Origin of the sequence: Mesorhizobium sp. WSM2561 (assembly GCF_000513915.1) — a bacterium.
GTDB lineage: Bacteria > Pseudomonadota > Alphaproteobacteria > Rhizobiales > Rhizobiaceae > Mesorhizobium > Mesorhizobium muleiense.
In genome coordinates this window covers 1-57,671 of sequence record NZ_AZUX01000001.1, presented here as the reverse complement: position 1 = coordinate 57,671, position 57,671 = coordinate 1, and the positions used below count along the sequence as shown (strand labels likewise).

52 protein-coding genes, 2 tRNA genes and 1 pseudogene (1 of these 55 running past the window's edge) are annotated in these 57,671 nt (G+C 62.3%); 32 read left to right on the top strand and 23 right to left on the bottom strand.

Annotated features, from left to right (window positions below):
• A protein-coding gene (gene ppdK / locus M727_RS0100295) for a pyruvate, phosphate dikinase (RefSeq protein WP_027150970.1) crosses the window boundary here: on the bottom strand, positions 1-610 show its start. 2,069 nt of this gene lie to the left of the window's left edge; only the first 610 of its 2,679 coding nucleotides appear in the window; the start codon lies at positions 608-610; the stop codon falls past the left edge of the window.
• A 401-nt stretch (positions 611-1,011) separates the two neighbouring features.
• Here ppdK and M727_RS0100285 point away from each other — a divergent pair.
• Both M727_RS0100285 and M727_RS0100280 read left to right on the top strand, forming a co-directional pair.
• Positions 1,012-1,086, top strand: a tRNA-Gln gene (locus M727_RS0100285).
• 269 nt (positions 1,087-1,355) lie between these two features.
• Complete coding sequence (locus tag M727_RS0100280) at positions 1,356-1,670, top strand: hypothetical protein (protein WP_027150969.1); 315 nt, start codon at positions 1,356-1,358, stop codon at positions 1,668-1,670.
• 696 nt (positions 1,671-2,366) lie between these two features.
• Here M727_RS0100280 and M727_RS0100270 read toward each other — a convergent pair.
• Complete coding sequence (locus M727_RS0100270) at positions 2,367-2,615, bottom strand: hypothetical protein (protein ID WP_245268314.1); 249 nt, start codon at positions 2,613-2,615, stop codon at positions 2,367-2,369.
• Between the two features lie 123 nt (positions 2,616-2,738).
• On the opposite strand from M727_RS0100270, the gene M727_RS43945 reads away from it, so the two are divergent.
• Entirely contained in the window at positions 2,739-3,056 is a 318-nt protein-coding gene (locus M727_RS43945; RefSeq protein WP_084646569.1) for a hypothetical protein, read from the top strand.
• A gap of 70 nt (positions 3,057-3,126) precedes the next feature.
• On the opposite strand, the gene M727_RS0100265 is transcribed toward M727_RS43945, so the two are convergent.
• From M727_RS0100265 to M727_RS0100240, 6 genes are all read right to left on the bottom strand, one after another.
• Positions 3,127-3,690, bottom strand: a complete 564-nt coding sequence (locus tag M727_RS0100265) for a DUF995 domain-containing protein (protein ID WP_027150967.1) — start codon at positions 3,688-3,690, stop codon at positions 3,127-3,129.
• A gap of 129 nt (positions 3,691-3,819) precedes the next feature.
• Positions 3,820-4,764: a glycoside hydrolase family 26 protein gene (locus tag M727_RS0100260; protein WP_027150966.1), complete on the bottom strand. Its 945-nt coding sequence runs from the start codon at positions 4,762-4,764 to the stop codon at positions 3,820-3,822.
• 16 nt (positions 4,765-4,780) lie between these two features.
• Positions 4,781-5,287 (bottom strand): DUF995 domain-containing protein, encoded by a 507-nt coding sequence (locus M727_RS0100255; protein ID WP_084646613.1) that lies wholly within the window; start codon positions 5,285-5,287, stop codon positions 4,781-4,783.
• 221 nt (positions 5,288-5,508) lie between these two features.
• On the bottom strand, positions 5,509-7,353 hold the full coding sequence (locus tag M727_RS0100250; RefSeq protein ID WP_051505461.1) for a glycosyltransferase family 2 protein: 1,845 nt from the start codon (positions 7,351-7,353) through the stop codon (positions 5,509-5,511).
• Positions 7,350-8,336: a UDP-glucose 4-epimerase GalE gene (galE, locus tag M727_RS0100245; RefSeq protein WP_023797915.1), complete on the bottom strand. Its 987-nt coding sequence runs from the start codon at positions 8,334-8,336 to the stop codon at positions 7,350-7,352. Before galE ends, M727_RS0100250 begins: the two co-directional genes overlap by 4 nt.
• Entirely contained in the window at positions 8,336-9,349 is a 1,014-nt protein-coding gene (locus M727_RS0100240; RefSeq protein WP_036260979.1) for a UDP-glucuronic acid decarboxylase family protein, read from the bottom strand. Before M727_RS0100240 ends, galE begins: the two co-directional genes overlap by 1 nt.
• Positions 9,350-9,901: 552 nt before the next feature.
• Between M727_RS0100240 and M727_RS0100230 the strand changes: the two genes are divergently transcribed.
• A complete protein-coding gene (locus M727_RS0100230) occupies positions 9,902-11,041 on the top strand; it encodes a helix-turn-helix domain-containing protein (protein WP_245268312.1) in 1,140 nt (379 codons plus the stop codon).
• 509 nt (positions 11,042-11,550) lie between these two features.
• Here the strand turns inward: M727_RS0100230 and M727_RS0100225 are convergent.
• From M727_RS0100225 to M727_RS0100200, 6 genes are all read right to left on the bottom strand, one after another.
• A complete protein-coding gene (locus M727_RS0100225) occupies positions 11,551-13,323 on the bottom strand; it encodes an SLC13 family permease (protein WP_027150961.1) in 1,773 nt (590 codons plus the stop codon).
• A gap of 262 nt (positions 13,324-13,585) precedes the next feature.
• A complete protein-coding gene (locus M727_RS0100220; RefSeq protein WP_051505460.1) occupies positions 13,586-14,998 on the bottom strand; it encodes an FAD-binding oxidoreductase in 1,413 nt (470 codons plus the stop codon).
• Positions 14,999-15,059: 61 nt separating this feature from the next.
• On the bottom strand, positions 15,060-15,815 hold the full coding sequence (locus tag M727_RS0100215; protein WP_027150959.1) for an IclR family transcriptional regulator: 756 nt from the start codon (positions 15,813-15,815) through the stop codon (positions 15,060-15,062).
• A gap of 120 nt (positions 15,816-15,935) precedes the next feature.
• Entirely contained in the window at positions 15,936-17,027 is a 1,092-nt protein-coding gene (locus tag M727_RS0100210; protein WP_036260977.1) for an extracellular solute-binding protein, read from the bottom strand.
• A 31-nt stretch (positions 17,028-17,058) separates the two neighbouring features.
• Positions 17,059-18,852, bottom strand: coding sequence for an ABC transporter permease subunit (locus M727_RS0100205; RefSeq protein ID WP_027150957.1), 1,794 nt, complete (start codon positions 18,850-18,852; stop codon positions 17,059-17,061).
• A complete protein-coding gene (locus M727_RS0100200; protein WP_027150956.1) occupies positions 18,849-20,003 on the bottom strand; it encodes an ABC transporter ATP-binding protein in 1,155 nt (384 codons plus the stop codon). Before M727_RS0100200 ends, M727_RS0100205 begins: the two co-directional genes overlap by 4 nt.
• Before the next feature lie 335 nt (positions 20,004-20,338).
• Here M727_RS0100200 and M727_RS0100195 point away from each other — a divergent pair, with 335 nt between their 5' ends.
• From M727_RS0100195 to M727_RS0100150, 10 genes are read left to right on the top strand one after another with little or no spacing between them, the layout of a single operon-like run.
• Complete coding sequence (locus M727_RS0100195; RefSeq protein WP_156941468.1) at positions 20,339-21,127, top strand: CoA transferase; 789 nt, start codon at positions 20,339-20,341, stop codon at positions 21,125-21,127.
• Complete coding sequence (locus M727_RS0100190; RefSeq protein WP_027150954.1) at positions 21,124-21,903, top strand: CoA transferase; 780 nt, start codon at positions 21,124-21,126, stop codon at positions 21,901-21,903. The genes M727_RS0100195 and M727_RS0100190 overlap by 4 nt, the downstream gene beginning before the upstream one ends.
• A gap of 17 nt (positions 21,904-21,920) precedes the next feature.
• Positions 21,921-23,132, top strand: a complete 1,212-nt coding sequence (locus tag M727_RS35450; RefSeq protein WP_051505498.1) for a CoA transferase — start codon at positions 21,921-21,923, stop codon at positions 23,130-23,132.
• Between the two features lie 14 nt (positions 23,133-23,146).
• A complete protein-coding gene (locus M727_RS0100180) occupies positions 23,147-24,208 on the top strand; it encodes a 2-hydroxyacid dehydrogenase (protein ID WP_036260975.1) in 1,062 nt (353 codons plus the stop codon).
• Between the two features lie 14 nt (positions 24,209-24,222).
• Positions 24,223-24,900: a class II aldolase/adducin family protein gene (locus M727_RS0100175; protein WP_027150952.1), complete on the top strand. Its 678-nt coding sequence runs from the start codon at positions 24,223-24,225 to the stop codon at positions 24,898-24,900.
• 8 nt (positions 24,901-24,908) lie between these two features.
• The gene (locus tag M727_RS0100170) at positions 24,909-26,423 is read left to right on the top strand and encodes an FGGY family carbohydrate kinase (RefSeq protein WP_027150951.1); all 1,515 of its coding nucleotides are present in this window, start codon (positions 24,909-24,911) and stop codon (positions 26,421-26,423) included.
• Positions 26,420-27,970: an acetolactate synthase large subunit gene (locus tag M727_RS0100165; protein WP_027150950.1), complete on the top strand. Its 1,551-nt coding sequence runs from the start codon at positions 26,420-26,422 to the stop codon at positions 27,968-27,970. The genes M727_RS0100170 and M727_RS0100165 overlap by 4 nt, the downstream gene beginning before the upstream one ends.
• Positions 27,971-27,982: 12 nt before the next feature.
• Positions 27,983-30,313, top strand: coding sequence for a molybdopterin-dependent oxidoreductase (locus tag M727_RS0100160; protein WP_027150949.1), 2,331 nt, complete (start codon positions 27,983-27,985; stop codon positions 30,311-30,313).
• A complete protein-coding gene (locus M727_RS0100155) occupies positions 30,310-30,879 on the top strand; it encodes a peroxidase-related enzyme (RefSeq protein ID WP_023797919.1) in 570 nt (189 codons plus the stop codon). Before M727_RS0100160 ends, M727_RS0100155 begins: the two co-directional genes overlap by 4 nt.
• Positions 30,880-30,881: 2 nt before the next feature.
• The gene (locus M727_RS0100150) at positions 30,882-31,271 is read left to right on the top strand and encodes a rhodanese-like domain-containing protein (RefSeq protein WP_027150948.1); all 390 of its coding nucleotides are present in this window, start codon (positions 30,882-30,884) and stop codon (positions 31,269-31,271) included.
• Between the two features lie 44 nt (positions 31,272-31,315).
• Here the strand turns inward: M727_RS0100150 and M727_RS0100145 are convergent, their stop codons facing one another.
• Both M727_RS0100145 and M727_RS0100140 read right to left on the bottom strand, forming a co-directional pair.
• A complete protein-coding gene (locus M727_RS0100145) occupies positions 31,316-31,552 on the bottom strand; it encodes a hypothetical protein (RefSeq protein ID WP_023797920.1) in 237 nt (78 codons plus the stop codon).
• 111 nt (positions 31,553-31,663) lie between these two features.
• Complete coding sequence (locus tag M727_RS0100140; RefSeq protein WP_036261129.1) at positions 31,664-32,596, bottom strand: complex I NDUFA9 subunit family protein; 933 nt, start codon at positions 32,594-32,596, stop codon at positions 31,664-31,666.
• A gap of 692 nt (positions 32,597-33,288) precedes the next feature.
• Here M727_RS0100140 and leuA point away from each other — a divergent pair.
• From leuA to M727_RS0100110, 4 genes are all read left to right on the top strand, one after another.
• Positions 33,289-34,965, top strand: coding sequence for a 2-isopropylmalate synthase (leuA, locus tag M727_RS0100130; protein WP_027150946.1), 1,677 nt, complete (start codon positions 33,289-33,291; stop codon positions 34,963-34,965).
• Between the two features lie 399 nt (positions 34,966-35,364).
• Positions 35,365-37,137, top strand: a complete 1,773-nt coding sequence (locus M727_RS0100120; protein WP_027150945.1) for a hypothetical protein — start codon at positions 35,365-35,367, stop codon at positions 37,135-37,137.
• Positions 37,138-37,225: 88 nt separating this feature from the next.
• The gene (locus M727_RS0100115) at positions 37,226-38,029 is read left to right on the top strand and encodes an alpha/beta fold hydrolase (protein ID WP_027150944.1); all 804 of its coding nucleotides are present in this window, start codon (positions 37,226-37,228) and stop codon (positions 38,027-38,029) included.
• 126 nt (positions 38,030-38,155) lie between these two features.
• Positions 38,156-38,776 (top strand): hypothetical protein, encoded by a 621-nt coding sequence (locus M727_RS0100110; protein WP_027150943.1) that lies wholly within the window; start codon positions 38,156-38,158, stop codon positions 38,774-38,776.
• On the opposite strand, the gene M727_RS0100105 is transcribed toward M727_RS0100110, so the two are convergent.
• Positions 38,766-39,680, bottom strand: a complete 915-nt coding sequence (locus tag M727_RS0100105) for a metallophosphoesterase (protein WP_023797927.1) — start codon at positions 39,678-39,680, stop codon at positions 38,766-38,768. The two genes, M727_RS0100110 and M727_RS0100105, sit on opposite strands and share 11 nt — an antisense overlap.
• Before the next feature lie 53 nt (positions 39,681-39,733).
• Between M727_RS0100105 and M727_RS0100100 the strand changes: the two genes are divergently transcribed.
• The gene (locus M727_RS0100100) at positions 39,734-40,234 is read left to right on the top strand and encodes an NUDIX domain-containing protein (protein WP_027150942.1); all 501 of its coding nucleotides are present in this window, start codon (positions 39,734-39,736) and stop codon (positions 40,232-40,234) included.
• Position 40,235: 1 nt separating this feature from the next.
• Here M727_RS0100100 and M727_RS35445 read toward each other — a convergent pair.
• Positions 40,236-41,224: pseudogene (locus M727_RS35445) on the bottom strand (glutathione S-transferase family protein).
• 308 nt (positions 41,225-41,532) lie between these two features.
• Here M727_RS35445 and M727_RS0100090 point away from each other — a divergent pair.
• From M727_RS0100090 to M727_RS0100065, 6 genes are all read left to right on the top strand, one after another.
• On the top strand, positions 41,533-42,069 hold the full coding sequence (locus tag M727_RS0100090) for an N-acetyltransferase (protein ID WP_027150941.1): 537 nt from the start codon (positions 41,533-41,535) through the stop codon (positions 42,067-42,069).
• Between the two features lie 170 nt (positions 42,070-42,239).
• Positions 42,240-43,001 carry a 3-hydroxyacyl-CoA dehydrogenase gene (locus tag M727_RS0100085; RefSeq protein ID WP_027150940.1) on the top strand — a complete coding sequence of 254 codons (762 nt, stop codon included), beginning with the start codon at positions 42,240-42,242 and terminating at the stop codon, positions 42,999-43,001.
• A gap of 6 nt (positions 43,002-43,007) precedes the next feature.
• Positions 43,008-44,198, top strand: a complete 1,191-nt coding sequence (locus M727_RS0100080; RefSeq protein ID WP_027150939.1) for a CaiB/BaiF CoA-transferase family protein — start codon at positions 43,008-43,010, stop codon at positions 44,196-44,198.
• A gap of 38 nt (positions 44,199-44,236) precedes the next feature.
• Positions 44,237-44,992 (top strand): HugZ family protein, encoded by a 756-nt coding sequence (locus M727_RS0100075; RefSeq protein ID WP_027150938.1) that lies wholly within the window; start codon positions 44,237-44,239, stop codon positions 44,990-44,992.
• A gap of 173 nt (positions 44,993-45,165) precedes the next feature.
• Positions 45,166-45,504: a metalloregulator ArsR/SmtB family transcription factor gene (locus M727_RS0100070; protein WP_027150937.1), complete on the top strand. Its 339-nt coding sequence runs from the start codon at positions 45,166-45,168 to the stop codon at positions 45,502-45,504.
• Positions 45,505-45,853: 349 nt separating this feature from the next.
• Complete coding sequence (locus M727_RS0100065; protein ID WP_027150936.1) at positions 45,854-46,657, top strand: RNA methyltransferase; 804 nt, start codon at positions 45,854-45,856, stop codon at positions 46,655-46,657.
• Positions 46,658-46,673: 16 nt separating this feature from the next.
• Here the strand turns inward: M727_RS0100065 and M727_RS0100060 are convergent, their stop codons facing one another.
• Both M727_RS0100060 and M727_RS0100055 read right to left on the bottom strand, forming a co-directional pair.
• Positions 46,674-47,834 carry a hypothetical protein gene (locus tag M727_RS0100060; RefSeq protein ID WP_027150935.1) on the bottom strand — a complete coding sequence of 387 codons (1,161 nt, stop codon included), beginning with the start codon at positions 47,832-47,834 and terminating at the stop codon, positions 46,674-46,676.
• A gap of 148 nt (positions 47,835-47,982) precedes the next feature.
• On the bottom strand, positions 47,983-48,591 hold the full coding sequence (locus M727_RS0100055; RefSeq protein ID WP_023797936.1) for a DUF1134 domain-containing protein: 609 nt from the start codon (positions 48,589-48,591) through the stop codon (positions 47,983-47,985).
• Positions 48,592-48,948: 357 nt separating this feature from the next.
• On the opposite strand from M727_RS0100055, the gene M727_RS0100050 reads away from it, so the two are divergent.
• Complete coding sequence (locus M727_RS0100050; RefSeq protein WP_027150934.1) at positions 48,949-49,578, top strand: histidine phosphotransferase family protein; 630 nt, start codon at positions 48,949-48,951, stop codon at positions 49,576-49,578.
• A 242-nt stretch (positions 49,579-49,820) separates the two neighbouring features.
• Positions 49,821-50,189 carry a response regulator gene (locus M727_RS0100045; RefSeq protein ID WP_027150933.1) on the top strand — a complete coding sequence of 123 codons (369 nt, stop codon included), beginning with the start codon at positions 49,821-49,823 and terminating at the stop codon, positions 50,187-50,189.
• 119 nt (positions 50,190-50,308) lie between these two features.
• Here the strand turns inward: M727_RS0100045 and ctrA are convergent, their stop codons facing one another.
• Complete coding sequence (gene ctrA / locus M727_RS0100040; protein ID WP_006203583.1) at positions 50,309-51,004, bottom strand: cell cycle two-component system response regulator CtrA; 696 nt, start codon at positions 51,002-51,004, stop codon at positions 50,309-50,311.
• 450 nt (positions 51,005-51,454) lie between these two features.
• Here ctrA and M727_RS0100035 point away from each other — a divergent pair, with 450 nt between their 5' ends.
• The gene (locus M727_RS0100035; RefSeq protein ID WP_027150932.1) at positions 51,455-51,832 is read left to right on the top strand and encodes a hypothetical protein; all 378 of its coding nucleotides are present in this window, start codon (positions 51,455-51,457) and stop codon (positions 51,830-51,832) included.
• Positions 51,833-52,271: 439 nt separating this feature from the next.
• Here M727_RS0100035 and M727_RS0100030 read toward each other — a convergent pair whose 3' ends face one another.
• Complete coding sequence (locus M727_RS0100030; protein ID WP_006203587.1) at positions 52,272-52,547, bottom strand: DUF1153 domain-containing protein; 276 nt, start codon at positions 52,545-52,547, stop codon at positions 52,272-52,274.
• Between the two features lie 273 nt (positions 52,548-52,820).
• Between M727_RS0100030 and mnmA the strand changes: the two genes are divergently transcribed.
• Positions 52,821-54,011, top strand: coding sequence for a tRNA 2-thiouridine(34) synthase MnmA (gene mnmA, locus M727_RS0100025; protein WP_027150931.1), 1,191 nt, complete (start codon positions 52,821-52,823; stop codon positions 54,009-54,011).
• A gap of 57 nt (positions 54,012-54,068) precedes the next feature.
• Here mnmA and M727_RS0100020 read toward each other — a convergent pair whose 3' ends face one another.
• The gene (locus M727_RS0100020) at positions 54,069-55,034 is read right to left on the bottom strand and encodes a Gfo/Idh/MocA family oxidoreductase (RefSeq protein ID WP_027150930.1); all 966 of its coding nucleotides are present in this window, start codon (positions 55,032-55,034) and stop codon (positions 54,069-54,071) included.
• Between the two features lie 329 nt (positions 55,035-55,363).
• Here M727_RS0100020 and M727_RS0100015 point away from each other — a divergent pair.
• From M727_RS0100015 to M727_RS0100005, 3 genes are all read left to right on the top strand, one after another.
• Positions 55,364-55,440: transfer RNA gene (locus M727_RS0100015), tRNA-Met, on the top strand.
• A gap of 578 nt (positions 55,441-56,018) precedes the next feature.
• Entirely contained in the window at positions 56,019-57,425 is a 1,407-nt protein-coding gene (locus M727_RS0100010) for a potassium transporter TrkG (protein WP_245268311.1), read from the top strand.
• Positions 57,418-57,671 (top strand): NAD-binding protein (locus M727_RS0100005; protein WP_027150928.1); only part of this gene is annotated, 254 nt, incomplete at its 3' end. The genes M727_RS0100010 and M727_RS0100005, both read left to right, overlap by 8 nt.

Sequence of the window (57,671 nt, the reverse complement as noted above, 5' to 3'; positions counted from 1 at the left end):
TCGGATCTTGCGGAAACGGCTTGCCGAGTTCCTCCTCGACCTTGGCCTTGTAGAGCGCGATCACGCCCTGCCATTCGATGGCGCTCAGTTCGGTATCGAGTTCATGGCCGAGCCCGCCCTTCTGGTCTTCGAGGATTTCCTCGAACACCTCATGGTCGAGGCCCATGACAACATCGGAATACATCTGGATGAAACGCCGGTAGCTGTCATAGGCAAAGCGGGCGTCGCCTGAATCGGCGGCCAGCGCCTCGACCGTCTCGTCGTTCAGGCCGAGATTGAGCACGGTGTCCATCATGCCGGGCATCGAAGCGCGCGCACCGGAACGCACCGAGACCAAAAGCAGTTTTGAGGGATCGCCGAAACGGCGCCCGGTCAGCCGGCCGATATGATCCAGTGCGACCGCGACATCTGCTTCCAGCGAAGCCGGGTAGGTGCGGCCGTTGGCGTAATAGGCGTTGCAGACCTCGGTGGTGATGGTGAACCCCGGCGGCACCGGCAGTCCCAGGCTGCACATTTCGGCCAGATTGGCGCCCTTGCCGCCCAGGAGGTTCCTGTCGCCGGCACGGCCTTCTGCAGCGCCGTCGCCAAAGGTGTAGACCCATTTGGTCATGCTTGCTCTCCGGTTGCAGGAGATTGAAAAGATTGACGAAGCCGAAGTTCCGCCGTGTCCCTGCACGAGCGATATGATGCTGCAGTGCGAAAGGCAAGCCGTCGGCTAGCCAGCCGGCTTCTACAATCGATTAAGAAAAAGCGATGACAAAAAGACTTGCGGCTCGGCGGCCAGTTGAAGAAGACAAAACAGGAACAATTGGTAACGCCATGTGACTGACAACTCGATTACCTGAAACTGCCGGCAACTGGTGGAACGCTGGACAGGCTCAAGGCGACAGCAGACAATGATGCGAACGCTGCGGGAACCGGTGGATCAGTTCCGCGCCTCGCTATTCTCGGCATTGAGCTTTCCGTCGGCTCGTCCTATAAGGCCGCGCGCAGCGGGCATGTTCTGACTGTTGGGGCGTAGCCAAGTGGTAAGGCATCGGTTTTTGGTACCGACAATCCCAGGTTCGAATCCTGGCGCCCCAGCCATCATTATTTTATATAGCAAAATCAGCTACTTACAGAGATTTCAATTTCCTGATGTAGGGCACTCTAGGTCACCTGCTTAGGTGCCATTCGACCGCGCCGGGATCAGCGGGAACGCCCTCGATAAAATCGCCATTGAGAGGCTGGAACTGCTTATGGATTTCGCTAAGTGGTGTCGCCCAAACCTTCCCGCTTTCCAGTCCGCGACACGGTAGAGAACGGCGCTGCTCCGCCTAATAGTTTAAAGCTACCGTTGATCAAAGGAGATCAGAATGCGTGCAGTCGTCGTATTGGGTTTAATTATTTGCACCGGCACTGCACAGGCTAGCGAATTAGAGGCTCTTCTCAGCGAGAAAATTGGAGGCTGCTTAGTCATTCCGGTCGATATCGCGACGCCGTTCAAAGTGACTTTTGAGGTCACGCTGGATAAAGTCGACAAGGCACAGACTGTTGCTGTGGTCGCTTACGAGCCTCACTCAGAGTCGATGGCGAAGGCTGCTCCGATCCTTGCACATGGCGTGAAACGGTGTTGGCCGCCGGGAATCAAAACAACTCCAGTTCGATTCACATTTTCGATGGACAAATAGCACCCAGAATTTCCGTGCTTGTATGCAATTAATGGCTATGAGCCGAGCAATTTGAGCTTGTCCACCAAATAAACTGTTCGCCCATCGAGGTCCGCAACTGAGCTTTAGTGGTAATCCCGCTGGCGCCGATTGGTGAGCTTTTGAATCAGGCCAAGCTATGATAACGCGTGATTAGTAGGGCGAATTGACTGCAAGAAGAGGGGAACGTTTGAGCCGCATTTTGGTAACTGTCATCGCAGGAATCTGCTTCACAATATCGACTGCTTGGGCCGGGCAGTTAGAGCAAAACATCAATTACTTGGCACGTATGGCAGATGGCAAATTGCATCGGGCTGCAGAAATTTCAGGTGACATCTATGGCCTATTGAAAAGGTGCCCGGCGCTGAGACCAAGCGAAAGTGGAAAAGCCATGATGGCTGTCCCCCTCCTTTTGAACGAGGGGCTAGATAAACACTTGGCGCCTCCCGCTAAATTCGAGCGGGCTATCCGCGTGTATAATCGCGCTTACCGTAAGGCTGTTCTGAGTAAAGTTAGTTGCCAGGCCGGGAAGGCCAAGGACCCAGATAGTTACCAGTAGATGCCCGCCTCGATAGCACAAAGCCTTTGTCACGAGCGATGCATATTGCTTGACCGGGAGCGGTCTACGCAACTGCCATCGGGCTCCGAGTTTCGCCAGGATTGATCGTCCGCCGCATATCAGGTCATTGGCCAAACGATCATGAGCATCGGCACGGCAACAATGACGACGAGGAACGACAGTGGCAGTCCCAGGCGTGGATAGTCGCTGAAGCGGTAGCCGCCAGGCCCCATGACGAGCGTGTTGCACTGGTGGCCTATCGGGGTGAGAAAATCGCAGCCGGCGCCTCCCGCGCCGCGATGCAACGAGAAGACGAAGTGGAATTTCGCATCCATCGGCGGACGCGCCGCCGGCCTCATTTTGGTCAAATCGCCCCACCTGAGGCATGGGGAATGCAACATTTTGTCTAAATTTATCAAGATAATTCAAACCAGAACCTAAAGTCCTGTGGGTACAACGCACTCCAGAACAAAAACATTGGAGGCTAGCACATGACGTTTTCTACTGCGCATCGGAACCGTTTTAGAAGAGTGGCGATTGCAGCGATCGGGCTTGCTGTTTCCGTGGCTCTCGGCGCAAACGCGCAAGCAGGCGAATTGCGTAAGCCAGAGAGAGAGACACGGTCCGTCTACCTTGTCAAATATCGGGTTAACAACGATGTTCGCTACAACAAGAAACCCGTAGGCAAGGTCGTTAAAATATCAGCATCCCGGTACTTGAACAGCAACAGCTATGTCTGCACTCCGAGCGGCTTTGGTCAGAAAGCGCGTTGCTACACTCGAAGGGTCTCGAATCAGCCGGGCGCTTAATGTTGGACCTGGTTTTGACAGAAGCCGCCGCGCCTGAGCCTGAAGCCGCGGCGGCTCCGTTTTTGCGCGGTTATCGAGAATTCGCCTTAAGATGCGAAACTTCTTTGCTTACCCGATTACCTTTGACCAGTTTGCGCGCCTCATCGTCCCGGCGAGCGGGATTGTGACGAAAGACATACCATTTCCCACCGGTGGAAGGCTTCTGATAAACGACGCCATGTTTTTCACGGTGCAGGAAACATGTGATTGCACCGTTTCTGGCCAGACTCCCTTTCGCTACTTTGCTGGTCCAGATAGCGCGCATACAGAGCTTGCCCCCATTGGTCGCATACCAGTTTCCCTCCGCATAGGACCATGCTGCCCGTTTGCGCGACCAAGCGGCGAACGGCTTCCTATTTGCAGAGAACAGCCCGCGAGCAGATGTCTCCGCAGAATAGAACCCACCGCCGTTTTGCCATTTCCAGGTGCGGCCGGCATAGAGCTTTTCAACCGCTGAGGCCTTCATCGGCATCGCGGCAGCGGCGCGTTTTTCTATAGTGTCGCCCGCCGGTTGTTTGGGAGCGGCGTAGGCATTGCCTGCAAGCAAGAACACAAACAACACCGCACTTGAGATAATCGAACGGATCGAAAACATTTTACTTCTCTCCACCAAGGCAATTCCAGTAGGACTGAGTAAGTCCTGCGTTGGAACCGCATAGAAATAAAGGGACGGAGCGGTTCGGCCATCTGGTTAAAGCCGAACCACTGTGTCGAACGACTTGGATCAGTCCAGCGGATGGTTGGCCACGCGCCAATCGGGCCGGCCGACATTTCTCGGCCATGGATAGACTTCACGATCGTTGAAGTAGACAACGGCTGTCATGTCCGGGAACTCGGCATGCGGCTTATTTGCTTCCGCGGCCCAGTCACGAGCATATTCGTCGTTACCTTCGTAGCCAAGCTCCGCAATGGCGATTGGCTTGCCGAAGCCCGTCACACGGTCATAACCCGGCTTTGTGCGCTCCACAAAAGTCGTATCACGACCGACCTCCAACTTGTCATAGGGCTGATAGCCAAAGACGGACAGACCGATAATGTCGACATACGTGTCGCCAGGATAGAAGGCTTCCAGTCCTTCTTCTCCTTTCGGTGACCACATGTATTGGGCCGACGGAAGATGCTTGCGGCATATGTCGATGACATGCCTGTAGGCGTTCACATAACCTTCAGCATTCCAGAAAGCCCAGGTGAATTGCCCGTCATTATCTTCCATTTCCTGCGCCCAGCGGATAGTGACGGGGCTTTTCAGCTGCGCCGCCGCAGAGCAGACCGCAGACATATTGGCATCGTAGCGCCCGCCCAAAATCCCGGCGAGCAAATCCTCAGGACCTACACGCCAGTCCCGCGCCCAGGACCACGGCTCGACCGTGATCAACAGGGAACGTCCACGCTCACGCGCATAGGCGTCTGCAGCGCTGAGCGTTGCCAGATCCACATCTTCCCAGGGAAGAAAAAGGTGTTCGATTTTTGAGTTGGAATCGTCGGTATAATCCGCGTGCGGATCGTAGGCGCCGGGGGTTATGGAGTCAGCCGTGATGATGGGACGCTTGTCCCGAAACTGATTGCGGCTGTCGACACTCGCTCCCGACACGCCGCTGGCTGCATAGACACCACCGGAAATGCATGCACTGCAAAGCAAGGCTGCTGATAGTTTAAAGAGACTTTTCAAGGCCCCCTCCCTTTTCTTACTGTTCAGATTGCTGTGCCGCACCAAGCGCGGCTTTGATGGCATCGAGTGGACGGGAAACCAGATCGGTGGACACTAGCTTTCTGGCCTCGTCGTCTTGGTGGACCTCGGCATTACGGAACGCATACCACTCACCACCGGGCTCGCGCTTCTGATAGATCGTTCCATTGTCGATGCGATGCGAAAAGCAGGTCTTGGCGGGAAATACACCCTGTTCGGAATGCCATGTCGCGTTGAGACACATCCAACCTGTCTCGGTGATGATCCAGCGGCCTTCCGCCCAGGATTTGCCCCTCTCACCGTCAGTCCACGCCGAAAATTGCCGGTTCGCGCCCACCATTCGTCCGGCTCCGCTGTCCCACTGCCAGCTCTTGTCTCTATAGAGATCGTAGATTTCGCCTGCTGTCATGCGACGTGCCCCATCCGGCAGAACGGAAACCTGTGAGGAAGAGGCAAAGGCCGGTGCAGCAATGCAGGACACTGCCCAAGCGACTGCTATCCGCATCCGGAAACCTGACAGCAATAGAGCCCTTTCAGATTTAGAAAGTGCCACCGGAACCTCCTGCCATCTCGAGATGAGCGGCGCCCGCCGTTTGTCCTCGATGGGCGTGTCCGGTCGCATGAGGCAGCGCAACCGGGATACTGTCATGCTGGGTCGCACCTGAGCGACCGATGGCCGAAACACGGAAGCCAATCTGATTGCGATCTTCATGTGTTGATTGCCTTCTATCGCTGATTTGAATTGCTGGGAGTATTGGTGCGCCAACGTGGATTGAAGATGGTTTTGTGAACAGCGCGACCACCGACGCCTGCCCCGGCAATTGAGAAGCTGTCGTCGAACAGGGAAAAGCTTTTGGTTCCCCAGGCGAGCGCCTCGATGCCGTCGCGTCCACGCTCGACCGTGGCGAAGCTGGTAACCATCAAAAGGGCCATGAAACTGCTTGCCAGCGCGGGGCGATAGGCGCGGCTTTTCCTCCGCACGTCATTCTCCCTGTCATGCTGCAGCAAGATGATGAAAATCAGCAGCAAGTAAAAGCAAGCATTGATGATGGCGAAGACGAAAAAGCCGCGCGTTTGATGCGCATCCTGCACGAACACGACCGGCAGAACGGAGATCAGGACAACGAAGGCATACGGCGCCAGTACGCGAAACGGTAGCGGATCGACTTCGGACGTGCCTTTTGGCGTGATGCGAAAATCAACAAAGGATCCGGTCATCCAGTCACGGAACGCGGCAAAGGTTCCAGCCAGAACCCACGGCCAGCGCGCCAGCAAAAACAGCATCGCTTCCCAACTAAAAATCTTACCGTCGACAGGCCGAAATGTGCGACTCGATCGCCACCAGAATGCCAAAAGCAGGATCATAAGCGACTGCGGCATGAAATGGAGCAGAAACTCTGGGTAAGTGACGTTGATGAAATTATCGCCCTGGACCAGCACGATCACGGGCAACAGGAATGTCAGAGCAAGAAAGAAGGCGTAAAGCGGGTACCAGAACTGCGAAAATAGAAATTGAACCTTCAAACGCAGCGGCAAGCGTCCGATCAGTTTTGGTGAGTATTGCAACAGGATCGTCACCAGGCTCCGCGACCACTGGAACTCCTGCGTTACAAGATCGGCAAACGTCCGTGGGCCGTCGCCATGGGCGATGGCATCAAGCGCGTGAGCCCCTCGCCAGCCATAGGCATTCATGAAGAGCGTTGTGGAATGATCCTCGGCGAGTTCTGGCCCCAGCCCGCCGATTTCCTTCAGTGCCGCAGTGCGCACCGCATAGTGCGATCCGATGCATACGGGCGCGAAGCCATTGTTGTATCCGGCTTGCAGTGACCCATGCATGCTCGCTTCGATGTAGAGGCGGCCACGCGCGGACCAGCTTTCATGTGCATTGCGATCGCAAATGCTGGGCGCGGAAACATAACCGATTGTCGGGTCGGCAAAAGGCCGCAACATGTTATATAGGTAGTCCGGTTCGGGAACATGATCGGCATCGAGCTGCGACACAAAATCATATTGGTCGTAGCCATAATGATCGTAGAAGAAAGCCAGGTTGCCTTCCTTGCAGCGTGTGCGGCGGGGCCAGGACTGGCGATGGTAATCGGCGCGATTTTTGCGGGTGGAAACGAATACGCCATGTTCGCGACACCATGCGAGCGTTGCGGGCGATGGATCCTCATCGGCCAGCCACGTGTCGTGAGGCACGTTCTGGGCTAACATGGCCCGCAAGGTTTCGGCCACCACCTCAAAAGGTTCTGATGGAGCCTTGGTGACCACCATGGCAACGCGACTTCCTGCGGAAATACGCAGCCGTCCGTGCGGCCGGCGTGCATTGAAGAAAATGGTGATGAAGTAGACTGGCAAAAGCGTTATCCACGCCAGAAGCGCCGTCACCAGAATTGAGCCGCCCATGTTGGTGTGGGTGGCTCCGAAAACCCACCATTGCCAGAAGAATGCGACGGCCATCGCCCACAAAACCGCGCCCATAATGTACTCGACGCGCTTTCGGCCGGTGAAGACCGGCACCATCAGGGGTTCTTCCCTGTCAACGGACAGCGCGATGCGCGGCGTGCTCATGAGCGCACCTCGAGCCCGAAGAAGGGAGCCGCTGTGCGAATGATCGTATCGAGATCGGAATAGAGCGCCTGAAAGCCAAGTTTTTCGGCAGCGAGCGCCGGATCGGCATAAAGCACCGGAGGATCGCCCGCACGACGAGCGCGCATCTCGACCGGCACGTTACGACCTGTCAGCCGGCTGATCGCTTCGAGAATTTCCTTGATGGATGTACCACGCCCGCTGCCAAGATTGACGGCCAGATTGCCACCGCCGTTGATCAGATGTTCGAGCGCCAGCACATGCGCGCGCGCGAGATCCGCGACATGAATATAGTCGCGAATGCAGGTGCCGTCGGGCGTATCGTAATCCTGGCCATAGACTTCGAGAAAATCGATCCTGCCTGCAGCGGCCATCATGGCTCGCGGAATGAGATGTGTTTCTGGATCGTGGGTTTCGCCGATTTCCCCGTCGATATCCGCGCCGGACGCATTGAAATAACGCAGCGCCACGTAGCGCAGCGCATAGGCAGCCGAATAATCGGCAAGCATTTGCTCCGCGATGAGCTTCGTGCGTCCATAAGGATTGATCGGGCGCTGGCTCTCGCCTTCGCGGATCGGCAAGCGATCCGGAATGCCGTAGGTGGCGCAGCTTGACGAGAAGATGATATTGCGCGTTCCGCTTCTCTGGCAGGCGTCCAGCAGCGATTGGGTCCCGTTGACGTTGTTCTGATAATATTTTGCCGGTTTCTCTACGGATTCGCCGACATAGGCCGATGCAGCAAAATGGATCACCCCGATAGGGCGATACTCATCCATGACGTGGGTCAACCGCTCCGAATCAAGGATGTTGCCTTCAACGAAGGCGCCCCATCGGACGGCTGACCGGTGACCCGTGGATAGATTGTCGTAGACAATCGGATCATAACTCTGCCTGGCCAAAAGCTTGGCTGTATGGCTGCCGATAAAGCCGGCCCCACCAACGACAAGTACGTTCTTGCCGGACATCAGGCGGCCTCCGCCAGATTTCCGGAGGGCTTCCTCAACTGCCGTTCGAAATAAGCGATCGTCGACTTCAGCCCATCGGCCAACGCCACGGTCGGCTCCCATCCAAGTTCTCTCTGGGCCACTGTGATGTCGGGCCGACGCTGGCGCGGATCGTCCACGGGCAACGGGTGATAGACGACTTTGGAGCTCGAGCCGGTCATTCCCACGATCTGCTCGGCCAACTCACCGACTGTAAATTCGCCGGGATTGCCGATGTTGACAGGCGTATGGATCGCCTGAGGGCTGTACATGAGCCGGTAGAAGCCTTCGATCAGATCGTCCACGTAACAGAAGGAACGGGTCTGCGACCCGTCGCCGTAAACGGTGATGTCTTCGCCCTTGAGCGCCTGCACGATGAAGTTGGAAACGACCCGGCCGTCATCCGGGCGCATGCGCGGACCATAGGTGTTGAAGATGCGCACGATACGGATGTCGACGCCGTATTGCTGATGAAAATCGTAGAACAGCGTCTCGGCAGAGCGCTTTCCTTCGTCATAACAAGAGCGCGGACCGAAGGAATTGACATTGCCCCAATAGCTTTCGGGCTGCGGATGCACATGGGGATCGCCGTAGACTTCCGAGGTGGAAGCCTGGAAAATCCGCGCCTGGTAATGTGCTGCCAGTTCCAGAAGATTGAGCGACCCGATCACGTTCGTCTTCAACGTATGGACCGGGTCGGCCTGATAGTGCGGCGGTGAAGCCGGGCAGGCGAGATTGTAGATCTCGTTGACCGGCAGATCGAGCCGTTCCACGATATCGTGGCGCACAAAGCTGAACGTGTCGTAGTTCAGGAGGTGGCGCAAATTCTCAAGCCGCCCCGTGGAAAAATTGTCTACGCAGATAACAGAATGACCGTCTTGCAAAAGACGTTCGCACAGATGTGATCCGAGAAATCCGGCCCCGCCTGCAACAAGTACCCTCCGTTGCGAAGAAAGACCAGATTGCAACTTTGCAGACTGAAATGCGATAGTCACGGGAACACCTCATTCATTAACCATCAGTGCCAAAATGAAGACATGTGTCTAGAATGCACTGAGACTTCAGGTTTTCTTTCTGAAGTGAATTTGATGATGTCCAATACCTCCCCGGTTCCTACGTTGCGATATCAGGGAATCCGGAAACTTTTCACAGTGTCCATTTTTGCAGCTGACCCGCCGCAGACATCGTTTTTTGATGGAGACGGTGGGCTTCAAGCGATTCGATTGCCTGTGCCGAGATCGATGTTGCCAAAAGCCTCTATCTCGAAGCGAGCCAAGAAACCCATTCATGGTCGGTTCAGGATCGAGCCGCCAAGGGCTAAGCTTTGTTGACTTGATGCCCGATATAATTAATTGCTCTACAAGTAGGGATCCTTAAATATATCTAAGGATTTTGTTTATCTTATAAACAATACACTTCGGAGGTGACGTGAGGGGGTCGGAATGTTGTCTATGCGGTCGGTCAGTTCCTCCCCATGGCGATGACCGTGGCATATCTCCTGAAGCAGCGCGACATCGCGGCCTTCCGGGTCGAGGCTGGAGGCAGTGATGTCGGATAAGACGGTCCCACCTAACGACAGGGAGCCGACATCTGTCGAACGTCGCCGCTGGCCGCGCATGTCGCAGGATCCACTCGGTGAGGATGAGGTGGGGAAGGCCGTCCTGACGTCGTTGCGCTTTGAGACGGAAATCCTTCCACCAATCCAGCAGTTTGCTGCCTGGCGGAAGCATATGGCGATATTGATGGATTCGCGTCTGCCGAACAATGCGAATCCCGAGGATGGATTTGTCGTCCAGCAGGCGGTGTGGAATCTGGGCGGCATGCTTTTGTTGCAACAAACCGTTCCGGCCTTCAGTTACGAACGCTCGCCAGACGCGGTCCGGTTCAGTCCAATCGACCATTGGCAGATCACCGTTCTCCGCGCCGGTCGCACCTGGACCGGAGTTGACGGACGTGTCGCGCAAAATGAACCGGGCATGATTGAAATCCGCTCGCTCGGGCATCCGTTTAGCGGGCGGGCGCTGGCAACAGAGTCGATCAGCCTGATCGTTCCCGTCGATCTGTTTGCCGATGGAGGTAGCTTGCCGGCGGCGAGCAACAACGTCGTTTTGGGTGGACACCGGGCCAAACTGCTGATCGATCTTATGTCAAGCGTTGAAGCCAATCTCGATCGCTTCACGCAAGACGACCTTCCTAGAATCAAGGACCGTTTGCGGCAAATGGTATTCGACGCGGTTACACCATTGGTGGATCGCGATGACGGCAACGATCAGATCTCACAAATCGGATTGATGACGCGGGCGAGACGCTTCATTTCGAGCAATCTTGCCTCGCCCGACCTGACACCGGATGCTCTCGCCCGGCAACTGGCGACCTCGAGGACACGGCTCTATGAGCTTTTCGAAACGTCCGGCGGCGTTGCGAATTACATTCGTCGACGACGTCTATCCGCAGCTCATGCAATGTTAGCGGATCCTTCCGACACCCGAAAGGTCGCCGAAGTTGGTCTAGCAGTCGGCTTTGATTCAGCGGCGAATTTCAGTCGAGCTTTCACGCAGCAGTTCGGCTATAGCCCGAGCAACATACGCAAGCAGTCGTCCGAAGACTATACGTACCCGGATAGGCAAACAGATAAGAAACCCAAGGTCACATTCGAAAGCCTGCTGCAAACACTCGGCCTCTTTTGAGGATGGCGAGGAGCATACATAAGATGTACACCAAGGATGTTCGATGACGACTTCGGGCATCCAAGCAATCGACCCAACCTTTTATCGCTATAATTGGAAAATTTTCGAATAATCCGCACGTCGCCGATAGTAGAAGAACGCCTCTTCCATAGTAAGCCTCGCGATGTAGCGGTCTTCCGGCTCGAACCCCGAGAACTGGCAAACGCGACAGCCCAAGTGGACCTCTCTGTCGTGAACCGCTGAGGGGATCTAGAGAGCTAACGCGCCAATCAAGCTTGTCCCATAGCGTGTTCAGGTATCCTGATCTCTTTCACAAACGCTCGCAATTCGGCTGGAGGTGCGAGACAAAAAGTTCGAAAAGCATCCAGGAACCCCAGCCATCGCTCACAGGGTCCGTTCCGGACACATGTGTAGCAGCCGTTTGATAATGCGACAGTTGAGCACGTTATTGATGCGACAGTTTTCGCCGGCCGGCGAAAGTTCGAGCCGGATTGATCCGTCCATCGATATCAGTTCATTGGCCAAACGATCATGAGCATCGGCACGGCCACAATGACGACGAGGAACGATAGCGGCAGTCCCAGGCGTGGATAGTCGCTGAAACGGTAGCCGCCCGGCCCCATGACGAGCGTGTTGCACTGGTGGCCGATCGGGGTGAGAAAATCGCAGCCGGCGCCAATGGCGACTGCCATCAGGAATGCTTCCGGCCTGTAGCCGAGATCGCCGGCAAACGCGGCGGCGATGGGCGCCATGACCAGAACGGTGGCGGCATTGTTGAGGAATGGCGTAACGGCCATGGCGGCGACAAGGATGAGCATCAATGCGCCGGGCGCCGGAAGGATGGTCCCCAGTTTGGCAAGCTCGCCGGCAATGACGCCGGTCGCCCCTGTACTGCGTAGCGAATCGCTCACTGGAATGAGAACGGCGAGCATGACGAGGATTGGCCCGTCCAGCGATTGGTAGACGTCGCGGACCGGGATGACCTTGAAAAGCACCATCCCGACCGCGGCCGTAAAGAAAGCGACGGAGACCGGGAGCAGCCCGAAAGCAGTCGCCACCATGGCGAGAGCAAGGATGGTTACCGGCACAACACCTTTGCGGACGCTGCCAAGCAGGATAGCCCTTTCTGCCAGCGGCAGGCAGCCGAGTTCACGCAGTATCTCGGGTATCGTCGCTGCATTGCCCTGAAGCACGATGACGTCGCCCAGCCTTAGCTGGATTTCGGCCAGCCTGCGGTCGGGGCGCTCGCCGTGACGGCTGACAGCCAGGAGGTTGACGTTGAAGCGGTGATAGAGGGCAAGGCGCTGGGCTGTCCAGCCGATCAACGGGGAGTTTTCACCGATGACGGCTTCGATAGCGACCAACTCGCCGGTCGTGTCATCCCCGCTGGCCCTGCTGCCCGTAACGCTGAGTTTGCCCTGGGAGACGAGGCGATCCAGCGCCCCTGGGTCGCCCTCGAGCAGCAGAATGTCGTTCATCTTGAGGACAACGTCGGGCAGTGGCGTCATCCGCATGGTCCGGTTGCGCAGGATCGATGTCACGATAGCATCGCCGCCGGAGAGCTTCATGAGGTCTGCGACGGTTTTCCCGAGCACAGTGGAATCGCGGACAATCCGGGCCTCTGTCAGGTAATTCTTGATATCGATGGCTTCATTCACCGACCCGCCCAGCTTTTCGCGCACCGGCAACAGCCAATAGAAAAACACCAGGAAGATCGTTCCGGCGGCGGCCAGGGCGGCTCCAACAGGTGTAAAATCGAACATTGTGAAGGCGGTGCCGGTCAGTTCCTCCCGCACCCGCGACACCACGACATTGGGAGATGTTCCCACCTGCGTCATGAGTCCACCGAGCAGTGACCCGAACGCCATGGGCATCAGGAATATCGACGGTGAAACGCTCGACCGGCGCGCGAACTGGAAGGCTATCGGGATCATGATCGCGAGCGCGCCGATATTCTTCACAAAGGCAGACAGGATCGTGACCACGATCACCAGCAGCGCCAGTTGCGAGCGAACGCCCGTCAGGTTCGGAGCGAAACGCCTGATGGCGACTTCCATGATGCCCGAGCGTGCGATGCCTGCGCTAACCAGCAGGGCACTGCCGACAATGACCACGATATCGTCGCTGAACCCGCTGAAGGCCTCGTCAAAAGGCACGATGCCAACCGCGAGTGCGGACAACAGTGCCGCGGCTGCAACCAGATCATATCGATACCGACCCCATACGAGCGCCGCCATCATTATGAAGATAACGGCGAACGACAGAATTTGCGGCGTAGTCATGTCTTCGGATGCCCCGCCGCTCATGCGGCTGATCAGAACGGCCAAACCGCCCTTTTGTTGCTTTCGCTGGTCACGGCTTTGCTAGCACGGTTCCGTGCCTGCCAATAAGCCCGTGTCGAGCAATGTTCCTGACCCTCGCTGCCATGGTCCTGGGGCGGCGCCGTTCAACCTGGCCGGCGCCTGGCCGTACCGACGTTATAGCGATAGTTGTCATTCTCGCCAGTGTGGCGCGGGAGCGCGCCGTGCTGGCGTTGTCAATTCCTCATGCGCCGTCGAAAATCCGGCCGCGGTTCAGGATGCCGTTTGGATCGAGCGCGGCTTTCAGCCGGCGCATCGTCCCGATCTCGGCAACACTTCGCGACAGATGCAGCCAAGGCTTCTTGTCGATCCCGATGCCATGTTCGGCCGCGATCGACCCGCCGCTCTCCGCAACCATGCGATACACCGTCTCCATGGCGTCGCGAGCTTTCGGCGTCGCGATCACATAGTGCAGATTGCCGTCGCCCAGATGGCCGAAGACGAGGAACTCTGTGTCGGGATCAATACGACGGACGGCCGCCTGACTGGCGCTCAGGAAGGCTTCGATGCGGTGGAGCGGTACGCTGACGTCCCCGCCGACGATGTGATCGCGCGTGCGCACATAGTCGGCGCAGGAGTCCCGCATCGTCCACAGCTGTTGGAACTCGCGCGGCGACTGCGAGACCACCGCATCCTCGGCAACGCCCTCTTCCAGCCCTTCCATGAGGCTCGCCGAAAAGCGTTCGATGGCCTGGTCGTCGCGGAAGGACTGCACCTCGGCGAGCACGTAGAACGGCGCCTGCGCCACGAGCGGGCGTGGCATGCCGAGGAAGCCCGTCACGCCCTCATAGGCCTGTGGCAGCATGATCTCGAATGCGGAGAGACCTGGGCCGACGGCGCCGCGCAGCCGTTCCAGGAGAGCGAGCGCGGCCCCGACCGAGGGGACCGCGACAAATGCGTTGGCCTCGTCCAGAGGTTTTGGATGCAGCCGCAACACGGCCTTTGTCACCACGCCCAGCGTTCCCTCGCTGCCGATGAAGAGTTGGTTGAGGTCGTAGCCGGCGTTGTCCTTGTCGAGGCCGCGCAATGCGGAGAGCACCGTCCCGTCCGCAAGCACCGTCTCCAACCCCGCCACCTGGGCGCGGAACATGCCGTATCTCAGCACGCGAATGCCCCCGGCATTGGTGGCGACGTTGCCGCCCACCGTCGCCGAGCCACGTGCGCCGATGTCGACGCCGAACTGGCAGCCGGCGGCATTGGCTGCCTCCTGGACCGCCTGCAGCGGCGTGCCGGCCGAGGCCTGCACCGTGCGCGTGAGCGGCTGAACCGCGCCGAGCAGGGTCATGCGTTCGGTCGACAGAACCGCCTCCCCGTCGGCGATGCGGTGCCCGCCCGAGAGCCCGGTCCGGCCGCCTTGGACGACCAGCGGCTGGGCGAAATCGTTGCAGGCGGCGAGGCAGGCTGCCACCTCCTCGGTCGTGCCAGGCCGCGCGATGAAAGGGGGCCTGTCCGAATAGCGACCCCGCCGGTCCTCCTGGTAGCGCGGGTCGATGGCGTCCCCGACAAGCAGGGCATTGCGCGGCAAGATGGACGCAAGCCGCTCGAGCAGCGCAGCGGGGGCGCCGTCGCCGGCGTGGATGGCGTAGGGAACTGACATTGGACATCCTCGAAAATGCCTGATGGGAGAAGTCGGACCAAGTTTCCCAGTCAGCAGCAAGTCAGCCGCGGGGGGAATAGCCGAGTGCGATCGAGATGCTGCGCGCAGCCTCGATGACGTCGACGGAATACTGCTTGATCTGCTTGCGCTTGATGCGGGTGTCGGGCCCCGACATGCCGATCGCGCCGACCAGTTCACCGTTGCGGCCGAGTATGGCGCAGGCGCAGGCGGCGATGCCCTCGCGCCATTCGCCGTGCAGGACGGCCGCGTAGCCTTGCGCACGCGCCAGTTCCACGTCCGCCCGCAATTCCTCCATCGCCGTGCGGGTGGCTTCGGTGTAGCGCTTCAGCCGCGGGCGGAAGCGTTCCAGATAGCTGTCGGGAAGCTGCGCCAGCATGGCCTTGCCGGTCGCCACCGTGTAGGCGGGCGCCCGGGCGCCGACGCTGGTGTGGGCGCGAATGTGGTGATCGCTCTCAATCTTGTCGACATAGAGGACCTCGGTGCCCTCAAGCACCGACAGGTGGATCGTCTCGCCGGTCGCGGCGGCGAGCTTGGCCATGGCCGGTCGCGCGAGCTTGACGAGATCCATGCGGCGGATGACGTGATTGCCGAGCTCCCAGATCTTGGTCGTCAGCTCATAGGTGCTGTGCGGCGGGATCTGCCGGACATAGCCATGGGTCTGCAGCGTCGTCAGCAGGCGGTGGACATTGCTCTTGGTGAGCTTGAGCTCCGCGGCCAGGTCGGTCACGCCCCGGGGCTGTTCACTGAGCGCGAGCGCCTCCAGAAGTCGCAATCCCTTGATGAAGGCTTTGTCCATGTATGACCGCTTCGATGTCCATCCCGGGGGCTGTAGCACGCCGGACCGCACCGCCAAAGCCCGCTGATGAGGGCGGCCGCGATACGCAACCAGCGGCCGCCCTCATCGTCCTGGGGGACGTTACTGCGCGAGCAGGGCGTTCAGCTTCTCCTGGCCGTACTCCTCATTCGTGGAGTTGCCGGCGGGCGACGGCGCGCCCCAGTAGTCCGGGCTCCATTCGATCGCGCGCGAGACGTTCTTCGGGTTGTTGGCCCAGTAGATGCTGATCGCGGGATCGGCGGCTTCGAACACGACCGTGGATGGCAGCGCCACCGGGAAATTCGAGGTCAGTTCGGCCGCGCGCTGCGGGTCGAGGCGCCACGACAGGAGCTTGTGGGCGTTCTCCCGGTTGGGCGCGCCCTTCGGGATCGAGAAGAAGTCGTAATAGACGAAGCCCTGGTTCCATTCGAGCTCGACCGGCGCGCCTTCGAGCGCCAGCTTGCTCATCGAGCCTGTATAGGCCATGCACATGTCGGCCTCGCCATCCAGCAGCAGCTGCGGCGGCTGGGCGGAGGTGGTCCACCATTTGGCGATGTGCGGCTTGATCTGCGCGATCTTCTTCAGCGCGCGCTCCATGTCGAGCGGGTAGAGCTTCTCCTTCTCGACGCCGTCCGCCATCAGCGCGGCCTCGAACACGAAGCGCGGCCAGCCGGGCATGCAGCGGCGGCCCGGGAACTTCTCGACGTCCCAGAAGTCGGCCCAGCTCCTGGGCACGTTGTCGCCGCTGAACTTCTCCTTGTTGTAGACCATGGCCACGCCGATCACCTGCAGCGCCACGCCTTTCTTGCGTTTCAGCTTTTCGGGCATCGCCGCCAGCGTCTTCTGGGCCGGCTCGGACAGCATCGAATAGTCGATATCCTCAAGGCAGCAGTCGCCGAGCAGCTTGGTTTCCTGGTCGAAGATGAAGGTCAGGTCCCATTCGGCCTTGCCGGCGTCGGCCTGGGCCTTGATGCGCGGCCCGCTGCGTGCCTCCTGCACGGTGATGACCTTGATCCCGGTCTCCGCCTCGAAAGGGTCGTACATCACCTCGCGCAGCGCCTCGCCGTAGCCGCCGCCCGGGTCCTGCATGATGACCTCGGTGCTCTGGGCCATCGCCATGCCGGTGCCCGCGGTTGCAGCGACGGTCGCCGCAAGCAGCGCCGTCGACAGTCTGCCTATCGTCCTTGCAAACATTTCAGATCTCCTCCGATTGATTTTTGCAGTCTCACGCCACGCCCCGCGACCGGGCCAGGACCGGCCGCGCGAGAGCTATTCCCCCCACGACAAGCAGCACCTCGAGGGTCGACACGACCGCGAGGACCGGATTGAGCTGGTAGTTGATGTCCGCCCACAGCATGAGCGGCAGGGTTTTCAGATGCGCGCTCGACAGGAACAGCGACAGCACCAGTTCGTCGAACGAATGCAGGAAGGCGAAGAAACTCGCCGCAGCGAGCCCTGGGGCGATCGCCGGCAGCGTGACGGTGGCGAACACGGTCAGCGGCGAGGCGCCGTGGACGGCGGCCGCCTGCTCGAGCCTGGGGTCGACCGCCTGGAGCGAGGCCGCGACGATGACGACGACGATCGGCAGCCCGCCGATCGCGTGCGCTGCCGCCAGCCCCCACATCGAGCCGACCAGATCGAAACGCAGGAACAGCGTGTAGAGCGAGAGGCCGAGCACCACCGGCGGCACGATCACCGGGCTCACCAGCAGCAGCATGATCGCCGCCTTGCCCCTGATGCGGCTGCGCACGATGCCCATCGCCGCCGACGCACCCAGCGTCACGGCGATGCAGGCCGACATGGAGGCGATTGCGAGCGAGTTCCAGAACGCCGCCATCCAGTTGGAAGCGGAGAAGAACTTCTCATACCAGCGCAGCGAGATCGCCGGCGGCGGGAAGGTGAGATAGGTGGCGCTGCTGAAGGAGATGATCATCACCACCACGATGGGCAGGATCAGCCCGGCCACCACGAGGCCGCCCATCACGCCGACGGTCCAGGTGCCGACACCCTGCGGCAGCCGGCCGGCCAGGCGCAGCAGCGGCCAGCCGATCGCATCGGCAGCCGCGCTGGCCGGTGAACGCCGGCTCTCGAAACCGCGCTGCGCCGCGCCGGCGGCCGGCTTCGCCGCATCCGACAATGTGCCGCCGCCCCAGATGAACGCGAAGCCGAGGAAGCGGCCGGCGATCCCCACCACGGCGAGCGTAATGACCAGCAGAACCACGGCCAGCGACTGCAGAAAACCCTCCGAGGTGGCGAAATCGGCCTGCTGGGTGATGTGCATGGCGAACATCTGGTCGGCCGGGCCGCCGAGCAGGGTCGGCGTGATGAAGAAGCCGAGCGCCGTCACAAAGACCAGCAGGAAGCCGGCCCCGACGCCCGGCAAGGTCAATGGGAACAGCACCCGCCAGAACACCGCGATGGGCCCTGCCCCGGCGGCCAGCGCCGCGCGCGCCAGGCTCTGGTCGAGGCGCGCCACGCTGGCATAGATGCTGAGGACCATCAGCGGCAGGAGAACCGCGGTCATGCCGAGCAGTACGCTGCCGCGGTTGAAGAGCAGCTGCGCCGGTTCGGCGAAGACGCCAAGCGCCGTCATCAGCTTGTTGACCGGGCCGTTGCGGCCCAGCAGCACCATCCAGGCGTAGGTGCGGATCAGGATCGCGATGAAATAGGGCAGCACGATCGCGGTCGCGATCAGCATCTGGACCACGCCGCGGCTCCGGTGGATCAAAAGTGCGGTCGGATAGCCGAGCAGCAGGCACAGGCATGCCACGGTGAACGAGATCTGCATCGTGCGCAGAAGCGATTCCCAGTAGAGCGGAACCGAAAAGACGCGCTCGAAATAAACCGACCAGGTCGGCCCGCTCACGCTGATGCGGCTGAGGTCGATCAGCGGCAACAGATAGATGAAGGCGAGGAAGCCGGCCGCCGGCAGCAGCAACAGGGCGGGATCCTTGATCCGCTGCGAAAGCCGGACCGCAGGGGTGCGCGCCGGCCGCGCATCGAAGGCGGCGGTCGTCATGACAGGACCCAGCAGTCTTCGGCGCCCCAGCTGAGATGCAGCGGGTCGCCGACCGACGGCAGCGGGCGGCCGACCCTGTCGGTGCAGCGGATGAGCAGGGTTTCCCCGCCTTGCATCCGCGCCTCGACGCGCAGGATTTCGCCGAGGAAGAGCGCCGAGGTGACGACCGCCGGAATGGAGTTCGCCGCCGGCGTATCGGAGATCGCAATACGCTCCGGGCGGACGAGGACGGTCGCGCGTCCGACGTCGATCGCGTCGCGGCTCTCGGCGCTGAACAGGTAGCCGGCGCGGTTCTTGAGCGTCATGGTGGAGCCGCGCTTTTGCACGACCTCCGCCTCGATCAGGTTGCTCTCGCCGACGAAGGAGGCGACAAAACGGTCCTTCGGGTGACGATAGATTTCGGTCGGCGTGCCGACCTGGATGATCTTGCCGGCGTCCATGACCGCGATGCGGTCGCTCATGGTCAGGGCCTCGCCCTGGTCGTGGGTCACGAACAGGATCGTGGAGCCGAGGGCCTGGTGGAGCTGGCGGATCTCGATCTGGATCGATTCGCGAAGCCGCCGGTCAAGCGCACTCAGCGGCTCGTCCATCAGCACGACCTTGGGCCGCAGCACGATGGCGCGTGCGATCGCCACGCGCTGCTGCTGGCCCCCGGACATCTGCGACGGCATCTTCCCGGCATGGTCCGACAGCCGCATGATCTCGAGCGTTTCGGCGACACGCCGCTCGGCCGTCGCACGGTCGATGCCGGCCATGCGCAGCGGAAACGCGACGTTCTGCGTCACGGTCATGTTGGGGAACAGGGCATAGCTCTGGAAGACCATGCCGAAGCCGCGCTTGTGGGTCGGCACGTCGTGGACGGCCCGGCCAGCCACCGCAATCTCGCCCTCGTCGAGCCTCTGGAAGCCGGCGATGAGGTTGAGAAGCGTCGTCTTGCCGCTGCCCGAAGGACCAAGCAGCGTGACGAATTCGCCCGGCTCGATATCGAGGCTTATCTGGTCGGCGGCGCGGAACGCCCCGTAGGACTTCACCACCTCGCGAATGGCGAGACCCGATCCGATGACGCTTCGCCCCTTGGCGTCGCCCGCGGCGCCAGAGGCATTGTCGGCGATGCCGCGGCCCTCGACGCGCCAGGCCATCTCGTCGGCCATCTCACCTCTCCTCCCTCTGTTCCATATTGTAGAACAGCATTCTGTTTTTTTATCATTTTCCGTCTCCACCGACTTGTCAAGCGCTTCCTGAATGAGGTTGCCGAATGGCGAAAAGAGCGGTGTTCTGAGCGTCTTTTCGTCAACCTCCGGACGCAGGCTGGACCAGCCGAAACCCGATTGACAGGCATAACGTTCCCGGAATAGGTTAAATTTCAGAATAGTGTTCTACAATATAGAACGTACTGGCGACTAAGCTCGAAGCCGCCGTCCTTGTGTCGCGTCGTTGCGAGCGGGACGGAATTTGGAGGATAGAAGTGCCGACTTCCCTTCGCGACATGGCGAAGCACATCGAACGGGGCATGCGGATCGCCCTGCCCGTCGATTATGCCGGCGTCTCGATGGCCATGACGAAGCCGATCATCGAACGGGGTGCCGGCGATCTTCATCTGATCTGCGTTCCGACCGGCGGCCTTCAGGTCGACCAGCTGGTCGGCGCGGGCCTGGTGCGGACGGTGGAGACCAGCGCCGTGTCGCTCGGCGAAGCCGGCGGCGCCCCCCGCTTCAACGAGGCGGTCCGTGCAGGCGCGATCCGGGTGATCGACGCGACCTGTCCGGCCATCCATGCCGGCCTGATGGCGGCGCAGAAGGGAAGTCCCTTCGTGCCGATGCGCGGCCTCATCGGCACCGATGTCCTGCGCTACCGCAGCGACTGGCGGGTGATCGACAACCCCTTCGCGGAGGCGGGTGACCCGATCGTTCTGATTCCCGCCATCAGGCCGGACATTGCCGTTTTCCATGCTCCGGTCGCCGACCGTTTCGGCAATGTGTGGATCGGACGCAGGCGCGAACTCGCCGCGATGGCCTATGCCTCCGCCAAGACCATCGTGACGGTCGAGCGCGTTGTGGAGGAGAGCCTGCTCCTGTCGGAGACCACCGCCGCGGGAACGTTGCCGGCGATCTACGTGACCGCGGTCGGCCATGCGCCGAAGGGCGCGTGGCCGTATGGACTGTGGGGCGAATACCCGACCGACACCGCCGAACTCCTCCGCTATGCCAGCGCGGCACGGACCGCCGACGGCTTTGCCGACTACATGCGAGCCGACGCGATGGAGCCCGCGCAATGAGCCGGGTCATCCTGCCACGCGAGGTGCTGATCGTCACGATCGCACGGCTCCTGGACGGGGTTCGCCATGTCGCCGTGGGCGCCTCTTCGCCGATTCCCGCCGCGGGCGCCATGCTGCTGCGCGCCATCAAGGCGGGGGCCGGAGCGCCCGAGCCGCGCCTGTCGATTCTCGGCTCCGTCGAGCACAACTTCTTCACCAACGGCTCGGCCGAGCTTTTCGACTGCGCCGGCCAAGGCCGCATCGACGCCTTTTTCCTCGGCGGCGGCCAGATCGACGGTCACGGCAATGTCAACCTGGTCGGCGCCGGCGACTACCCCCGCTCGCGCGTGCGCTGGCCCGGCTCCTTCGGTTCCAGCTATCTCTACTTCGTCGTGCCCCGCGTGATCCTGTTCCGCGAGGAACACAGCCCGCGCGTCTTCATCGACAAGGTCGATTTCGTCAGCGCGCCCGGCGTCAGCGATGACGGCGTCTACCGCACCGGCGGCCCCTACGCGTTGCTGACCGGCAAGGCGCTGTTTGCCTTCGACAAGGCGCGGCCGGGCTTCCGGCTGGAAAGCGTGCATCCCGGTCACGACCTGGAGGACGTCCGCCAGTCGACCGGCTTCGCCTTTGCCCACGACCAGGAGCCGCGACAGACGGAGCTCCCGGACGAGGCGACGCTAGCCCTGTTGCGCGGGCGCATCCTCGACGAGCTGGCGCAAACCTATCCCGGGTTCGCCGACCAGATGCGCGGGGATTTGGACCGCGCTCAGGCGCCCGCCTTGCTCGCCTCATGAATGAACTGGACAGGATGATGATGCTGAACACCGGCTCGCTGGCCAATATCAAGGTGATCGACGCCAGTCGCGTGCTGGGCGGTCCCTATGCCGGCCAGGTGCTGGCCGACCACGGCGCGGCCGTCATCAAGGTCGAGCCACCGGCGGGCGACGAGACGCGCGGCTGGGGCCCGCCCTTCCTCGACGGGACCGCGAGCTACTTCCTCGGCTTGAACCGCAACAAGCGCGGCATGGCGCTCGACATGGCGCAGCCGGCCGGGCAGGAGCTGCTTTTGGCGCTGCTTGAGACGGCCGACGTCTTCATCGAGAACTTCAAGACCGGCACGCTCGAGCGCTGGGGTCTGACCCGGGAAGAGCTGGAACGGCGCTTTCCGCGCCTTGTCCACTGCCGTGTCTCCGGCTTCGGCGCCGACGGGCCGCTCGGCGGACTGCCGGGATACGATGCCGCGATCCAGGCCTCGACCGGCATCATGAGCGTGAACGGGGAGCTCGGCGGCCAGCCGCTGCGCGTCGGCTTGCCGGTCGTCGACATGGTGACCGGCCTCAACGCGGTGATCGGCATCCTTATGGCGCTCAACGAACGGGCGGTGAGCGGCAAGGGTCAGTTCGTCGAAACCACGCTGTACGATTGCGGCATTTCGCTGCTGCATCCCCACCTGCCGAACTACTATCTCTCCGGCCAGGTTCCAGGGCCGTCCGGCAACGCGCATCCGAACATCTGCCCCTACGACACTTTCGCGACCGGAACGGAGCCGATCTTCCTCGCGGTCGGCAACAACCGGCAGTTCCAGACGCTGTGCCGGATCATCGGACGCCCCGACCTGCCCGACGATCCGCGCTTCGCCAGCAATGGCGAGCGCAACATCAACCGCGATGGCCTGAAGGTCGAACTCGAAAAGGCGCTCGCCGCGTTCGAATGCGATCCGCTCGCCGACACTCTGATCAAGGCGGGCGTGCCGTGCGGCGCGGTGCGCACGATCGACCAGGTCGTCGCCGACCCGCATACGCGCCAACAGGAGATGGTTGTCGACATCGGCGCCTACCGCGGCACCGGCAGCCCGATCAGGATGTCGCGCACGCCGGCGAGCTACCGGCTGGCGCCGCCGCATTTCGCCGAGCATACGGCCGAGATCCTTGGCGAGGCCGCTCTCGACGGCGATCTGTACCGGGACGTCCTGCCCGGGTTCGATGGCGACGGCCCCATCCGGGCCAGGACGAAGACCGCATAGGAGTACCGCCAGCCATGGACCAGGTATCGCAAACGCGTCCGCTGTCGATCGGGATCATCGGCGACGGCTTCATGCAGCCCGGCTTCTTCGAGCAGGCGCTGTCAAGGCGGCTCGGCAAGCGTGAGGTAGGCTACCGGCAGATGCAGCTCGACTGGCCGCTCAAGCTGCAGTCGACGAAGTTCGATCCGCATCTTCCGGTGGCCGAATTCGTCGGCCGCCCGGAGCACTATTTCGACTTCATCGCCGACCTCGATATCCTGGTGACGCACCTGGCGCCGATCACCGCCGTCAGCCTCGGGCATGCGCCGAAGCTGAAGATCATCGCGGTGTCGCGCGGCGGGCCGGTCAACATCGAGATGGCGGCGGCCCGCGCCCGCGGCATCACCGTCGTCAACACGCCCGGCCGCAACGCCTCGGCGGTCGCGGAGTTCACCGTCGCCTCGCTGCTGGCGCAGACGCGTAACCTGACACGGGGCCATCTGTCGGTGGCGAGCGGTGAATTCCGCCGCGAATTCTACCATTACGACCATGTCGGCCCGGAACTGGGCGAACTCACGGTCGGCATCGTCGGCTTCGGCGACATCGGCTCGCGCGTGGCGCGGCTGCTGGCGCCGTTCGGCTGCCGCATCGTGACCCATGATCCGTTCCGGCATCTGACGCAGGAAGAGACCGAGGCCGGCATCCAGAAGATGGAGCTGGACGAACTTCTGTCCCATTCGGACGTCGTCACCTTGCATCCGCGCGTCACGCCGCAGACCAAAGGCATGATCGGCCGCGCCCAGATCGCCTCGATGAAGCCCGGCTCCTACATCGTCAACACGACACGCGGCCAGGTGCTCGACTACGACGCACTCCACGACGCGCTGGTGTCGGGACAGTTGCGCGGCGCGGCGCTCGATACGTTCGATCCTGAACCGCCGCCGGCCGATTGGCCGTTGCTGAAGCTGCCCAATGTGACGCTGTCACCGCACATAGCCGGCGCGTCGCGCCATTCCATCACCAAGGCCGCCGACATGATCGCCGAGGACATCGGTCGCATCCTGGAAGGCAGGCAACCCCTCTACCCGACAAAGTGAAACGGCACCCGCAAATGACCGACGAAGAACGCGCGCTGAGAACCGAACTGATCGAGGCATGCCGCAGCATGAACAGCCTCGGTATCAACAAGGGCACGGCCGGCAACATCAGTGTTCGCCATGGCGACGGATTCCTGATCTCCCCGACCGGCATCCCCTACAAGGACCTCGTCGCCGAGCACGTCGTGGCGATGAATTGGGACGCCAGCTTCGCCGGCGACGTCCTGCCGTCGAGCGAGTGGCGCTTTCACCGCGACATCCTGCGCGCCCGGCCGGACCTGAAGGCGGTCGTCCACACCCATTCAACGCATGCGACCGCCGTCTCGATCCTCGGCAAGGACATTCCGGCGATCCATTACTCGATCGCCGCGACTGGCGGCGCCACTATCCCATGCGCGCCGTACGAGATCTTCGGCTCGCAGGCGCTGGCCGACGTCGTGGTCAAGGCCCTGGAGGGCCGCCGCGCCTGTCTCATGGCCCATCACGGCGTCATCGCGGCGCATGGTTCCATCGCCCGCGCGCTGGCGCTTGCGGTGACGGTCGAGCACTTGGCGCAGCAGTATCTTCTGTGCCTGCCGCTCGGCGAACCGCCGGTGCTCTCGGACAGCCAGATCGCGGAGGTGCTGGTGAAGTTCAAGACTTATGGACAGCAGGGCACGGCCGCGGCCGAAGGGCTGCGGCGGGCCTCCTGATCCAGGACATGAGCCCATTCCTGCTCTGCCTCGATTCCGGGACGACGGCAGTCAAGGCCGCCGCCTTCGACCGGCATGGCCGGATCGTGGCGTCGGCGGAGCGCCAGAACCGGGCGCTGCGGCGCGACGGCGCCCGCATCGAGCAGGACATGGTCGCAACACGCGACGATGCGTTCGCCGTCATGCGCGAGTGCGCGGCCGGGCTCGGCGGGTCGGTCGACGGCATCCTCGTCACCGGCCAGGGTGATGGCCTGTGGCCGCTCGACGCGCAGCTTCGGCCCGCCGGCCACGCCATGACCTGGCTCGACGGCCGGGCACGGCAGATCGCGTCCGAGCTGCAGGACTCAGGCACGCTGGACGAGATCCAGGCGGTGACGGGGTCGCGTCCGACCGCCGCGTCGCAGAGCCTCCAGCTGCTCTGGCTGCAGCAGAACGACCCGCAGCATCTGGCGACGATCGCGCATGTGCTGCGGCTGAAGGAGTGGCTGTTCTTCACGCTGACACACGCCCTGCTTGGCGAGCCGACGGCCGCCCTGCCCGTCTGGGGCGACTGGCGTTCGGGCGCCCTGTCGCCGATCGTCCAGCGGACGCTCGGCCTGCCGCGCGGGCTGGAGCTCCTGCCCGACTTCGCCCCGGTGGGCGAATGCCGCGCCAGGCTTTCGCCGCAAGCGGCCTCGGCTACCGGCATTGCGGCGGGCACACCGGTGCTGCTCGGGCCCGGCGACGTCCAGTCGACCCTTGTCGGCCTCGGTCTCGGCGTCCGGCCGGCGGTGACGCGCGCCTCGATCTTCGGCACCAGCGCCATCCATGCCTGCCGCATCCTGGACCCGGCGCTGATGCCGGCTCCGCCACCTGGGGCCATGCTACAGCGTTTCGTGCTCGGCGACGGCTATTTCTTGTTTCAACCGAGCTTCAACGGCGCGACGCTTTTCCAGCACATCGGGCGCATCGCGGCTGGCCTGCCGGCCCATGCCGAACCAGCCTATTCCGGACTGATCCTGCACCCTTTCATTGAGCCGGGCGGCGAGCGGGCTCCCTATACGTCGCCCAATGCCAGCGGCGCGCTGTTCGGGCTCACCGCGCACGCTCGGCCCGAACAGATCGCCTGGGCCGCCCGCGAAGGCCTGGCCTTCGTCGCGCGCGCCAGCCACGAGATGATGAATGCGCCCGCCGGAGTCCTCTCACTCGGCGGAGGCCTGGCGGCGGACCCCCACTTCGCCGGCTTCCTCGCGACGCTTCTGGACACCCCCGTCGAGCGCGCCGGCGGGGCCCAGGCCGGCTTGCGTGGGCTGGCCGCCATCGGCGCGAGACATCTGTTCGGCGCCGGCGACGCGGAACTCGCCGGCTCGTGGGTCGTGACGCCTGATGCCGTCGCCGCGCCGCGGACCGGCAAGGTGGCGCAGTATGCCCGGGACAAATACGCACTGTTTGTCGGCCTGCTCGATTCGATCTCGCCGCATTGGCAAAGGATGGCTGCGATCCGTGATCTTGCGGACGACATGATGGAGACCACGCGCCAATGAACGGTGCCGACCTGCTCTGCGAGACGCTGCTCGCCAACGACATCGACGTTTGCTTCGCCAACCCGGGCACATCGGAAATGCACTTCGTGGCAGCGCTGGACGGCCAGCCGCGCATGCGCTGCGTGCTCGGCCTGTTCGAGGGCGTGGTCACCGGCGCGGCCGACGGCTATGCCCGTATGGCCGACAAGCCGGCGGCGACGCTGCTCCACCTCGGCCCGGGCCTGGCCAACGGCCTGGCCAATCTGCACAACGCCCGGCGGGCCGGCTCGCCGATCGTCAACGTGGTTGGCGATCACGCCACCAGTCACCTTGTGCACGATGCGCCGCTCACCTGCGACATCGACTCCCTCGCCTGGCCGATGTCGCACTGGGTGGGGCGCGCCGAGACCGCCGATACGGTCGGCGAGCGGGCGCAGGATGCGATCCGCGCCGCCCGCGGCACGCCGGGCCAGATCGCGACCATGATCCTGCATGCCGACGCCGCGTGGAGCCAAACGTCGCGCGGCCTGCCGGCGCCCCTTGCCCCCGCCACGCCGGCCCGCCCCGACCAGTCGCGCATCGACGCCGCGGTCGCGGCGCTGCGTTCGGGTCGGGCAACGGTGATCCTGGCGACCGGACCTGCGCTACGCTCGACGCAGCTCGAGCGTCTCGACCGCATCGCCGCCCGCACCGGTGCGCGCCTGATGGCGCAGCAGGCGAACGGCCGCATGCAGCGCGGCGCCGGGCGCGTGGCCGTGGACCGGGTGCCCTATGTCATCGATCAGGCGGTCAGGACATTCGCCGACACCGAACAGGTAATCCTTGTCGGCGCGAAGGCTCCGGTCGGCTTCTTCGCCTATCCGGGAAAGCCGGGAAGCATGTTGCCCGAGGGCTGTCGCGTGCTGGACCTCTACGTCGCGGGCGAGGACCCCGTCGCGGCGATCGCAGCGCTGTTCGACGCGGTCGGCGCCGGCGAAGCGCCGCCGGCGCGCCTGGCGCTGCGGCATTCGCCCGAAATGCCGTCCGGGCGGCTCACGCCCGAGGCGATCGCGATTGCGCTGGCCCGGCACATGCCCGCCGACGCCATCATCTGCGACGAATCGGTCAGTTCCGGGCGCGACTTCTTCCACAGCACCTACGGTGCCGAGCCGCACGATTTCCTCCAGCTCACCGGGGGCGCGATCGGGATCGGCCTGCCGCTCGCCGCCGGCGCCGCCTTAGCCTGTCCTGATCGCAAGGTGATCGTGCTGCAGGCCGACGGCAGCGGCATGTACACCGTCCAGGCCTTGTGGACGCATGCGCGCGAGAAGCTCGATGTCGTCACCATCATCTTCTCCAACCGCCACTACCAGATCCTGTTGAGCGAACTGAACAATGTCGGGGCCGGAACGCCCGGCGAGAACGCCAGCCGCATGCTGAATCTCGACGACCCCGCGCTGGACTGGGTCAAGCTCGCCGCTGGCATGGGCGTGGGGGCGGCGCGCGCCGAGACCGCGGACGGTTTTGCCGACCTGCTGGCGTCGGCCTGCCGGGGCAAGGGACCGTTCCTTATCGAAGCGATGATCTGAGCAGGGGCTGATATGGGAGCAATCAGACGATTTCCGCACTGCAGCCACTGGGGCGCCTACACGATCCTCGTCGAGGACGGCCGCATCGTCGGCGTCGAGCCCTTCGAGCACGATCCGGCCCCCTCGCCGATGATTCGCTCGATCCGCGAATGGGCGAAGCCCGACCGCCGCGTGCTGCGGCCGATGGTCAGATCCGGATGGCTCGAAAAGCGACAGGCCAGCGACCGCGGCGGCCGCGGCAGCGAGACGTTCGTGCCCGTCAGCTGGGACGAGGCGACGACGCTGGTGGCGGACGAAATCCGGCGCGTCTCTGGCGAATTCGGCAACGCGTCCATCTTCGCCGGCTCCTATGGCTGGACGAGCTGCGGGCGCTTTCACCACGCCTCGTCGCTGCTCAAGCGGACGCTGAACCTGGCCGGCGGCTATACCGGCCATGTCGACACCTATTCGATCGCGGCCGGACCGGTGATCCTGCGCCACACGCTCGGCAACGACGACGCCTGCGGCGGACAGGCGAACACGCTGGACACGATCGCCGAGCACACCGAGACGCTCGTCGTGTTCGGGGCGCTGTCGCCGCGCACGGCCCAAAGCGAGGCGGGCGGCATCGGCAGCCATACGCTGGAGACGCATCTGCGGCGGCTTGCGCAGCGCGGGGTGAAGGTCGTCCTGGTTTCGCCCCTGCGCGACGACCTCCCCGACTGGCTGGCGGCGGAATGGTGGCCGATCCGGCCGAACACCGACACCGCGCTGATGCTGGGTCTCGCGGGAGAGATCGTGATGGCGGGACGCCATGACCGGGATTTCCTCGTCCGCTGCACGAGCGGCGCGGACCGCCTTCTCGCCTATCTCGACGGCAGTGGGGACGGCGTGCGCAAAGACGCGGCCTGGGCGGCCGGACTCTGCGGGCTGCCAGCGGACGCGATCGCGCAGCTGGCGCGCCGCCTGGTCGAGACGCGCAGCATGCTCACCGTGAGCTGGAGCCTGCAGCGCGCCCAGCACGGCGAGCAGCCTTTCTGGGCGGCACTCGGCCTGGCGTCGATGATCGGCCAGATTGGCTTGCCGGGCGGCGGCGTCGGCTACGGTTACGCCTCGCTCGGCGGCGTGGGCGCGCCGCTCAATCTCGGCAAGTCGCCGGGCATGTCGCAACTCGCCAAGCCGATCGACAGTTTCATCCCGGTGGCGCGCATCGCTGACATGCTGCTCAATCCGGGCGCGCCCTACACCTATGAAGGGCAGACGCGGATCTATCCAGACATCCGGCTCGTCTACTGGGCGGGCGGCAACCCCTACCACCATCACCAGGATCTCAACCGGCTCGCCCGGGCCTGGACGCGTCCGGAAACGATCATCGTCCAGGATCCGATGTTCACCGCCACGGCGCAGCGCGCCGACATCGTCCTGCCGGCGAACACCTCGATCGAGCGCAACGACATCGCCGGCAACAAGCGCTGCGACTTGATCTTCGCGATGCACCGGGCGATCGACCCCGTAGGCGACGCGCGGTCGGACTTCGCGATCTTCGACGCGATTGCCGGCAAGCTGGGCGTCGGCGAGCGCTTCAACGAGGGACGCGACGAGATGGGCTGGTTGCGCCATCTCTACGGGATCAGCCGGGACGACGCGGCCAGCCGCCTCGGCTTCGACATGCCGGATTTCGACGCGTTCTGGGAGCAGGGCTACGCGCGCTGCCCGGTCAAGGCGGAGCACACCTATCTGGCCGAGTTCCGCGACCGCCCCGAGGACCATGCGCTGGACACCGAGAGCGGCAGGATCGTGCTCGGCAGCGAAACGCTGGCAAAACTCGATTATGCCGACTGCCGGGCGCACCCGGCCTGGATCGAGCCGGCGGAGTGGTTGGGCGGCGCCGGCAAGACCGGCCGGTTCCATCTCATCTCCCATCAACCGATCGGGCGCCTGCACAGCCAGTTGGAGACCGCCGCCACGAGCCGGTCGATGAAGCGCGGCGGACGGGAGCAGGCGCGGATCAATCCCGACGATGCCGAAGCGCTCGGCGTCGCCGACGGCGATTGCATCAGGTTGTGGAACGACCGCGGCGCCTGCCTTGCGACGGCGCAGATGAGCGACAGCGTCCGGCAGGGCGTTGTCGTGCTGCCGACCGGCGCCTGGTTCACGCCCTCCGGCAACAGCGGGCTGGAAATCGCCGGCAATCCGAACGTCCTGACGCTCGACGTCGGCACCTCGCAGTTTGGCCAAGGCTGCTCGGCCCAGACCTGCCTGGTCTGCATCGAAAATTATGCCGGCACGTCCGCGCACGCCTTCGAACACTATCAGGAAAAGCTGGTCGCATTGACGACCGTGCAAGGGAGAGAACACAGATGACCGCGCCCGCCATAAGCCGCTTCCCCGTTCCCGAGATCGCCGGCCTTCCCGACGACATCCGCGAACGGATACTCGCCGTGCAGGAGAAGTCGGGATTCGTGCCCAACGTCTTCCTCGTGCTTGCGCATCGGCCGGACGAGTTCCGCGCCTTCTTCGCCTATCATGACGCGCTGATGGACAAACCCGGCCCGATCACCAAGGCCGAGCGGGAGATGATCGTCGTGGCCACGAGCAATGCCAATCAGTGCCAGTACTGCGTAGTGGCCCATGGCGCGATCCTGCGCATTCGCGCAAAGAACCCGCTGATCGCCGATCAGGTGGCCACCAACTACCGCAAGGCCGACATCACCCCGCGCCAGTTGGCGATGCTCGATTTCGCCATGAAGGTTTCCGCGCGCGCCTACGAGGTCGGCGACGCGGACATCGCGGACCTCAAGATGCATGGCTTCACCGACGAGGACGCCTGGGACATCGCGGCCATCGCCGCCTTCTTCGCCATGTCAAACCGGCTGGCCAACGTCACCAGCATGAGGCCGAACGACGAGTTCTACGCGATGGGGCGCTGACCATGCCGAAGGGATACAAGGACCTGCTGGCCGACGCCGATGCGGTCGTCCGCTCGGTCGAGGCAGCGGACATGGCGACCATTCCCGACGGCGTTGTCATGGTCGACATCCGGGATCCGCGGGAACTGGAGCGCGAGGGCATGATCCCCGGCGCGTTCCATGCGCCGCGCGGCATGCTCGAATTCTGGATCGACCCGGAAAGCCCCTACCACAAGCCGATATTCGCCGAGCCCAGGACCTTTGTGTTTTACTGCGCGTCCGGCTGGCGCTCGCTGCTCGCCGCCAAGGTCGCGCAGGAGATGGGACTTGACGCGCGCAGCCTGCGCGGCGGCTTCTCGGAGTGGAAGAAGCGCGGCAATATCGTCGCCGAGAAACCGAGGAAGGACAGCTAGGCTCGACGACCGGCAGCGTCGCTTGCCACTGGGAATGCGGGCGATCAAGGCGCGCGATCGGTCAGCGCGCTTGCACCTTCCTCCGCGGCGCAATGTGCGCAGCAGTAGATGATGTCATCTTGTTCGACACCATGTCCGATGATCCGGCACCCGCAATGCGGGCAGAGCGGCGCAAGTTTCTGGATCGCGCATTCGAAGCTGTCGAACGTATAGCTTTCCTCAGCCAGCGTCACTTCGAAAGCCTTGTCATAGTCATTTCCGCATTGATCGCATCTGGCCATGGTTCTTTTCCTTCTTCTTCATTGGTTCAAACTCGACCAACCCGCCGCATGGCGATAGGTTCCCGGCAGGATCGTAGAGTCCTGCCAAGCAGGAGACGAGCCCGAGCAGCCTCACGCGCGCCGTTCGATCAAGCGGATCACCTCCTCGATGTCGCGCGGCGCGATGTCGAGTTCCTTCAGGCCCGGCGCGCCGATTGCGGCCACATTGTCGTGCCGCATAAGATCGACCTGGTTGCGGGTTATCGGCGCTCCCGGAAGGAGTTCCGCGACGCCGGCCAAGGCGTCCCACGCCGCAAACGGCACCGGCATCAGCCTGATGTGGGTATCGAGCTGTCGGGCGATCTCGCGCAGCAGTTCCTTATAGGTGTAGATGCGCGGGCCGCCGAATTCGAATATCGATGAGCCCTTGTGGTTTCGCCCGCCGATCAGCCGACTGACTGCGTCTGCGACGTCTTCCACATAGACCGGCTGAAGCCGTGTGCTACCATCGCCGAACAGCGGATAAACCGGCAGGAGATGTATCAGCCTCACAATCGTCGTGAGGAAAACGTCGTCAGGTCCCGTCATGACGGCGGGACGCACAATGATGGCGCCGGGAAATGCGCTCGCCACCGCCTCTTCTCCGCGCCCACGTGCCCTGATGTAGTTCGAATCCGATTGAGGATCGGAACCGATCCCCGAAATATGGACGAACCGGTCGACCTCGCCAGCGCGCGACGCGGCGGCAAGTTCAGCTGCGGCTTCCACATGCACCCGTTCAAACGTCTGGGCGCCCTGCTCGACGTAGAGACTGACGGCATTCACGATCGCCTGCGATCCGGCAATGGCCGAGCCGATCGAGGACGCATCCAATATGTCCGCCACGACGGCTTCTGGCGGCCTTGCCGTCGAGGAAAAAACCTGGCCAACCCGAGCCGGGTGGCGGGATGCGGCGCGGACGGTGAAACCCCTTTCCAGGAGCCGCTTCACGATCCGGCGCCCGAGAAAACCTGTCCCGCCGAACACAGTGACGATCCGTTCTGTGTTGAGATCGTCAGGATCCATTTGCCTCGCCAACCCTTGGCTTTGCGTGCCCGCCGAGCGCCTGCCGCCGGCGTATAAACCAGCCCCTTCGAACATCGGGGACGGTTGGAGAACAACGCAGGAAAGCTTTTTGTTCCAGTCGGCGCCGGGTTCGATCGAGAGACGGCCGATGTCGCTATGGACGGCGAGTGTTCGACGCTGGGTTGCCATGCTGTCCGTTTCATCCCCAGCCTCCATGCGCTGGTACCAAAACCGGACAACTCACGTGCTACCTAATCCGGACAACTCGTGTGCTTACGACACTGTCGTTCGGCCCCACTTGCCTCGCTTTGGCTGCTCCTGTATGAAAACCGCCATGACCAACCGCGCCACCTCCGTCGCTTCCCGTCAGACCGGCTTTGCTGGCGAGACCGTGCGCGCGCTTGCTTCCGCTCTGCTGCTGCTCGGCCTTATCGGCGATCGCCGGGTTCGCTGAAGGAGCGCCCGGCGGTCGAACCGCCGCTCACGCGCATGCTCCTTGGCCAGTCTCAAAATTGGCAAGTCACATCTAGCGAATGAACATCTGGTAAAGGCGCCGCTCGGCACCAAATCCGCCTGAAGGCGGATCCCGCGAGCCGCCGGGAGAGACGACAATGAACGCACGAGAAGAGATCCGCTCAGACAGCGGGGCGATGGGCAAGGATGCCCGGGCCCTGCCGGGGGCAGCCCGGGGCATGCCGGAGGCAGCCCGCAAATACCAACCCTACCCGACCGTCGGTCTCACCGACCGCGTGTGGCCTTCGAAAGTCATCGACAAGGCCCCGATCTGGTGCTCGGTCGACCTGCGCGACGGCAACCAGGCGCTGATCGATCCGATGGGCCACGAGCGCAAGGCGCGCATGTTCGCCCTGCTCCTCGACATGGGCTTCAAGGAGATCGAGATCGGTTTCCCGTCGGCCTCGCAGACCGACTTCGATTTCGCCCGCTGGTGCATCGAAGAGGGCAATGTATCAGACGATGTCTCGCTGCAGGTGCTGGTGCAGTGCCGGCCGGAACTGATCACCCGCACTTTCGAGGCGCTGCAGGGCGCCACCAACCCGATCGTGCATTTCTACAATTCGACCAGCGAGCTGCAGCGCCGCGTCGTCTTCGAGAAGGACGTCGCCGGCATCAGGCGGATCGCCACCGATGCGGCCAAGATGATCACCGACATGGCAGCGAAGGCCGGCGGCTTCTATCGTTTCGAATATTCGCCGGAGAGCTTTACCGGCACCGAGCTCGAAGTGGCGCTGGAAATCTGCAACGCCGTTACCGAAATCATGAAGCCGACGCCGGAAAACAAGCTGATCATCAACCTGCCGTCCACGGTCGAGATGTCGACACCCAACATCTATGCCGATCGCATCGAATGGATGTGCCGCAATCTGGACAACCGCGAGAACCTGCTCATTTCGCTGCATCCGCACAATGACCGCGGCACCGGGATCGCCACCACCGAACTCGGCCTGATGGCGGGCGCGGACCGCGTCGAAGGCACGCTGTTCGGCAATGGCGAGCGCACCGGCAATGTCGACATCGTCACGCTGGCGCTCAACATGTACACGCAAGGCGTCGATCCCGAGCTCGACTGCTCCGACATCAACCGGATGAAGGACGTCTACGAATATTCGAACCAGTTGAAGATCCCCGAGCGCCATCCCTATGTCGGCGAGCTCGTCTACACCGCCTTTTCCGGCTCGCACCAGGATGCCATCAACAAGGGCATGAAGGCGTTGCGCAAGGCCAACACGCCGTACTGGGAAGTGCCCTATCTGCCGATCGACCCGGCCGATGTCGGGCGCAACTACGAGGCGATCATCCGCATCAACTCGCAGTCCGGCAAGGGCGGCATCGCCTATGTGCTGCAGGCGGACTACGGCCTCAATCTGCCGCGCAACCTGCAGATCGAGTTCAGTCAAGCGATCCAGGCGATCACCGACGCCGAAGGCAAGGAGGTGCCGGCCAAGCGCATCTACGAGCGCTTTCTCGAGACCTACGTCGATCAGCCCGGCGCGCGGCTGAAATTCCTCGACCACCACACTTATCCCGACATCGGGATCAAGGGGCGGCGCGCGGTGGAGGCGATCATCCTCGACAGCGGCAAGGAGGTGACGATATCAGGCTCCGGAACCGGCCCGATCGACGGCTTTGTCGACGCGCTGTCGCGCCATGTCGGCGTGCCGATGTCGGTGCTCGACTATTCGGAGCACTCCATGCAGCGCGGCTCGAATGCCTCGGCCATCTCCTATGTCGAGATGGAGCATCCCGGCGGCAAGCTATTCGGCGCCGGCATCAACACCAATATCGTGGCCGCTTCGCTGGAAGCCGTGGTTTCCGCCGCCAATCGCATCGTCGGCCGAAAGGTCGACTAGAGCAATTCCAGGAAAAGTGCGTAGCGGTTTTCCGTCCGGAATTGCGAAAAACAAATGCTTGATGCATGTCGCGCAACAGTGTGCAGCAGTTTTGCGATAACGACATGCATAAAACAACAACCTAAAGCGCGTCGCATCAGGCAGGTCAAACGCGGCGCGCTTTAGAGCGGTTCGGCGGTTCTATCAAAAAGCTGAACCGCTCCAGACCAGATGTCGAAAGCTATGAGCTGGAGCAAGATGAGCCCGGATGGTATCATCCTGCTCCAGTCTTTCGCACCATTAACCACCGGAAAATTATCCGGTGTGGTACGCGATCGCATAATGGATGCATGCTTGTAAGGCAGTGCAGGCGCTATATGATTGCGTCTTGACCTGTGCCGACTTCGAGAGGATCGACACTTGCAGCATGCCACGCCTGCCGCCCCCGCAGTGCGCGAGACGCTGGAGCGATTGCTAGCCAGCGAAACGTTCGGGAGATCCGAACGAGCGCGTAAGCTGCTTCGCTATCTGGTCGAGCGCGAGCAGGCAGGCGAAGCCGACAAGCTCAAGGGCTTTTCCATCGCGATGGATGTTTTCGGCAAGGACGGCGATTTCGATCCGTCGACGGACGCCGTGGTGCGGGTGCAGGCGGGCAGGCTGCGCGAGCTTCTGCAGCATTACTTTGCCAATGAGGGTGTTGCCGAGCCGATCCGCATTGCCATTCCGCGTGGCGGCTATGTTCCATCCTATGAACTCAACGCGATCCGCCTGCCGGTCGAGCCGGCGTCGGCGGAACACGTCGAAGCGGCGGCCACCTTGCCGGAATCGCCCGAAGAACCCGGCATGGCCGCACCTGCCGCATCGTCCCCCGTCGTTCGCCAGTCGGCACCCTCGCTGCTGCGCCATCTCCAGTTCTTCTGGCTGGCGATCGCTCTGGTCATCGCCATGCTGGGGGTGCTGATCCTTCGTCAGGGAGGCAGCGCATTGCTGGCGGGAAGCGATGCCGCGCCGACGATTGAAAATGCGGTGGCAACCGGCAGCATTGCGCCATGGGCTCCGGCTGAAAGCCTTCCGCTCGTCTACATTGCGGTGAAAACCAACAGTGCCGAGGCTGCCCGCGTCGCCGCATCGCTGCGCGCCGGCCTCAGCCGCTTCGACACGGTCACCTTCATCGGTCGCGATGCTGACGGCCCGCCCGATCCTGTCGCCGAAGCGATCAGCTTCGTATTCGATGTCTTGCCGGGACCAACGGCAGGCGATGTCACTCTGGAGCTTCAAAGCGTGGCGACCGGCCGGGTCCTGCTGTCACGCAACTTGACTGCCGCCGACAGCACACCCTCCACCGTTGAGGACAGTGTCGCCGGCATTTTGAGTTCGGCCGTTCCCGCCTCGGGCGCGATCTACAACTATATCGAACAGAGCGGCCTTCAGACCGGCCTGACCGAATGTCTGCTGCTCAACGACAAATACTATCTCGACCAGGGCGCCAAAACCCATGAGGCTGCCTATCGCTGCCTCGAAATCCTGGTCGATCGGGATGCGAAATCGTCGCTCGTCTTTTCGGAGCTGGCGACCCTGCATCTCGAGGCGGGCACAGATCACTACGCCTATCCAGCCGGCGCAACGATCGAACAGGCGATGTCGCTGGCCCGTCGCGCCGTGCAGATGGGGCCGACCAGCCCCTATGCCCACCGTGCCTATGGCTATCTCAATTCCCGCCTCGGCAATTCGGAGGAATCGATCCGCTGGATGCGCAAGGCCTACGAACTCAACCCTTACGACCTCAGCATGGCGGCAGCTTACGCCTACGGGCTGATTTTCGCCGGCAGGTACAGGGAGGGAACACCGATCCTTGCTCACGCCGCCGAAACCTCCAGCGCCCATCCGACCTGGTGGGATTACGGGCTTTTCGTCGGCCAGTTCATGGCTGGCGATATGAACAAGGCCGCGCTTGCCAGCGATGCGCTGCAAGCGACGCCGACGAAATCGCACTATCTGGCTGCGCGGCTGATCACTGCCAAGGCCGCCGGCCGCGATCAACTGGCGCACGAACTTCTGGACGAGTTGACTGTCAAGTTCCCGAAATTCGCTGCCGATCCGCGTGCGGCTTTTGTCGAGCGGAAATACCCCGCCGATCTGACCGAGCGGCTGGTCGAGGCTTTGCGTGCCGCCGGGCTCGGCAATGCCAGCTAGTCCTTCCGACCAGCACGGCCGATCGCGAAAAACTTGGTGCAAGACGCAATCCAGCCACATCCGAATTCGCATAAAACCATAGTATTTCATGATTTCATCGCTTTACGTTGCCGAACGGGGCGCCGGCCCGAAGACGGTTGTCTTTCTGCATGGCTTCGGCGGTTGCCACGGCGACTGGCACGAGGTGATTTCGACACTGGCACCTGGTTCACGGACGCTGGCCTATGATCTTCCGGGCCATGGGCTGTCCCTCGATTTCCCGGGTGGCGGCCCGGCCAGGACAGCCGCCCGGGCTATTCTTGCAGACCTCGCCGCTCGCAGAATCAGGAGGGTGCATCTCGTCGGCCATTCGATGGGCGGGGCGGCGGCTGTGCTGATGGCACTGGCCGAACCCGCAAGGATGGCCTCGCTGACGCTTCTGGCGCCGGGCGGGTTTGGCACTGAGATCAATGGCCCGCTGTTGCGCCGTTACGCCGCAGCAGCCGGCAAAAGTGAAATTCGCGCCTGCCTCGCCGCCATGTCTGGACCGCAAAGCCCGCCCTCGGAGCGCATCGTGGATGTGCTTGGCGCAATGCGTGCGCGTCCCGGCCAGTTGCACAAACTTGTCGAGATCGCAGCCGCCATGACCAGGGACGATCGGCAGGGCGTCATCCCGCGCGAACGGCTCGAAACACTGGATATGCCGGTGATTGTGGTCTGGGGGACCGATGACGCGGTGCTGCCCTTCAGCCAGGCCGATGGTCTGCCGGCGCATTTCCACCTGCACCACGTGTCGGAGGCCGGCCATATGCTGGTCGAGGAAGCGCCCGGCCTGATCGCCGAGATCGTCCGCCGCAACATGAAACGCCGCAGCAGGCCGCTTCGTCCAAACTCCGCTCCCGCAGCGGGCTGATCCCTGTCAAAGCGTGGCTTCGGGCCAGATTTTGCAAGCCGCCTATCGATCTCGCAATTGCATTTTGCTGCATTTTGCCAGCGACTGTGTTAATTCGGTGTTAACCAAACCCGCGAGGCAACGCCGATGAAGGATGCAGCCGAGACCATAAGCCAGGCCGATCAGTCGCGAAATTTGTCCGACGCCATCCGCGACGTGAAAAACGCCTTCGCCGACCGCGACGACGTCGTGGTCGACATGCGCGAGGCGCATCGCATGCGGCTGGAATTGCTTGCCGCCGAACTCGCGCCGATCTTCGCCGACGTGCCCGCCGACATGGACAATTTCGACTTCGCCGTCTCGTCCGGGCTGCAGCCGCGCCTCTGGATCGACGCCGTCAGCCATGTCGCCATGGGGCGCGACCGCCGCACCTATCGCTTCCTCAAGGACACGCGCATCGGCCGCGTGGTGCTCGCCGAATCGACCGAGATGAAACCGGTTGCCGATCAGGTGACGCGCTACGTCGCGGAGCGCGTCATCGAACGCCAGAGAATGCTGGAAGGCGGGGTCGAGCAGGCTGCCGGCCTGAAACGTGCCTTGGTTCCGGAAGCCGAGCCGCCGCTGCGATCCGTCAAGCGCCGCAAGCGTTGGTCAGCCTTTCTCTCCGGTCTCGGCCTGATCGCTGCCGGCGCCCTGGTCGGGCTGGCTGTATCGATCGTCTTGTTCTGGGACCGCCTCGTTGCGATGGGACTGAGTTTCACGCCATAGCGTCCGCGCCAAGCTCCACAACCTCCAGATCGGCAGGCGGGATGGCCGGCCCGGTCAGGCCACGTCGCGTCAGCCTGAGCCGCCAATTGCCTATTTCACCATCGATCTCCAGCAGATTATATTGCGCCGCTGGACGCCTGCCGCCTGGCGCCTGCCCTGCGGCAGCGACGCCGACCACTGGAATTTTGGCGCCGCGCCCATTGATCGAGAACAGCGTCGGCTCGTGCGAATGGCCGTGCAGCACAAGCTCGGCCCCGTGCCGCTGAACGACCTTTTGGAAACGGGCAATGCCGAACAGCCGCTTGGGCTGCGAAACGGCGCCGCGCACTGGCGGATGGTGGATCATGATCACCCGGAACAGCCCGCGTTTGGCCGTGGCATCGAGCACGTCGCGCAGCCTTTCCGCCTGGTCTTCCAGAAAAAAGCCGTTGGCCATGAACGGAGCCGTGGCCCGCGCCGTCGTCACACCGATCAGCGCGACGTTGCCGCGCACGCGAAGATAGGGGAAGGCTTCGCGGTCGACCGGCGTATTGACGCCGTCGCCGGTCATCCACGCCGTCCACGACCGGCAGGACTTGTCGAAAGCGCCAGGCACATAGGCGTCGTGGTTTCCCGGAACGACCGACACATCATCGGGAGAGCCCAGCGTCTCCAGCCAGTGCTTGCCCATCTCGATCTCGCCATCGAGCGCCAGATTGACCAGATCGCCGGTGACGGCAAGGTGATCGGGTGCGCTCGCCTTGATGTCGGCGACGATGGTGTCGATGACGGCGTCGCGCATGTGGCGGCGGCGATTGCGCTGCCAGTTGACGTAACCGACCACCCGCTTGGAGGCGAGATCGCGATAGGTTACACCGGGAAGCGGTCCCAAGTGGATATCGGAAATATGCGCGAGCCTGAACATCCCTCCTTCATAAGCGACGCGCGCGCTGCTTTCCACCCACGGTTTCGTGGGTGATGATGCGGCCCGATCCGGAGCAAGCTTTCCGCCAGACCGGCTGGCCGGGTCTCAGGGCAAGGCTGTTTCATCTGTACTTCGTGCTGCGGCGGCCGATGACGCTCGGGGTGCGTGGTTTGATCCACGATCGCACGTCCAATTCCGTCTTCCTCATTCGCCATACCTATGTACCGGGCTGGCAGCTTCCCGGCGGGGGCGTCGAGCTGGGCGAGACGATGATCGAGGCGTTGGCGCGCGAGCTCTCCGAGGAGGGCAATATTGCGTTGACCGCGCCGCCGGTGCTGAAATCGATGCATTTCAACCGTCGGGCCAGCCGCCGCGACCATGTCGGCCTCTATTTGGTCGAGCAGTTCAATCAGACGGCGCCGAAGCAGCCTGACCGCGAGGTCGCCGCAGCCGGTTTCTTTCCGCTCGACTGCTTGCCGGAAGGAACCACGCCGGCCACGTTGCGGCGGATTGCCGAGATTTTCAGCGGCGCGGCGGCATCGCCCTTCTGGTAGATCACGCAGCCTTCCTGAACCGTGCCCGATCATGCGGCGCCGCGTAGTCCAGTTCCGGCCCGACCGGCACGATGTGCGTCGGGTTGATCGTTGCGTGGCTGCCGTAATAGTGCGCCTTGATGTGATGCAGGCTCACCGTGCCGGCGACCCCCGGGACCTGATAGAGGTCGCGCAGATAGTTCGATAGGTTCGGATAGTCGGCGATGCGGCGCAGGTTGCACTTGAAATGGCCGACATAGACCGGGTCGAAGCGGACCAGCGTGGTGAACAGCCGCCAATCGGCCTCGGTGATGCGGTCACCGACGAGATAACGCTGGCGAGATAGGCGATCCTCGAGCTGGTCGAGCGCCGCGAACAGTTCGCCAAACGCTTTCTCATAGGCCGGTTGCGTGGTGGCGAAGCCGGCGCGATAGACGCCGTTGTTGACCGAGGGATAGACCAGAGCGTTGACCGCGTCGATTTCGCCGCGCAGTGCTTTCGGATAGAAATCGAGGCCGGCATCGCCCCATTCGTCGAAGGCTGAATTGAGCATCCGAATGATCTCGGAGGACTCATTTGAAACGATCGTCTGTTCTCGCCTGTCCCACAGAACCGGCACCGTCACGCGGCCGGAATAGGCGGGATCGGCCTTGGTGTAGATCTGATGCAGGAAGTCGAGACCGTAGAGCGTATCGCCGGTGGCGCCGTCCTCGGCCAGGAAGGTCCAGCCGTTGGCGCCCATGAAATGATGGACGACCGAGACGGAAATCACGTCCTCGAGCTTTTTCAGTGCCCGAAAGATCAGCGTCCGGTGCGCCCAGGGACAGGCAAGCGAGACATAGAGATGGTAGCGGCCCGGCTCGGCCTTGAAGCCGCGCGTGCGGCCTTCGGCCGACCTGCCGCCAACCGTGACCCAGTCGCGCCATTGCGACTGCGCCCGCACGAATTCGCCGTCGCTCGCCTTGGTGTCGTACCGCTGTCCTGCCATTTGCCGTCGACCAGCAATCCCATGTGATGTCCTTTCGTCTCCGTAGGGATGTAGGCACGAACCGACGATGCGGAAATCGCCATGCGTTGAACAGTTCGTCAATCGCCAAGGGGGCGAATGAAGGCGGCAAACGAATGCGGCAAACGAATGGCGGCAGCAAACGGCCGATTGCGGTGGCTGAAGATTGATGCTAGCGGAAAATCCGCATGTTTGACTTTGCTTTGATCCGGTTCGACCGACGATGAAAGGGCGCCCGCGCTTGATGAAGCGCTGACTGGCGAACGCTGCCGTTTGCAGCAAACCTTTCCCCGTCTACCGGAACGCAAAGACCATGAGCCTTGCCGACGTGAAATACCTGCCGGAAACTCCGGCGCATGACCCCGAAATCGAAGCCATCAACGACGAAGCCTTCGGGCCGGGCCGTTTCGTGCTGGGCGCCTACAAGATCCGTGAGGGCGGCCCGCATGAACGCGCTCTGTCCTTCGTGGCCGTCGATGGCGATATCGTTGTCGCCTCTGTGCGCATGACGCGCATCGCGGCCGGCGCCGGCCGCGCGCTGATGCTCGGACCGCTTGCCGTGCGGCCGGCCTACAAGAATCTCGGCATTGGCCGCCGGCTGGTGGCGATCGCGCTGGAGGTCGCCGCCAAGGCCGGCATGCCGGCGGTGATGCTTGTCGGCGACGAGCCCTATTACGGCCCGCTCGGCTTCAAGAGAATCCCGCGTGGGCAAATCTCCATGCCGCGCCCGGTCGATCCTGACCGGCTGTTGTCGCATGAGATCGTGCTGGGCGCGATGGCACGGCTGGTGGGTGAGGTTTGCCACGCCGATCAGGCAAGGATTGCCGCGCAAATCGCCGCGATGGCGTGACCACCGGATGCTGTTGCGCCGTCCTGTTGGGCTTCGTAGCATGTGGCCGATGGTGCATGTCGCCCAAAAGTGCGCAGCGGTTTTGGGTAACGACATGCATAAAAATAGAGATTTAAAGCGCTTCGATTGAGTCCGTTCAGTTCGACGCGCTTTAGATGGAGGACGGCGACATGAACCCGAACGGCCAGATTGCGATCGTCACCGGCGGCGGCTCCGGCCTCGGCGAGGCGACGGCACGTGCACTGGCCGCGAAGGGCGCCGGCGTTGCCATCCTCGACCTCGGCATCGAGCGTGCGGCGAAGATCGCGGCCGATATCGGCGGCATCGCCATCCAATGCGACGTAAGCAGCGCCGACGGCGGTGCTGCTTCAGTGGCGGAAGTGGTAAAAAAGTTCGGCGAACCCCGTATCCTGGTCAATTGCGCCGGCATCGCCATCGGCATGAAGACGATCGGCAAGGACGGTCCGCACCCGCTCGACCAATACCGCAAGGTGATCGAGGTCAATTTGATCGGCACCTTCAACATGATCCGCCTCGTCGCCGACCAGGCCGCGAAGCTTGAGCCGCTGGACGGCGGCGAGCGCGGCGTCATCGTCAACACGGCATCGGTCGCCGCCTATGACGGTCAAATCGGCCAGGCGGCCTATTCAGCCTCCAAAGGCGGTGTCGTCGGCATGACGCTGCCGGTGGCGCGCGACCTTGCCCGGTCGGGCATTCGCGTCTGCACCATCGCGCCCGGCATCTTCAAGACGCCGATGATGGCCGGCATGCCGCAAGAGGTGCAGGATTCGCTCGGCGCCGCGGTGCCCTTCCCGTCCCGTCTCGGCGAGCCTTCCGAATATGCAGCCCTTGTGCTGCACATCATCGAAAACCAGATGCTCAACGGCGAAACCATCCGCCTCGATGGCGCCATCCGCATGGCGCCGAAGTAGCCGATCATGAGTGCCGAAGTCGCCCTTCAGGCGAAGACCGGCCCGCTCGCCGGCCTGACGGTGATCGAGATGGCCGGGCTTGGACCGGTGCCGCTGGCCGGCCTGATGCTGTCGGAGATGGGCGCCGAGGTGCTGCGCATCGAGCGGGCTGGGTTGAGCCAGCCGTTTCTGGCGCTACCGGACGAATACGACATCGACTGTCACGGCCGCTCCATCCTGCGGATTGACCTGAAGCGCTGGGAAGGCGCCGAACTGGTGCTGCGCCTTGCCGAAAAGGCCGACATGCTGGTCGAAGGGTTTCGTCCCGATGTCATGGAGCGGCTTGGTCTCGGGCCGGATGCGGTACTGGCGCGCAATCCGGCCCTGATCTACGGCCGCATGACGGGGTTCGGCCAGGACGGTCCGCTATCGGGCCGTGCCGGCCACGACATCACCTACCTCGCCTATTCGGGTGTGCTGCATGCCATCGGCCAGCAAGGCGGCCGGCCGGTCCCACCGCTCAATCTTGTCGCCGACTACGGCGGCGGCGCCATGATGCTGGTCGCCGGCGCACTGGCCGCCCTGTTTGAGCGCTCGCGCTCCGGCAAGGGTCAGGTGATCGACGCCGCGATGACCGAGGGCGCTTCAATGCTGGCGACACCTGTGCACGCCCTGATGGCGGCGGGCCTGTGGAGTGACACGCGTGGCGCGAACCTGCTCGATTCCGGCGCGCCCTTTTACGACACCTATGAGACCGCGGACGCACGGCACGTCGCCGTCGGCTGCCTTGAGCCCCGGTTCTTCGCCGAATTCGCAAGACTGCTGCCGCTCGACCAGATTTTTGTACGCGGCCAATACGACAGGTATTTGTGGCCGCAGATGCGGGCCGCCATTGTCGATCGGGTCGGGCAAAAGTCACGGGACGACTGGGACCGTCTCTTTGCTGCGACCGATGCTTGCGTCGCACCGGTCTTGTCGCTGCGGGAAGCCAGGGATCATCCGCACAATCGCGCTCGCAACGCCTTCTTGAAGTCGGGTGCGCTTGAGCGCCCCGCCCCAGCGCCGCGCTTTTCGCGCTCCCGGCCGACGCTTGCCGCCATGCCGGCCGATCACGATTGTCAGGCGGTGACGGTGCTTGCACGCTTCGGCCTTTCGGAAAGCGAGACTGAGGCCCTTTTCAAATCTGGGGCCCTTGTCAAATCCGGTGTGATAGGTTGATAACTGGAGAGCAAAGATCAGCTTAAGACGGTGTGGATTTGAACGATCGAAAGAAGGACGTGATCCGCGAGACCGACGCCGAAGCGATCAGGCTGGCGAAGACGCTGATCCGCAGTGCCCGTTTCGGCGCGCTGGCGGTGATCGAGCCCGGGACCGGTTCGCCGCTGGCCAGCAGGGTTGGTGTCGCCACCGATATCGACGGCACGCCGCTGATCCTTGTATCGATGCTGTCCGCCCATACCGGCGCGTCCGACCCGCGCTGTTCGCTGCTTGTCGGCGAGCCCGGCAAGGGCGACCCGCTGGCGCACCCACGGTTGACGCTCGTTTGTCGGGCGGCACGGCTTGAGCGTGGATCCGACGAGCACGCACGCACCGAACGGCGCTATCTCAACCGCAACCCCAAGGCGAAGCTCTATGCCGGCCTTGGCGACTTCTCGATCTTCCGCCTCGAGCTGGAGCGCGCCAGTCTCAACGGCGGCTTTGGCAATGCCTACCTGCTCGAACGCGCCGATCTGGTCACGACCGCGCCGATCGTCGAAGAGCTTGCCGCTGGCGAACAATCCGCCCTCGACCATATGAATGCCGACCATAGCGACGCAATTGCCGTCTACGCGCGCCACTTCGCCAAGGCGGCGGGCGACGGCTGGGTCGTCACCGGCTTTGACGCCGACGGCATGGACCTGGCATTGGGCGACGATATCTGCCGGGTGTTCTTTCCCGAGCCATTGAGGACGGCGCGCGAGCTCAGGCATGTTCTGGTCGACATGGCAAAAACCGGCCGAGTGGCGGATTAAACACAGTCCGACAGTTAATCGCGTCGGGTCGAAAGCAAGTCTTGAGGTTTGTGCGAGATGTTCTACGCTTTCCCGGTCGCGTTGAATCGCCAGCGCACATTCGCAAGTGAGCCTATGGAATCAGACGCTATTGCCCCCATAGCGCCGGAGGAGCAGGAAGGTATGGGGGATCGATGGTCTCGAAAAAGCTAATCGCCAATGCCGAATCAGCGGCTTCGTTTCTGACGCTGATGGGCAACGAGAAACGACTGTTGATCATGATCTACCTGGCCGACGGTGAAATGTCGGTCGGCGCTATCGCCGAAAAGGTTCTGCTCAGCCAATCCGCCCTGTCACAGCATCTAGCCAAACTGCGGGCGCTCGATCTCGTCGAGACCCGGCGCGACCGGCAGATGATCTACTATTCCTGTAAATCCGATGCCGTGCGCGAACTTCTCAGCACGCTGGACGGGATTTTCAGCGAGGGTGAGCCATCGCAGATGGCATACCGCCCGCGCCGCTCCGGGACTTGACCGGCCAATGCATGTCGCTCAAAGCCGGCAACATGCATAAAATAAGAACTGGTCCGAGCGCCGCCTGCCTCGCTGACGACTCCCTAATGCATGTCGCGCAAGAGCATGCCCTCGGGCCTGACCCGGGCCTGACCCGAGGGTGCGCAGCGGTTTTGCGATAGCGACATGCATAAAACAACAACCTAAAGCGCGTCGCGAGAGGTCGGTTGAGGTCGGTCGAACGCGACGCGCTTTTGAGCGACTTGCGTCCACTTGGACGCAGAAGGTACGCTCTGACACTTTGGATCCACGCGTCGTGCTGTCGCAAAACCCACCACGATCGGGCCGATGCGGGTCAGTTGAGGCAAGCATGCGCAGCATTCGTATCGACGACCCGCAAGACCCGCGCGTCGCCGCCTATCTCGACATTCGCGAGCGCGATCTTGCCGGCCGGCAGGGCCGTTTCGTTGCCGAGGGCAAGGTGGTGCTCGAAATGCTGCTCGCCGCCAAACGCTTTACCGCCGAATCGGTGCTGGTGCTCGAAAACCGGCTGGCGGGCCTCGACGCAACCCTGCGCAAGGCGCCCGCGGACCTTCCGGTCTACGCGGCGGCCAGCGAGGTCATGGACAGGATCGCCGGCTTTCACATGCATCGCGGCATATTGGCGATCGGCCGCAAGGGCGCGGCGCAGCCTGCAGAGGCCTTGCTGGATGCCCTGCCCGCCCGCGCGTTGATCGTCGTGCTGGTCGGAATCGCCAACCATGATAATATGGGTTCGATCTTTCGCAACGCCGCCGCCTTCGGTGCCGATGCCGTGTTTCTGGACGCGACCTGCTGCGATCCCCTGTACCGCAAGGCGATCCGCGTTTCGGTCGGCGCCGCGCTGAAAATTCCTTTTGCCTCCTTCGCTGAGACCGTCGGCTTTACCGCGGCGCTCGATCGGCTGGGCTTCGGCCAATTCGCATTGTCGCCGCGCGGGCAAACCGACATCCGCGATGCGAAAAGGACCGAACGGCTGGCACTCTATCTCGGCACTGAAGGCGAAGGCCTGCCCGAGATGCTGCTCGCCCGCCTGCGGACGGTGCGGATCGATATGACAGAAGGCTTCGACAGCCTGAACGTCGCCGCCGCGTCAGCCATCGCCTTGCATCATTTCTCGGCAAGCAGGACCTGAGCCGCAGAAGGCAGCATCACTGCCTTGGCTCATGCGCCGATTCGGCCTTCTGCAGCGCCCGCACGCGATCGGCAAGGCTGCGTTCACCGCTTCCCGGTGGGTTGGGTGCCGCAAGAACCTTTGCGATCGGCGATTCCGGCCCGTCGAGCTTCGCCGTCACGGCTACGACCTGCGCCGCCAGGTCGCTCATCTGCTCGCGCAACGCAGCGCTGGCGCCCTCGGATCTGGATGCCGCGTCGGCGGCAAGATCCGTTTTCAGCCTCTTGTTCTCGCTGGCCAGTGCCGTCAATCTCGCCTCCAACTGCTCCCGGTCGCTGTCGAGCTTGGCGATAGCTTTTTCCATATCGCCCTTGACGGCCACATCGGCCTGACCGCCTTGCGCTCCGACGAGACGCACCGCCGCCGACGCGTTTTCCACGCTTTCGCTTTTCAGCTTTTCGCGAAGCCGCGCGATTTCCTTTTCGCGGCGTTCAAGCTTGTCCTCGCGATCGGCAAGCGTGGCGAGCAGGCGCTCGATCTTCTTGTCCAGTTCGCCGGACTTTTTCTTCTCGGCTTTCAACGCGTCTCGCGCGGCCTTGCTCTCGGCCGCGATCTCCTGTTGGCGCCTGTCCGCCTCCTTGCGCTGACCGCGCAGCACTGAAATATCATCGGCCAGCTTTTGCAATTCGGATTCGCGCGCCACAAGTTCGATCTGACGGCTGCTGGAAGAAAAGCTGGCGTCGTCATACATGTGCTCCAGTTTTTTTAGATCGAGCACACGCTTTTCCAAGGCATGCTCGGTTTGAGCAAGCCGATCCGACAGAAGCTGCAACTGGTCTTTGCGCTGCCGAAGGTCTTCGCCCTTGGCCTCGAGCGCGGAAAGGGCCTGTTCCTTGTCCTTCCGCTCGAGCGCCAGTTCCTTCAGTGCTTCGCGGCCACGGCCGATCTCGACAAGCTGTTCGGCCGATTTCTCGCGCAACGCCTTGACGCTCATCTCAAGCCGACGTGTCGCCATGGCGAACTCGGCGCGGATGCGATCCTTCTCCGCCTGGATCTCGGCCAGCGTCAGCGGCATCGAGCCCTCGATGCGTTTACGCGTCAGCATCACGGCCCGCCGCCAGATGGCCGGGGCAATCATCAGCGCCAGAAAGCCGGCGCAGAGAAAGCCGAGGACAAAGAACAGGACCGACTGAACCAAGGTGACTATCCGTTATGAACGGCAAACAACCGTAAGGGACTGTGCCACGTTCGCATGACGGAATTCCAGTGCCGCGGCAAGGGTCTGCCGCAGCATTGTTTAGACCGTCGATCCTGGAAACAATCGCGGTGACGAGGCAACCGCTTGCTCAGAATGGATTCCAGGTGGCGCGCTGGGTAAGCTTGAGGTAGCCGAGATTGACGCCAAGCCGGGCGCCGACGCCGGTACGGATCGGCACCAGCAGCACATTGTTGTTCTTCATCACGTTGAAGCCGACGCCAGCCACGAGGTAGGCGGAGCCGGCAAGGCCTCCGAAACGATTGTAGAGGCTGTTCACATCGTCGAGATTATAGACCAGCATCATCACCCGCGAGCCCTCGCCGCCAAAATCCCAGCCGAGCGACGGGCCCTGCCAGAACACTTTGTGATCGCCGGCATTCTTGGTGTAGAGTGTGCCTTCACCATAGGTCAGGCCACCGATCAGGGCGCCCGAGCCCTCCTCGCCAAGCAAATAGCCGTTGGGCAGGCCATAGGAGGAGAAAATCTTCTCCACGACGGTGGCGAGCCCGCCCGACGTCGCACCGAAGAATTTATGACCGGAATCGACGATCTCCTGAGCGGTGTACTCCTGGGCCCGCGAAGGCGAGGTTGAAAAGACGACAAGGCCCATGAGAGCGATCGCCATCGAGAAGACACGGAGAAAACTCCGGTCTGTGAAGACACGGAAAAAACTCCGGTCGTAGTATCGGGAAAACATGCTTCCAATCTCCGTCAGGGAGCACTTTCGCCGACGCCCCGCATCCGTGCAGCTCTTTGGCGGCCGTTAAGGATGACTGTTATGGACAAACTATGCCGTAATCCTTTTTCAACCATTAAGCTTTCACATGAAGATGGCGGTTAGTAGGCTGGTTTCGCGCTGATTTCGCGTCGGCCCGCAGTATCCGCACCCTGCGTGAACACACCATTTTCGATAACGACAATTCCGGATTTGTTGCTGCACGCTCAGGCGCTGTGTATTCAGTAGGCCTTGGGAGAGCGAGCGTGATTCGTGTGGGCAGGCGTGATCATTGATCGCCCGGCCATTTCCAGTGAAATTTTGCAGGGACTTTCGCCGATGGCCGAGCTTTTCACCCTTTCCGCACCCGATCTCGCCGCGCTTTTGTGCAGCCGGGTCTGCCACGACATCATTTCGCCGGTCGGCGCCATAAACAACGGGCTTGAGCTGCTCGACGAAGGCGGCGCCGACGAAGACGCCATGAAATTGATTCGCCAGAGCGCCAGAAACGCTTCGGCCCGCCTGCAATTCGCCCGCATCGCCTTCGGCGCAGCCGGTTCTGCCGGCATGATGATCGACACCGGCGATGCCGAGGCCGTTGCGATCGCCTTCTTGAAGAACGAGAAGCCGGAACTGATCTGGAATGGAACCCGTGCGCTGCTGCCCAAGAACAAGGTAAAGCTGCTGCTCAACCTCGTTCTCGTCGCCAACGCTGCCATTCCGCGTGGCGGCAAGCTTACGGTCACGCTTGAAAACCTCGACACGGAACCACGCTTTGCGCTCGCCGCGAGCGGTCCGATGCTGCGCGTGCCGCCCAAATTCCTGGAGCTCCATTCCGGCAACAAGCCTGAAGAACCGATCGACGCGCATTCGGTGCAGCCCTATTACACACTGCTTCTAGCGCGCGAGGCGAACATGACAATATCGATCCACGCGACCGCAGAAGAAATCGTTCTCTCGGCTGCTTGAATTACCAAGCTGATTGAACGAACAGACGAGCGTTGTTCAGACAATATTTACCGCATCACCACGGTCGAATGAAATGAACCCAAAGGCTAGATCGGCCGAAGCATCGGTAAAGAAGTTTTCGTAAAAGCTGTTCTTTCAAGAATTTTACCTATTGGCTTTTCAGCTTCTTTACCGGATTGACCATACGGTGCCTTCCAGACCGCGACGCTGCCGGATTGCCGCATGGCAAAGAGGGCTCGAAAATGAAACGCTGCATGTTCATCGACGATTCGAGCGTCATCAGGAGGGTTGCAAAGCGCATCCTGGGTGGTTCCGACATGCTGGTCATCGAAGCTGCCAGTGGGCTTGATGCAGTTGAGATGTGCACTGCCGACATGCCGGATATCATCATTGTCGACGGCGCCTTGCCGGACATGCAGGCCGAGGACGTCATTCGCCGCGTACGCGCCATGGAAAGTCCGATACAACCCCAGATCCTGATTTTGCTGGTTGAGGTCGACGTCGCTTCGATCATGCGGGCAAAGCGCGCCGGCGCCCAAGGCTATCTGCTGAAGCCGTTCACTCGGCCGCAACTTCTCGAGCGCTTCCGCACCTTGAGATTTGCCGCCTGATTCGCCGCCGCTGGCGCATGGCCGCGGAAATCGGCGCTCCAATATCTGCGACATAAAAACGCAAAATCCGGCCGAAGCCGGATTTTGTCGGAAAAATCGATCGGATCGGCGTCGTCAGATCAGGCGCTGACGCGGATGTCTTCCGGCTCGCGCAGCACATAGCCGCGACCCCAAACCGTCTCGATGTAGTTCTGGCCGCCGGAAGCAGCGTCGAGCTTCTTGCGCAGCTTGCAGATAAAGACGTCGATGATCTTCAGTTCCGGTTCGTCCATGCCGCCGTAAAGGTGGTTGAGGAACATTTCCTTCGTGAGCGTGGTGCCCTTGCGCAGCGAGAGCAGCTCCAGCATCTGGTATTCCTTGCCGGTCAGATGCACGCGCTGGCCACCGACCTCAACGGTCTTGGCATCAAGGTTGACCACCAGGTCGCCGGTGGTGATGACCGACTGGGCATGGCCCTTGGAACGCCGCACGATGGCGTGGATGCGGGCGACCAGTTCGTCCTTGTGGAACGGCTTGGTCATATAGTCGTCTGCGCCGAAGCCGAGGCCACGTACCTTGTCCTCGATGCCGGCCATACCGGAGAGGATAAGGATCGGCGTCTTCACTTTGGAAAGGCGAAGTGTTCTCAAGACCTCGTATCCCGACATGTCGGGGAGATTGAGATCGAGAAGGATGATGTCGTAGTCGTAGAGCTTACCTAGATCGACCCCTTCTTCGCCAAGATCGGTCGTATAGACATTGAAACTTTCCGATTTCAGCATCAGCTCGATGCTCTGTGCGGTCGCACTGTCATCTTCTATCAGCAGAACACGCATTTCATTCCCCTTTTCTGCTGCCGGACCATTTCACGACCCGTCGAGGACCGGAGCAGTGATTGCCTGAGCAGAGGCTGCCATCGAATGGTTAACAAAACCTAATTCCGTGCCGTTGACGGTACCAGATTTTTTAACCCCTTTCTACACCTTGTTGAATCTAATAGCGAATCTCAGAACCAAATCGCTAATGCAAAACATTAATAAGCCAGACTAAGTGACTCCAGAGACTCGCTAGCCGTGCTTCCGCATCGGGGCCGGAATTTTTACCCGGCCTTAAGTCCTGAGCCGTATGATTAACAATGCCCGTAAACGAATGGTTACCGCCGGCAAAAAACTTTAGGAATTTGTTTCCCATAGTTCTGGTAAAGTCGGTGGAAGCGGGTCGAAGCCTGAGTTTGCCAGGCGGATTAGACGATATGTGCAGGTGTGCGTTTCCAGGAGTACCGAATCATGAAGTCACGTGAAAACCTCGTTCGGCTGAAGCAGTTTCAGGTGAACGAGAAGCGGCGGCAGTTGCTGCAACTCGACATGATGATCGCCGAATTCGAGCGCATGGCTGTCGAACTCGAACTCCAGATCACTGCCGAAGAAAAGAAAGCCGGCATCACCGACATCAACCATTTTGCCTATCCGACCTTCGCCAAGGCAGCACGCTTGCGCCGCGACAATCTCAGAAATTCGCAAAGCGACCTCGCCCAGCAGCGTAGCGTTGCCGAATCACTGATCGGCGAAGCCGAAGCGGAGCTTTCCAAAGCAGAAATGCTCGAATCCCGCGACACCAAGATCCGCGACGCCGAGACCGGCGGCCGCAGCGCCATGATCGGCTGAAAACAAGGCTTTAAGGCCGGTCAGCACAAAGCGATCAGGGCGTTGCTCATCTCGAACGTCGCCGCTCATTGGTCGAGCAACTGCCAGTTTCAGGCCCACGCTGCCAAATCCCCTTGATGCTCCGCGACCGCCCGCACCTGGGCATCCTGATGTCGGGCGCAGCAGGCGATTCCGGCCAGGACCCTTATCTGACTGAACAGCCCACGTCGCGCGGATGTCCGTCGTGCCCGACCGCGCAGGCTTGTGGAGCGTGGCAAGGTCGACGCGAAAAATGCTTGCCGTCCCTGTGGCAAAGACCCGCTCCAAGAAGCAGGCGCTGCTCATGCCTTTTGTCAGCCCGATCGGCAGGTGGTGCTGACCGTCTGAAGCAGAGAAAACCCTGTCGGCAAAGCAAAAAGGGCGCGAATTATCGCGCCGTTTTGACTTCCTTGAACCAGCCCTAATGCCGATATTGCTGGATGCGCGTCGTGCGCAGGCCGGCAAGGCCATATTCATCGATCGACGCCTGCCAGGACAGGAATTCCTCGGTGGTCAGCTTGTAGCGCTGGCATGCCTCTTCGAGGCTCAAAAGCCCGCCGCGCACCGCCGCCACCACTTCGGCCTTGCGCCGGATAACCCAGCGACGTGTGTTCGTCGGCGGCAGATCGGCAATCGTAAGGGGGCTGCCGTCAGGCCCGATAACATATTTGACGCGCGGTCTAACAAGATCGGTCATCGTACTCTCTACTAAAAACTCAAAGACCCAATCCCCACCACATTACCGCCACAGCTTTAAAAATTGCCTAAGCGATCCCTAATAGCTAGGTAAGGATCATGAACGCCGCGTTAGTCTTTTCGTCGGCATTTGAGGCATCTGCCCAGCAAGCGCCCGAATCCGTTCAAAAAACCGGCCGGTTCGCGAAGCTGGCGCACCCGGAAAGCTTGACCTATATTCCGGCCATTGGCATTCAAGCGCCGTCATCCAGGCGCCGTGCAGAACGAAAGAACCATGAACAGCCTCGACCTTCCCGGACGCCCCGAAGAGACCCGCATCGTTGTCGCCATGTCGGGCGGCGTCGATTCGTCGGTCGTTGCCGGCCTTTTGAAGCATGAAGGCTATGATGTCGTCGGCGTCACGCTGCAGCTCTACGACCATGGCGCGGCAACGCACCGGGCCGGCTCGTGCTGCGCCGGCCAGGACATCGACGATGCCCGCCGCGTCTCCGACACGCTCGGCATTCCGCATTATGTGCTCAATTACGAGGAGCGCTTCCGCAAGGCGGTGATCGACCCCTTCGCCGAGAGCTATGTGGCCGGCGAAACGCCGATCCCTTGCGTTTCCTGCAACCAGACGGTGAAATTCGCCGACCTCCTGGCGACCGCCAAGGAACTCGGCGCCGAGGCGCTAGCCACCGGCCATTACATCCGCTCCGGCGCCAACGGCGCCCATCGCGCGCTGTACCGGCCGGTCGACGCGGACCGCGACCAGAGCTATTTCCTGTTCGCCACCACACAGGCGCAGATCGACTACCTGCGCTTTCCGCTCGGCGGCCTGTCGAAGCCGCAGGTTCGCGCCATCGCCGAGGAAATGGGGCTGACGGTCGCTGCCAAGCAGGACAGCCAGGACATCTGCTTCGTGCCGCAGGGCAAGTACTCCGATATCATCGCCAAGCTGAAGCCGACTGCTGCCAATCCGGGCGACATCGTCCATATCGACGGTCGCGTGCTCGGCCGCCATGAAGGCATTTTGCGCTACACGATCGGTCAGCGCCGCGGCATCGGCATTGCCTCGGGCGAGCCGCTCTACGTCGTCCATCTCGACGCCGACCGGGCCCGCGTCGTCGTTGGCCCGCGCGAGGCGCTGGAAACGCACAAGATCTATTTGCGCGACATGAACTGGCTGGGCGACTCTGCGCTGTCAGATATCCCGGCCGCCGGGCTGGAGCTTTTCGCCAAGGTCCGCTCGACACGCCCGCCACGCCCGGCCGTGCTGCGTCACAACGCCGGCATCACTTCGGTGGAACTGGTCGACGGCGAGTCCGGTATCGCGCCCGGCCAGGCCTGCGTGCTCTATTCCGACGACGGCAACGAGGCCCGTGTGTTCGGGGGCGGCTTCATCGAGCGTTCCGAACGCGGCGCCGAGGCCGAGGCGATGCTGACGCGGCTGGCGGCCCGGCCGGCGCAGATTCCCGCCGAATAGGCGACAAATCCCGATTCTATCGGGATCGATCAGGCTCTGATACAGCCGCACTTTCTCTCAGGAAGACGATCCGGTGTGGGCAACCGTGCCGGCGGTCAGGATACGCAGCACCCTGATGGCTTCCTCGCCGCTGGTGCGCGGTTCTGCCCGCGTCTCGATGCACTGGATGAAATGCTCGAGCTCTCGCGTCAGCGGCATGCCCTCGCCCACTGCCACATAGGAAGGCTCGTTGGTGGTGAAGGCCCATTGGCCGCTGTCTTGCCAGACCGCGTGGCGGTAGACGGCGAGCTTGCGCTCCCACGGCTCGACATCGTCGAACACCGCCATCGCCTTGGTGCCGACCACGGTCAGCCGCCGTTCGCGGTAGGGATTGAGCCGCGACGCGAAGAGGTGGCTGCGCAGGCCGTTGGGAAAGCGCATGTGCAGATGCGCGAAATCGCTGAGATTGTCGAGGAGCGCTGCCCCTTCGCCACGCACGTCGATCGGTTCCGTGCCGGTGATGGCCAGGATCATCGACAGATCGTGCGGCGCCAGATCCCACAGCGCATCGTTCTCGGTGTGGAATTTGCCGAGCCCGAGCCGGTGCGAATGGATATAGCGGACCTCGCCGAGCTCGCCATTGTCGATCAGCGCCTTCAACGTCTCGAAGGCGGGATGAAAGCGCAGCACATGACCGACCATGAAGACGCGGCCATTGTCGACCGCCGCCTTCACCGAACGCTCGGCATCGGCCACCGTCAGCGCGATCGGCTTCTCCACCAGCACGTCCTTGCCGCCCTGGACGGCGCGCACCGCCATATCGGCGTGGAACTGCGGCGGCAGCGCCATGACGATGGCGTCGATGTCGCTGCGCACAAACAGCGCCTCCGGCTCGATCGCCAGGCAATCCTGCTCACTGGCGAAACCTTCGGCGCGGGCAGGGTTGACGTCCGAGACCGCGTGCAGCGCGCCGAGCGCCTTGAGGGTGCGGATGTGGTTGCTGCCCCAGTATCCGCAACCGAGGACTGCAATGCGCGGTTTCATCATTCCAACTCTAGAATTTCGTGGCCGAGACATAGCGGCGCGCCCCGCCGAACTCAACCCGGCATTTCTGTGCCCGATTGTCTGCCCGGCAAAGCTTTTCGGCCATCAGAGCGACGTGCGTCCGCCTGGACACACAAAGTACGTCTCAAGACCGTGAAGCTTGGCGACGCGACAGGATGCGATAGAGTGTGGCGCCAGACCGGCTGCATCGACACCGGCTGCATCGATGCTTGACAGGCTTGGCGTCCCAACCTTATATCCGCCCGACCTTGGCGAACGCTTCGACATGCCTTCTGATTTGAGGCGGATTTCGGGCCTTTCGCCGCCCTGGCGGGGTAGCTCAGTTGGTTAGAGCACGGGAATCATAATCCTGGGGTCGGGGGTTCAAGTCCCTCTCCCGCTACCACTCAATTCTCCCAGAACGTTCACTGCGTAGACTTGGCGGCTCAGAAACCCCGCAGAACTGCTGGCTTTCGGCCGAAAGCTGGGGACTGTTGCTGGTAGTGAAGGTGCCTTTTTTGCTCTCTGTCAGCCCATATTCTCCAAAGCTGGGGAGTGCGCCTTTTTACTCCCTAGCTTTCCCCCATTGAAATCACAGGGTTTTCCGGCTCGAAAGCTGGGGGTCGTTTGGTGCAAGGCCGCCGTGCGGAGAACACAGAAAGCAAACCAACCGGTGACCAAATTGGGCAGCCGCTTCGGCCTAGGAGCGGTGTCGAACTTCAAATGTCTGGAAGGGGGCCGAAAGCGGAATGGCGGCTTTTGGCGTCCGAAGAACGATAGCGGACGTTCAGCCCAGTGGGACCAAGGTCTGAAGCTGACCCAAACGCGATCTTCCGGAACCGATTTTCCTTCCCGAAACCGGACATTGAACGCAACCAGCGCTCATGACCCCATTTCGACCTTCATGGCTTCCGCGTTAAATGACCGCTCTCGTATCTATTATTGCGGTTTGGCGGCCGCTGGGGCGTCTGAGCCGCTTCGAGGGTGGACCAACTTCAGGCGGTGTGCTGTAGAGCGGTGGTTCCGCCTCGTTCAGGAGGCAAGCAACAAGGGTGGCGTTTGCGACGATCGATACAGCATCCGGTTCGACTGGTGCCATTGGCTTTCCTGTTTGTCATCCTTGCGGGCACGGCATTGCTTATGCTGCCGATCTCCCGTGCGGACACGGGAGGCGCCCCGCTGCTGACGGCCCTGTTCACGGCCGCTTCGGCCGTCTGCGTTACTGGGCTGGTCGTTCAGAATACACCCACCTACTGGTCCGGATTCGGCCAAGGTGTCATTCTTGTGCTTTTCCAGATCGGCGGGTTCGGGATCATGACCGGCGCGACGCTGCTGGGGCTCCTGGTTACTAGGAAGCTGAAACTCAGCCGCCGCCTGGTCGCTCAAGCCGAAACGAAGAGCCTTATGCTCGGCGATGTCGCGGCAATCCTGCGGCTCATCCTGCTGGTCACGGTGACCATCGAGATGCTGACCACTGCCGTGCTTGCCTGGCGCTTGCGCTATGCGTACGACTACGGATGGAGCGACGCTCTTTGGCACGGCCTTTTTCAGGCGGTCTCCGCCTTCAACAATGCAGGCTTCTCCACCTATTCCGACAGCCTCTCCGGCTTCGCGCTCGACCCAGCCGTGCTCATTCCGGTTATGGTCGCTGTGGTGATCGGCGGCTTGGGATTTCCCGTGATTTTTGAGCTCCGGTATGGGATGCGGCACCCCGCACGTTGGTCGATCCACACCAAGATCACGCTTTTCGGGACCGCTTTTTTGCTGGTTGCCGGCCTCATCGCGACGGCTGCCTATGAGTGGACCAATCCGGCGACACTCGGCCTCTTCGAGTGGCAAGGAAAGCTGCTGAACGCCGGCACGCACTCGGTGATGGCGCGAACCGCGGGCTTCAACAGCATCGATGTCGCAGGCATGCGGATCGAGACGCTGGCGGTCACCTACGCCCTGATGCTGATCGGGGGTGGCAGCGCCGGCACCGCAGGCGGGATCAAGGTCACCACCTTCTTCCTTCTGGGCTTTGTCGTCTGGGCCGAGATCCGCGGCCAGACGGATTCGACCGCATTCCGTCGCCGCATCGGTTCGGCTGTCCAGCGCCAGGCGCTGACAGTTGTCTTGCTGGCGGTTGGAGCGGTCGGCGGGGGCGTGCTTATCCTCCTCAGCGTGACGAGCTTTCCGCTTCAGGATGTGCTGTTCGAGGTGATATCGGCTTTCGCGACCGTCGGCCTTTCCACCGGGATCACCGCAGATTTGCCCCCTGTCGGGCAATTGGTGATCATTGTGCTGATGTTCGTCGGACGCGTCGGCACGATCACCATTGCCAGCGCGCTCGCGCTACGCGAACGCAATGAACCCTTCCGCTATCCAGAGGAGCGCCCAATCGTTGGCTAAAAGCACATCTCAGGGTGACGGCGTCGTCNTCATCGGCCTCGGCCGCTTCGGCGGCGCCGTTGCCCAGTCCCTCGTCCGTCTCGGTCACGATGTTCTGGCCATCGACGAGAGTGCTGAACTCGTCCAGAGCTGGTCAAGCCAGCTCACCCATGTGGTGGAAGCCGACAGCTCCAACGCCGACGTCCTGCGGCGTCTCGGCGTGCAGGATTTCCGGCATGTCGTGGTCGCGATTGGAACGGACATCGA

Coding starts and splice junctions, on each gene's coding strand:
- M727_RS0100255 (WP_084646613.1), bottom strand. CDS start 5,287: ATGCGGATAGCAGTCGCTTGGGCAGTGTCCTGCATTGCTGCACCGGCC.
- M727_RS0100170 (WP_027150951.1), top strand. CDS start 24,909: ATGAGCCCATTCCTGCTCTGCCTCGATTCCGGGACGACGGCAGTCAAG.
- M727_RS0100155 (WP_023797919.1), top strand. CDS start 30,310: ATGACCGCGCCCGCCATAAGCCGCTTCCCCGTTCCCGAGATCGCCGGC.
- M727_RS0100250 (WP_051505461.1), bottom strand. CDS start 7,353: ATGAGCACGCCGCGCATCGCGCTGTCCGTTGACAGGGAAGAACCCCTG.
- M727_RS0100055 (WP_023797936.1), bottom strand. CDS start 48,591: ATGTTTTCCCGATACTACGACCGGAGTTTTTTCCGTGTCTTCACAGAC.
- M727_RS0100215 (WP_027150959.1), bottom strand. CDS start 15,815: ATGGACAAAGCCTTCATCAAGGGATTGCGACTTCTGGAGGCGCTCGCG.
- galE (WP_023797915.1), bottom strand. CDS start 8,336: ATGTCCGGCAAGAACGTACTTGTCGTTGGTGGGGCCGGCTTTATCGGC.
- M727_RS0100205 (WP_027150957.1), bottom strand. CDS start 18,852: ATGACGACCGCCGCCTTCGATGCGCGGCCGGCGCGCACCCCTGCGGTC.
- M727_RS0100035 (WP_027150932.1), top strand. CDS start 51,455: ATGAAGTCACGTGAAAACCTCGTTCGGCTGAAGCAGTTTCAGGTGAAC.
- M727_RS0100140 (WP_036261129.1), bottom strand. CDS start 32,596: ATGGATCCTGACGATCTCAACACAGAACGGATCGTCACTGTGTTCGGC.
- M727_RS0100165 (WP_027150950.1), top strand. CDS start 26,420: ATGAACGGTGCCGACCTGCTCTGCGAGACGCTGCTCGCCAACGACATC.
- M727_RS0100085 (WP_027150940.1), top strand. CDS start 42,240: ATGAACCCGAACGGCCAGATTGCGATCGTCACCGGCGGCGGCTCCGGC.
- M727_RS0100265 (WP_027150967.1), bottom strand. CDS start 3,690: ATGTTTTCGATCCGTTCGATTATCTCAAGTGCGGTGTTGTTTGTGTTC.
- mnmA (WP_027150931.1), top strand. CDS start 52,821: ATGAACAGCCTCGACCTTCCCGGACGCCCCGAAGAGACCCGCATCGTT.
- M727_RS0100105 (WP_023797927.1), bottom strand. CDS start 39,680: ATGTTCAGGCTCGCGCATATTTCCGATATCCACTTGGGACCGCTTCCC.
- M727_RS0100190 (WP_027150954.1), top strand. CDS start 21,124: ATGAGCCGGGTCATCCTGCCACGCGAGGTGCTGATCGTCACGATCGCA.
- M727_RS0100220 (WP_051505460.1), bottom strand. CDS start 14,998: ATGTCAGTTCCCTACGCCATCCACGCCGGCGACGGCGCCCCCGCTGCG.
- M727_RS0100230 (WP_245268312.1), top strand. CDS start 9,902: ATGTCGGATAAGACGGTCCCACCTAACGACAGGGAGCCGACATCTGTC.
- M727_RS0100090 (WP_027150941.1), top strand. CDS start 41,533: ATGAGCCTTGCCGACGTGAAATACCTGCCGGAAACTCCGGCGCATGAC.
- M727_RS0100070 (WP_027150937.1), top strand. CDS start 45,166: ATGGTCTCGAAAAAGCTAATCGCCAATGCCGAATCAGCGGCTTCGTTT.
- M727_RS0100175 (WP_027150952.1), top strand. CDS start 24,223: ATGACCGACGAAGAACGCGCGCTGAGAACCGAACTGATCGAGGCATGC.
- M727_RS0100110 (WP_027150943.1), top strand. CDS start 38,156: ATGAAGGATGCAGCCGAGACCATAAGCCAGGCCGATCAGTCGCGAAAT.
- M727_RS0100030 (WP_006203587.1), bottom strand. CDS start 52,547: ATGACCGATCTTGTTAGACCGCGCGTCAAATATGTTATCGGGCCTGAC.
- M727_RS0100195 (WP_156941468.1), top strand. CDS start 20,339: ATGGCGAAGCACATCGAACGGGGCATGCGGATCGCCCTGCCCGTCGAT.
- ctrA (WP_006203583.1), bottom strand. CDS start 51,004: ATGCGTGTTCTGCTGATAGAAGATGACAGTGCGACCGCACAGAGCATC.
- M727_RS0100180 (WP_036260975.1), top strand. CDS start 23,147: ATGGACCAGGTATCGCAAACGCGTCCGCTGTCGATCGGGATCATCGGC.
- leuA (WP_027150946.1), top strand. CDS start 33,289: ATGCCGGAGGCAGCCCGCAAATACCAACCCTACCCGACCGTCGGTCTC.
- M727_RS0100115 (WP_027150944.1), top strand. CDS start 37,226: ATGATTTCATCGCTTTACGTTGCCGAACGGGGCGCCGGCCCGAAGACG.
- M727_RS0100225 (WP_027150961.1), bottom strand. CDS start 13,323: ATGACTACGCCGCAAATTCTGTCGTTCGCCGTTATCTTCATAATGATG.
- M727_RS0100200 (WP_027150956.1), bottom strand. CDS start 20,003: ATGGCCGACGAGATGGCCTGGCGCGTCGAGGGCCGCGGCATCGCCGAC.
- M727_RS0100160 (WP_027150949.1), top strand. CDS start 27,983: ATGGGAGCAATCAGACGATTTCCGCACTGCAGCCACTGGGGCGCCTAC.
- M727_RS0100150 (WP_027150948.1), top strand. CDS start 30,882: ATGCCGAAGGGATACAAGGACCTGCTGGCCGACGCCGATGCGGTCGTC.
- M727_RS0100100 (WP_027150942.1), top strand. CDS start 39,734: ATGATGCGGCCCGATCCGGAGCAAGCTTTCCGCCAGACCGGCTGGCCG.
- M727_RS0100080 (WP_027150939.1), top strand. CDS start 43,008: ATGAGTGCCGAAGTCGCCCTTCAGGCGAAGACCGGCCCGCTCGCCGGC.
- M727_RS0100045 (WP_027150933.1), top strand. CDS start 49,821: ATGAAACGCTGCATGTTCATCGACGATTCGAGCGTCATCAGGAGGGTT.
- M727_RS0100050 (WP_027150934.1), top strand. CDS start 48,949: ATGGCCGAGCTTTTCACCCTTTCCGCACCCGATCTCGCCGCGCTTTTG.
- M727_RS43945 (WP_084646569.1), top strand. CDS start 2,739: ATGACGTTTTCTACTGCGCATCGGAACCGTTTTAGAAGAGTGGCGATT.
- M727_RS0100210 (WP_036260977.1), bottom strand. CDS start 17,027: ATGTTTGCAAGGACGATAGGCAGACTGTCGACGGCGCTGCTTGCGGCG.
- M727_RS0100280 (WP_027150969.1), top strand. CDS start 1,356: ATGCGTGCAGTCGTCGTATTGGGTTTAATTATTTGCACCGGCACTGCA.
- M727_RS0100145 (WP_023797920.1), bottom strand. CDS start 31,552: ATGGCCAGATGCGATCAATGCGGAAATGACTATGACAAGGCTTTCGAA.
- M727_RS0100065 (WP_027150936.1), top strand. CDS start 45,854: ATGCGCAGCATTCGTATCGACGACCCGCAAGACCCGCGCGTCGCCGCC.
- M727_RS0100020 (WP_027150930.1), bottom strand. CDS start 55,034: ATGAAACCGCGCATTGCAGTCCTCGGTTGCGGATACTGGGGCAGCAAC.
- M727_RS35450 (WP_051505498.1), top strand. CDS start 21,921: ATGATGCTGAACACCGGCTCGCTGGCCAATATCAAGGTGATCGACGCC.